This window comes from Kocuria nitroreducens, from assembly GCF_042879195.1.
GTDB classification, from domain to species: Bacteria; Actinomycetota; Actinomycetes; order Actinomycetales; family Micrococcaceae; genus Kocuria; species Kocuria nitroreducens.
In genome coordinates, this window is sequence record NZ_JBHZTC010000003.1 from 169864 (window position 1) to 226256 (window position 56393).

The 56393-nt window shown below is 71.8% G+C and carries 47 protein-coding genes; 21 read left to right on the forward strand and 26 right to left on the reverse strand.

Features of this window, described 5'->3' with window-relative positions; genetic code table 11:
- Window positions 1–95: 95 nt before the first annotated feature.
- Together ACFYE1_RS03015 and ACFYE1_RS03020 are read right to left on the reverse strand one after the other, a co-directional pair.
- Window positions 96–1478, reverse strand: a complete 1383-nt coding sequence (locus ACFYE1_RS03015) for an aspartate aminotransferase family protein (protein ID WP_387739799.1) — start codon at window positions 1476–1478, stop codon at window positions 96–98.
- A 10-nt stretch (window positions 1479–1488) separates the two neighbouring features.
- Window positions 1489–3006, reverse strand: coding sequence for a CoA-acylating methylmalonate-semialdehyde dehydrogenase (locus ACFYE1_RS03020; protein ID WP_387739801.1), 1518 nt, complete (start codon window positions 3004–3006; stop codon window positions 1489–1491).
- Window positions 3007–3142: 136 nt separating this feature from the next.
- Between ACFYE1_RS03020 and ACFYE1_RS03025 the strand changes: the two genes are divergently transcribed.
- From ACFYE1_RS03025 to ACFYE1_RS03040, 4 genes are all read left to right on the forward strand, one after another.
- Window positions 3143–4888 (forward strand): PucR family transcriptional regulator, encoded by a 1746-nt coding sequence (locus ACFYE1_RS03025; protein WP_387739803.1) that lies wholly within the window; start codon window positions 3143–3145, stop codon window positions 4886–4888.
- Between the two features lie 289 nt (window positions 4889–5177).
- On the forward strand, window positions 5178–5888 hold the full coding sequence (locus ACFYE1_RS03030; RefSeq protein WP_387739805.1) for an alpha/beta hydrolase: 711 nt from the start codon (window positions 5178–5180) through the stop codon (window positions 5886–5888).
- Window positions 5889–5951: 63 nt separating this feature from the next.
- Entirely contained in the window at window positions 5952–6614 is a 663-nt protein-coding gene (locus ACFYE1_RS03035; RefSeq protein ID WP_387739806.1) for a TetR/AcrR family transcriptional regulator, read from the forward strand.
- A 103-nt stretch (window positions 6615–6717) separates the two neighbouring features.
- Entirely contained in the window at window positions 6718–9276 is a 2559-nt protein-coding gene (locus ACFYE1_RS03040) for an MMPL family transporter (protein WP_387739808.1), read from the forward strand.
- 93 nt (window positions 9277–9369) lie between these two features.
- On the opposite strand, the gene ACFYE1_RS03045 is transcribed toward ACFYE1_RS03040, so the two are convergent.
- Entirely contained in the window at window positions 9370–11154 is a 1785-nt protein-coding gene (locus ACFYE1_RS03045; RefSeq protein ID WP_387739811.1) for an N-acetylglutaminylglutamine amidotransferase, read from the reverse strand.
- Window positions 11155–11287: 133 nt separating this feature from the next.
- On the opposite strand from ACFYE1_RS03045, the gene ACFYE1_RS03050 reads away from it, so the two are divergent.
- Window positions 11288–12739: an amidase gene (locus ACFYE1_RS03050; RefSeq protein WP_387739813.1), complete on the forward strand. Its 1452-nt coding sequence runs from the start codon at window positions 11288–11290 to the stop codon at window positions 12737–12739.
- A gap of 142 nt (window positions 12740–12881) precedes the next feature.
- On the opposite strand, the gene ACFYE1_RS03055 is transcribed toward ACFYE1_RS03050, so the two are convergent.
- A complete protein-coding gene (locus tag ACFYE1_RS03055) occupies window positions 12882–13514 on the reverse strand; it encodes a methylated-DNA--[protein]-cysteine S-methyltransferase (protein ID WP_387739815.1) in 633 nt (210 codons plus the stop codon).
- Window positions 13511–14083: an RNA polymerase sigma factor gene (locus tag ACFYE1_RS03060; protein ID WP_387739817.1), complete on the reverse strand. Its 573-nt coding sequence runs from the start codon at window positions 14081–14083 to the stop codon at window positions 13511–13513. Before ACFYE1_RS03060 ends, ACFYE1_RS03055 begins: the two co-directional genes overlap by 4 nt.
- A gap of 178 nt (window positions 14084–14261) precedes the next feature.
- Between ACFYE1_RS03060 and ACFYE1_RS03065 the strand changes: the two genes are divergently transcribed.
- The gene (locus tag ACFYE1_RS03065) at window positions 14262–14390 is read left to right on the forward strand and encodes a pentapeptide repeat-containing protein (protein WP_387739819.1); all 129 of its coding nucleotides are present in this window, start codon (window positions 14262–14264) and stop codon (window positions 14388–14390) included.
- Here ACFYE1_RS03065 and amaB read toward each other — a convergent pair.
- From amaB to ACFYE1_RS03100, 7 genes are all read right to left on the reverse strand, one after another.
- Window positions 14377–15903, reverse strand: coding sequence for an L-piperidine-6-carboxylate dehydrogenase (gene amaB / locus ACFYE1_RS03070; protein ID WP_387739821.1), 1527 nt, complete (start codon window positions 15901–15903; stop codon window positions 14377–14379). The genes ACFYE1_RS03065 and amaB overlap by 14 nt on opposite strands.
- An 86-nt stretch (window positions 15904–15989) precedes the next feature.
- Window positions 15990–17399, reverse strand: coding sequence for a 2-oxoadipate dioxygenase/decarboxylase (hglS, locus tag ACFYE1_RS03075; RefSeq protein WP_387739823.1), 1410 nt, complete (start codon window positions 17397–17399; stop codon window positions 15990–15992).
- A gap of 64 nt (window positions 17400–17463) precedes the next feature.
- Window positions 17464–18654 (reverse strand): NAD(P)/FAD-dependent oxidoreductase, encoded by a 1191-nt coding sequence (locus ACFYE1_RS03080; RefSeq protein WP_387739825.1) that lies wholly within the window; start codon window positions 18652–18654, stop codon window positions 17464–17466.
- Between the two features lie 177 nt (window positions 18655–18831).
- Entirely contained in the window at window positions 18832–19497 is a 666-nt protein-coding gene (locus ACFYE1_RS03085; RefSeq protein WP_387739827.1) for a GntR family transcriptional regulator, read from the reverse strand.
- A gap of 313 nt (window positions 19498–19810) precedes the next feature.
- Window positions 19811–21316, reverse strand: a complete 1506-nt coding sequence (locus ACFYE1_RS03090) for a tripartite tricarboxylate transporter permease (protein ID WP_387739830.1) — start codon at window positions 21314–21316, stop codon at window positions 19811–19813.
- Between the two features lies 1 nt (window position 21317).
- Window positions 21318–21893, reverse strand: a complete 576-nt coding sequence (locus ACFYE1_RS03095; protein WP_387739831.1) for a tripartite tricarboxylate transporter TctB family protein — start codon at window positions 21891–21893, stop codon at window positions 21318–21320.
- The gene (locus ACFYE1_RS03100) at window positions 21890–22912 is read right to left on the reverse strand and encodes a tripartite tricarboxylate transporter substrate binding protein (RefSeq protein ID WP_387739833.1); all 1023 of its coding nucleotides are present in this window, start codon (window positions 22910–22912) and stop codon (window positions 21890–21892) included. Before ACFYE1_RS03100 ends, ACFYE1_RS03095 begins: the two co-directional genes overlap by 4 nt.
- Window positions 22913–23177: 265 nt before the next feature.
- Between ACFYE1_RS03100 and ACFYE1_RS03105 the strand changes: the two genes are divergently transcribed.
- From ACFYE1_RS03105 to ACFYE1_RS03115, 3 genes are all read left to right on the forward strand, one after another.
- On the forward strand, window positions 23178–23537 hold the full coding sequence (locus ACFYE1_RS03105; RefSeq protein WP_387739835.1) for a universal stress protein: 360 nt from the start codon (window positions 23178–23180) through the stop codon (window positions 23535–23537).
- Between the two features lie 3 nt (window positions 23538–23540).
- Entirely contained in the window at window positions 23541–24806 is a 1266-nt protein-coding gene (locus ACFYE1_RS03110; RefSeq protein WP_387739837.1) for an MFS transporter, read from the forward strand.
- A gap of 153 nt (window positions 24807–24959) precedes the next feature.
- A complete protein-coding gene (locus tag ACFYE1_RS03115; protein WP_387739839.1) occupies window positions 24960–26204 on the forward strand; it encodes a heparan-alpha-glucosaminide N-acetyltransferase domain-containing protein in 1245 nt (414 codons plus the stop codon).
- 30 nt (window positions 26205–26234) lie between these two features.
- Here ACFYE1_RS03115 and ACFYE1_RS03120 read toward each other — a convergent pair whose 3' ends face one another.
- Both ACFYE1_RS03120 and ACFYE1_RS03125 read right to left on the reverse strand, forming a co-directional pair.
- Entirely contained in the window at window positions 26235–27476 is a 1242-nt protein-coding gene (locus ACFYE1_RS03120; protein ID WP_387739841.1) for a glycosyltransferase 87 family protein, read from the reverse strand.
- A 43-nt stretch (window positions 27477–27519) separates the two neighbouring features.
- Window positions 27520–28827, reverse strand: coding sequence for a glycosyltransferase 87 family protein (locus ACFYE1_RS03125; protein WP_387739843.1), 1308 nt, complete (start codon window positions 28825–28827; stop codon window positions 27520–27522).
- Between the two features lie 272 nt (window positions 28828–29099).
- On the opposite strand from ACFYE1_RS03125, the gene mptB reads away from it, so the two are divergent.
- Complete coding sequence (mptB, locus tag ACFYE1_RS03130; protein WP_387739846.1) at window positions 29100–30680, forward strand: polyprenol phosphomannose-dependent alpha 1,6 mannosyltransferase MptB; 1581 nt, start codon at window positions 29100–29102, stop codon at window positions 30678–30680.
- A gap of 47 nt (window positions 30681–30727) precedes the next feature.
- Here mptB and ACFYE1_RS03135 read toward each other — a convergent pair whose 3' ends face one another.
- Both ACFYE1_RS03135 and ACFYE1_RS03140 read right to left on the reverse strand, forming a co-directional pair.
- A complete protein-coding gene (locus tag ACFYE1_RS03135) occupies window positions 30728–32248 on the reverse strand; it encodes a sensor histidine kinase (protein ID WP_387739848.1) in 1521 nt (506 codons plus the stop codon).
- Window positions 32248–32997 carry a response regulator transcription factor gene (locus ACFYE1_RS03140; protein ID WP_387739850.1) on the reverse strand — a complete coding sequence of 250 codons (750 nt, stop codon included), beginning with the start codon at window positions 32995–32997 and terminating at the stop codon, window positions 32248–32250. The genes ACFYE1_RS03135 and ACFYE1_RS03140 overlap by 1 nt, the downstream gene beginning before the upstream one ends.
- A 230-nt stretch (window positions 32998–33227) precedes the next feature.
- Between ACFYE1_RS03140 and ACFYE1_RS03145 the strand changes: the two genes are divergently transcribed.
- On the forward strand, window positions 33228–33641 hold the full coding sequence (locus tag ACFYE1_RS03145) for a hypothetical protein (RefSeq protein ID WP_387739852.1): 414 nt from the start codon (window positions 33228–33230) through the stop codon (window positions 33639–33641).
- 167 nt (window positions 33642–33808) lie between these two features.
- A complete protein-coding gene (locus ACFYE1_RS03150; protein ID WP_387739854.1) occupies window positions 33809–35146 on the forward strand; it encodes a heparan-alpha-glucosaminide N-acetyltransferase domain-containing protein in 1338 nt (445 codons plus the stop codon).
- Here the strand turns inward: ACFYE1_RS03150 and ACFYE1_RS03155 are convergent.
- Window positions 35103–35525 carry a hypothetical protein gene (locus tag ACFYE1_RS03155; protein WP_387739857.1) on the reverse strand — a complete coding sequence of 141 codons (423 nt, stop codon included), beginning with the start codon at window positions 35523–35525 and terminating at the stop codon, window positions 35103–35105. The genes ACFYE1_RS03150 and ACFYE1_RS03155 overlap by 44 nt on opposite strands.
- Window positions 35526–35665: 140 nt before the next feature.
- Between ACFYE1_RS03155 and ACFYE1_RS03160 the strand changes: the two genes are divergently transcribed.
- Window positions 35666–36073 (forward strand): hypothetical protein, encoded by a 408-nt coding sequence (locus ACFYE1_RS03160; RefSeq protein ID WP_387739859.1) that lies wholly within the window; start codon window positions 35666–35668, stop codon window positions 36071–36073.
- 27 nt (window positions 36074–36100) lie between these two features.
- Here the strand turns inward: ACFYE1_RS03160 and ACFYE1_RS03165 are convergent, their stop codons facing one another.
- Both ACFYE1_RS03165 and ACFYE1_RS03170 read right to left on the reverse strand, forming a co-directional pair.
- Complete coding sequence (locus ACFYE1_RS03165; protein ID WP_387739861.1) at window positions 36101–38494, reverse strand: glycosyltransferase; 2394 nt, start codon at window positions 38492–38494, stop codon at window positions 36101–36103.
- Between the two features lie 199 nt (window positions 38495–38693).
- Window positions 38694–39911 carry an MFS transporter gene (locus ACFYE1_RS03170; RefSeq protein ID WP_387739863.1) on the reverse strand — a complete coding sequence of 406 codons (1218 nt, stop codon included), beginning with the start codon at window positions 39909–39911 and terminating at the stop codon, window positions 38694–38696.
- A 416-nt stretch (window positions 39912–40327) separates the two neighbouring features.
- On the opposite strand from ACFYE1_RS03170, the gene ACFYE1_RS03175 reads away from it, so the two are divergent.
- The gene (locus ACFYE1_RS03175) at window positions 40328–41212 is read left to right on the forward strand and encodes a hypothetical protein (RefSeq protein ID WP_387739867.1); all 885 of its coding nucleotides are present in this window, start codon (window positions 40328–40330) and stop codon (window positions 41210–41212) included.
- Between the two features lie 612 nt (window positions 41213–41824).
- Window positions 41825–42283, forward strand: coding sequence for a DoxX family protein (locus ACFYE1_RS03180; protein ID WP_387739868.1), 459 nt, complete (start codon window positions 41825–41827; stop codon window positions 42281–42283).
- Here ACFYE1_RS03180 and ACFYE1_RS03185 read toward each other — a convergent pair.
- The 3 genes from ACFYE1_RS03185 to ACFYE1_RS03195 all read right to left on the reverse strand — a co-directional run bounded on the left by ACFYE1_RS03185 (window position 42262) and on the right by ACFYE1_RS03195 (window position 44646).
- Entirely contained in the window at window positions 42262–42456 is a 195-nt protein-coding gene (locus ACFYE1_RS03185; protein WP_387739870.1) for a hypothetical protein, read from the reverse strand. The genes ACFYE1_RS03180 and ACFYE1_RS03185 overlap by 22 nt on opposite strands.
- Window positions 42457–42710: 254 nt before the next feature.
- The gene (locus ACFYE1_RS03190; RefSeq protein ID WP_387739872.1) at window positions 42711–43154 is read right to left on the reverse strand and encodes a universal stress protein; all 444 of its coding nucleotides are present in this window, start codon (window positions 43152–43154) and stop codon (window positions 42711–42713) included.
- Between the two features lie 34 nt (window positions 43155–43188).
- Window positions 43189–44646, reverse strand: coding sequence for an alanine/glycine:cation symporter family protein (locus tag ACFYE1_RS03195; protein ID WP_387739874.1), 1458 nt, complete (start codon window positions 44644–44646; stop codon window positions 43189–43191).
- Window positions 44647–45095: 449 nt separating this feature from the next.
- On the opposite strand from ACFYE1_RS03195, the gene ACFYE1_RS03200 reads away from it, so the two are divergent.
- The 4 genes from ACFYE1_RS03200 (at window position 45096) to ACFYE1_RS03215 (ending at window position 50174) form a co-directional block, all read left to right on the forward strand.
- On the forward strand, window positions 45096–45779 hold the full coding sequence (locus tag ACFYE1_RS03200) for a GntR family transcriptional regulator (protein ID WP_387739877.1): 684 nt from the start codon (window positions 45096–45098) through the stop codon (window positions 45777–45779).
- Window positions 45780–46184: 405 nt separating this feature from the next.
- Window positions 46185–47579 (forward strand): flavin monoamine oxidase family protein, encoded by a 1395-nt coding sequence (locus tag ACFYE1_RS03205; RefSeq protein ID WP_387739878.1) that lies wholly within the window; start codon window positions 46185–46187, stop codon window positions 47577–47579.
- Between the two features lie 90 nt (window positions 47580–47669).
- Window positions 47670–48569 (forward strand): 4-hydroxy-tetrahydrodipicolinate synthase, encoded by a 900-nt coding sequence (dapA, locus tag ACFYE1_RS03210; RefSeq protein ID WP_387739879.1) that lies wholly within the window; start codon window positions 47670–47672, stop codon window positions 48567–48569.
- 93 nt (window positions 48570–48662) lie between these two features.
- Window positions 48663–50174, forward strand: a complete 1512-nt coding sequence (locus tag ACFYE1_RS03215; RefSeq protein WP_387739880.1) for an aminobutyraldehyde dehydrogenase — start codon at window positions 48663–48665, stop codon at window positions 50172–50174.
- 103 nt (window positions 50175–50277) lie between these two features.
- Here ACFYE1_RS03215 and ACFYE1_RS03220 read toward each other — a convergent pair whose 3' ends face one another.
- Window positions 50278–50931, reverse strand: a complete 654-nt coding sequence (locus ACFYE1_RS03220) for a hypothetical protein (RefSeq protein WP_387739881.1) — start codon at window positions 50929–50931, stop codon at window positions 50278–50280.
- A gap of 148 nt (window positions 50932–51079) precedes the next feature.
- On the opposite strand from ACFYE1_RS03220, the gene ACFYE1_RS03225 reads away from it, so the two are divergent.
- Together ACFYE1_RS03225 and ACFYE1_RS03230 are read left to right on the forward strand one after the other, a co-directional pair.
- Window positions 51080–51631 (forward strand): MarR family winged helix-turn-helix transcriptional regulator, encoded by a 552-nt coding sequence (locus tag ACFYE1_RS03225; RefSeq protein WP_387739883.1) that lies wholly within the window; start codon window positions 51080–51082, stop codon window positions 51629–51631.
- A gap of 122 nt (window positions 51632–51753) precedes the next feature.
- Window positions 51754–51948, forward strand: a complete 195-nt coding sequence (locus ACFYE1_RS03230; RefSeq protein ID WP_387739885.1) for a CsbD family protein — start codon at window positions 51754–51756, stop codon at window positions 51946–51948.
- 236 nt (window positions 51949–52184) lie between these two features.
- Here the strand turns inward: ACFYE1_RS03230 and ACFYE1_RS03235 are convergent, their stop codons facing one another.
- The 3 genes from ACFYE1_RS03235 to ACFYE1_RS03245 form a co-directional block, all read right to left on the reverse strand.
- A complete protein-coding gene (locus ACFYE1_RS03235; RefSeq protein ID WP_387739886.1) occupies window positions 52185–53744 on the reverse strand; it encodes a CoA-acylating methylmalonate-semialdehyde dehydrogenase in 1560 nt (519 codons plus the stop codon).
- A gap of 28 nt (window positions 53745–53772) precedes the next feature.
- Window positions 53773–54693 carry a 3-hydroxyisobutyrate dehydrogenase gene (gene mmsB / locus ACFYE1_RS03240; RefSeq protein WP_387739888.1) on the reverse strand — a complete coding sequence of 307 codons (921 nt, stop codon included), beginning with the start codon at window positions 54691–54693 and terminating at the stop codon, window positions 53773–53775.
- A 157-nt stretch (window positions 54694–54850) separates the two neighbouring features.
- A complete protein-coding gene (locus ACFYE1_RS03245; protein WP_387739891.1) occupies window positions 54851–56248 on the reverse strand; it encodes an MFS transporter in 1398 nt (465 codons plus the stop codon).
- Window positions 56249–56393 lie beyond the last annotated feature (145 nt).

The window sequence follows — 56393 nt, forward strand, 5'->3', positions numbered from 1 at the left end:
CGTCCCGTCGGCTGCGGCTGCAGGAGCCGTTGGCCGACTCCTGCGCGTGCTCGCCGGGGGCACCGACCGATCGGGTCGGCGCCCCCGGTGAGGCCTCATGCCGCCCGGGCGTGCCGGTCGGCCACGTCCAGGGCGGCGTCCAGGATCTCCAGGCCGCGGCGGGCGTCGGCCTCGCTGATGTTCAGCGGGGGCACCACGTGGATGCGGTTGAAGTTGGCGAACGGCAGGAGCCCGGCGGCCTTCAGCGCGGCCATGAGCTCGTTCATCGCGGGCGAGGACCCGCCGTAGGGTGCCAGGGGCTCCTTGGTGCCACGGTCCTTGACGAGCTCGACGGCCCAGAAGCACCCGGTGCCCCGGACGTCACCCACCGAGGGGTGGCGCTCGGCGATCTCGCGCAGCCCGGGGCCGAAGACGTTCTCGCCCAACCGCGCGGCGTGCTCGACCATGCCTTCGTCGCGCATGGCGTTGATGGCCGCCACCGCGGCGGCGCACGCCAGCGGGTGGCCCGAGTAGGTCAGCCCGCCGGGGTAGGGGCGGTCCCGGAAGGTGCTGTGGATGGCCTCCGAGATCGCGACGCCCCCGAGCGGGACGTAGCCGGAGTTCACGCCCTTGGCGAAGGTGATCAGGTCCGGCTCCACGCCCCAGTGCTCGACGGCGAACCACTTCCCGGAGCGCCCGAAACCGGCCATGACCTCGTCGGCGATGTAGACGATGCCGTACTTGCGGGTCAGCTCCCGGACACCCTCCAGGTAGCCGGCCGGGGGCAGATAGATCCCGGCGGTGCCGGGGATCGACTCGAGGATCAGCGCGGCGATGTTCTGCGCGCCCTCGAGCACGATAATGTCCTCCAGGTGCCGCAGCGCCCGCTCGGTCTCCTCCGCCTCGGTGGTGGAGTCGAAGTAGGAGCGGTAGCGGTAGGCGGGCATGAAGTGCACCACGCCGGAGTCGGAGTAGTCGCTGGCGAACCGGCGGGGGTCCCCGGTGACGTTCACCGCCAGGTGCGTGCCGCCGTGGTAGCTGCGGTAGGCGGAGAGCACCTTGTGCCGGCCGGTGTGCAGACGGGCCATGCGGATGGCGTGCTCCACGGCGTCCGCGCCGCCGTTGGTGAAGAACACGTGGTTCAGGTCCCCGGGCGTCAGCTCGGCGATGAGCCGGACCGCCTCGGAGCGGGCCGCGTTCGCGTGGGGCGGGGCGATGGTGCACAGCGTCTGCGCCTGCTCGACGATGGCGGCGACCACCTTCGGGTGCTGGTGCCCGATGTTGGTGTTGACCAGCTGGGAAGAGAAGTCCAGCAGGCGGTTGCCCTCGCCGTCCCACACGTAGGAGCCCTCGGCCTTGAGCACCGTCATGGGGTCGAGAGAGCCCTGCGCGGACCAGGAGTGGAACACGTGGGCGCGGTCCAGCTCCCGGGCGCGGCGGCCGGCCTCGATGTCCTCGGCGGTGGGAGCCGCAGTGGTGGTGGTGGTCGTGGTGGTCACGGTGATCTCCTCAGGAGTGGGTCGGGAAGCCGAGGTTGAGACCGCCGTGGCTGGGGTCCAGCCAGCGGGTGGTCACCACCTTGCCGCGGGTGAAGAAGTGCACGCCCTCTGCGCCGTGGGCGTGCGTGTCGCCGAACAGCGAGTTCTTCCACCCGCCGAACGAGTAGTAGGCCATCGGGACGGGGATCGGCACGTTGATCCCGACCATGCCGACCTGGATCTCGTTCTCGAAGCGGCGGGCGGCGCCGCCGTCGTTGGTGAAGATCGCGGTGCCGTTGCCGTAGGGGTTGTCGTTGATCAGCGCCACGCCCTCGTCGTAACCGGAGACCCGCACCGCCGAGAGGACGGGACCGAAGATCTCGTCGGTGTAGATGGACATGTCCGCGGTGACGTGGTCGAACAGGGTGGGGTCGAGGAAGAAGCCCTCGCCCTCGGAGTCCGGGTCGACCTGGCGGCCGTCGAGCACCAGGGTGGCGCCCTCCCGCTCCCCGGCGTCGATGTAGCTCGCGACCTTGTCGCGGTGGGCGGCGGTGACCAGCGGTCCCATGTCGCAGCCTCGGGTGCCGTCTCCGATGCGCAGCGTGCGGGTGCGTTCGGCGATCTTCGCCACCAGCTCGTCGGCGACGGACTCCACGGCCACGATCGCCGAGATCGCCATGCAGCGCTCGCCGGCCGCTCCGTAGCCGGCGTTGACCGCCGCGTCGGCGGCGAGGTCGAGGTCGGCGTCCGGCAGCACCAGCATGTGGTTCTTGGCCCCGCCGAGGGCCTGGACCCGTTTGCCGTTGGCGGTGCCGCGCTCGTAGACGTACTGGGCGATCGGGGTGGAGCCCACGAAGGAGACGGAGGAGACGTCCGGGCTGTCCAGCAGCGCGTCCACGGCCTCCTTGTCGCCGTGCACGACGTTGAAGACGCCCTCCGGCAGGCCGGCTTCCTTCCACAGCTCGGCCATCCAGATCGCTGCGGTGGGATCCTTCTCGCTGGGCTTGAGTACCACGGTGTTGCCGGCGGCGACGGCGACCGGGAAGAACCACATCGGCACCATGGCGGGGAAGTTGAAGGGGGAGATGATGGCCGCGACGCCCAACGGCTGGCGGATCGAGTGGACGTCCACCCTGGTGGAGGCGTTCTCGGTGTAGCCGCCCTTCAGCAGCTGCGGGATGCCGCAGGCGAACTCGACCACGTCCTGGCCGCGGGACACCTCGCCGAGGGCGTCGTCCAGGACCTTGCCGTGCTCGGCGGTGATGATCTCCGCCAGCTCGCCCTTGCGGGCGTTGAGCAGCTCGCGGAAGGCGAAGATGATCTGGGTCCGGCGGGCGATGGAGGTGTCGCGCCATCCCGGGAACGCCGTGGCGGCCGCGGCGACGGCCTCGTCGACCGTGCCGGCGGAGGCCAGGGCCACGCGCGAGGTGACCCGTCCGGTGGCCGGGTTGGTGACGTCCGCGAAGCGGGATCCCGTGCCGGGGGAGCTGAGCTCACCGTTGATCCAGTGGGTGACGGTCCGGGTGGTGGTCTGCGTGGCGGTCTGCATGCGCTGCCCTCTCGTGCGGGGGACGGGGTGCGGGGAGCTCCCGCGGATCTGGTGTCGAGTCCATCCTGACGAGGTCGGACGCCGCCCTCCAGTGACATCGTGTATGGATGTGCGCCACGTTCGATACATTGTGTCAATGCAGAGCGGAGAGCCCGATCCTGCCGGGGGCGCTGCGGACGGCGACCGGGTGCCGCCGCCCGTGCCCCGGGTGCCGCCGGGCGCGCCGGAAGGCCTCGGGGCCGCAGTCACCGGTCCCGTCACCCTGCGGGCCGTGCTCGAGCAGCCGGAGATCCGCACGGGAGTGCCGGACGTGCTCTGCGGTGCCGAGGCGCTGGACACCCCGGTGCGGTGGGTGCACATCGCCGACACCGAGCACGTGGGCCCTCTGCTCGAGGGTGGTGAGCTCGTCCTGAGCACGGGCCAGTCCTTCCGCGGCTCGCCCGGGGCGACGAGGCGCTTCCTGGACGACCTGCAGAGCGCGGGAGCTGCGGGCGCCGTCGTCGAGCTCGTCGACGCCGACGGGCAGCCGGCGACAGCGGCGATCGAGGTCCTCCGCGCCGCCGCGCGGGGCCGCTCCCTGCCCGTGGTGCTGCTGACCCGGACCATCCGGTTCGTCCGGGTGACGCAGGTGGCGCACCGGATGGTGGTCGGCGAGCAGCTCGCCCGGGTGGAGCGGGCCCGGCGCGTCCACGAGGTCTTCACCCAGCTCAGTCTCGAGAGCGCCAGCGAGCAGCGGATCGTCGACCGCACGGCCGAGCTGCTCGCCGCTCCCGTGGTGCTGGAGGACGTCGCCCACCGGGTCCTGGCCTTCCAGGCCGCCCCTGTGGATCCCGCCGTCCTGCTGCTCGACTGGGTCGAGCGCGCGCGCCTGGTCGGCTACCGCGAGGAGACCGGGCGGCGGGCGGACGCGGAGGACTGGCTGCAGACCCCGGTGGGCGTCCGGGGCCGGCGGTGGGGCCGGCTGGTCGTGCCCACGGCGCTGCCCGACGACGCCGATGCCGCCCAGGTGCTGGAACGGGCCGGGCAGGCCCTGACCATCGCGCGCATGGCCGGCCGCGACGAGCGGGACCTGCTGCACCAGGCCCAGTCCGGCCTCCTGCACGAGCTGCGCCAGCCGCACACCCTGACCGAGCGGGAGGCGCGCACCCGCGCCGGGGCGCTGGGGATGGGACGGGCCGCCTTCTACCTTCCGGTGGTGGTGAGGCTGGACCGGCTTCCCGGGGAGGATCCCACCGGCCTGCAGCTGAGGGAGCGGGCGATGCTGGAGGCGCTCGCCGACGTCGTCCGCCGGGCCCGCCGGTCCATGCTGGCGGCGAGCATGCACTCCGGGTCGCTGGGCGTGCTGCTCGCCGTGCCGGCCCGGCGGCTCGAGGACCGGACCCTGGAGCGCATCTGCGACGAGCTGGCCGGGTCCGGGGAGCGGGGCACCAGGTGGTCCGTGGGTGTGGGCCGCAGCCGGGAGTCGCTGCTGGAGGCCGCCGCCGGGCTGGACGAGGCGGCGCAGGTCGCCGACATCGCCGGCAGCCCGGAGATCCGCCGCCGCCCCTACTACCGCTTCGCCGACGTCCGGCTTCGCGGCCTGCTCACCCTGCTGGGCACGGATCCCCGCGTCAAGGCATTCGCCGAGGCGGAGCTGGCACCGCTGCTCGAGGGCCAGGACGCCGCGGCCCTGGAGCTGCTGGAGCTCTACCTCCAGCACGGCGGCAACAAGTCCGCGCTGGCCCGCACGGGGTATCTGAGCCGCCCCGCCCTCTACGCGCGGCTGGCCAGGCTGCAGGACCTGCTGGGCGTGTCCCTGGACGACGCCGAGTCCCGCGCCGCCCTGCATGTCGCCCTGCTCTGGCACCGGCTGCGAGCAGTCGGCTCGGAACCCGCCTCCTGAGGCCGGCGGGGAGCCCGGTCCATGGTGGGGTCCCGGCCCCACCGGCACCGGGCTCCTGCGATCGATGCCGGGGGCCGGCCGGGCAGCCGGCACGGTCGGGCACGGCATGGTCCGGGCGGTTCCCGGGCGACGGTCCGGCCACGGGAACTCGTGCCCCACGGGATCTCGTGCCGACCGGGGTGTCAGGCGTAGCCTCGCCTGCATGACGACTCGGCGGGCGCTCCTCGCCGCGGCCGCTTCCCTGGGGCTGACGGCATCGGTCTCCGCCTGCACAGGAACGAGGACGCGGATGAGCCCGGACGGAGACAGCGCGAGGCAGGGCCGCGCCTCCCTGTCGGCTCGTCCGGATGCGGCCGATCCCACCGAGCCCGCCGGCCCGGGCGAGCACGAGCTCGGCGTGGCGGACGGGCGGAACGCGCTGCTCTACGTGCCCGCCGAGGCGGAGCGGCCCATGCCGCTCGTCGTGTCGCTGCACGGGGCCGGCGGCAGCGCGCGCGGCGGGCTGGACCTGCTTCGGCACGCGGCGGGCGAGCACCGGTTCGCCGTTCTCGCCCCCGCCTCCCGCGGCTCGACGTGGGACGCGGTCGGCGGTGACTACGGGCCCGACGTCGCCGTGCTCGACCGTTCCCTGCGGCGGACGTTCGAGCTCGTGCGGATCGATCCCGAGCGGATCTCCGTCGCAGGGTTCTCCGACGGGGCCTCGTACGCCCTCGGTCTGGGGCTCGCCAACGGCGACCTGTTCGGCGGCATCGCGGCGTTCTCCCCGGGTTACGTCCCGTCCGCCGACCGGGTGGGAGAACCGCGGGTCTTCGTCTCCCACGGGGTCGCGGACGAGGTGCTCCCGATCGGCCGGACCAGCAGGCGGATCGTGCCCGCCCTGGAACGTGACGGCTACGACGTCACGTTCGTCGAGTTCGACGGCGGCCACGCCGTGCCGCCGGACATGGTGGAGCAGGCGGCCGGCGCGCTGGGGTGGGCCGGCGCTCCGGGGGCGCCGTGACGTGACCGACTGCACGCCGTGCAACTTTGCACTCAGTGCACTATTGCACCTATGGTCACGAGTGTGACGAATCTGCCCGCCGAGCCGGCTCAGGACCGCCCTCCGGAAGACCGCCGGGAGGCGGTGAAGTACCACAACCGCCGCGCCATCATCGACGCCGCCGCGGCCCTGGCCGCGGAGCGGGGACTGGGCCGCTTCACGGTCAACGACCTCGCCGAGCGGGCCGGGGTCTCCCGGCGCACGATCTTCAACCACTTCGCCTCCGCGGACGACGCCGTCTACGCACGCTTCAGCGAGCTGCTCGGAGTGTTCGTCGACAACTTCGCGCGCGTCGTGGAGGCCACCCCGCCGCCCGCGGACCCGAGCCCCGGTGCTGTCCTCGAGCAGCTGGCCGACGTCATCGAGCGCACCGAGCTCGTTCCTGCCATGTGCCACATCGCCCATCTCATGGGCGCGAGCGCGGACAGCCCCATCACCGCGATGTGGGCGCATGAGGTGTTCCAGACCCTCACCGCCCGGTTGGCTTCCGAGATCACCGACCGGGTCCCCGACGCCCCCTCCTTCACCGTGGACCTGCTCGCGAGCCTGCTGCTCCACGCCCTGGCCGTGACCTTCGAGCGGTGGGTCGAGGAGACCGGAGCGGTGGACACCCCGGACAGCCGCACGACCTGGCACCGGCTGCTGCGCACCGCCGTGGACCGCCTGCGCCACGGCTTCGCGGACTGACCCGCCCGCACGCCCGGCGCGCCCGGCACGACATTCCCGGCACGACACTGCTCACCCGACGTTTCCGACACGACGTTCCTGACACGACCGACAGAGAAGAGACATGGCACATCTGCTGTACCGACTCGGGCGCTTCGCCGCCCGCCGCGCCTGGGCCGTGGTCGCGGCCTGGGCGGTGGTCCTGCTCCTCGCCGGCGGCGCCTTCGCCACCTTCGGCGGACAGCTGACGAACGCGATCACCGTTCCCGGCACCGAGACACAGCGGCTGGCCGACCGCCTGCAGACCGAGCTGCCCGACGCCGGCCACGGCACCGGCCGGATCGTGTTCCGGACCCAGGACGGCGGCCCGTTCGCCGCCGGCCAGCGCGAGCAGATCGGCGACGCGCTCGCCGCGGCGGAGGAGTCCCCGGGAGTCGACGGCGTCCTGGACCCGTTCGCCGCCCAGGACGAGCGCGAGGCGCAGGAGCGGCAGCTCGCGGACGGGCGCGAGGAGGCGGCCGACGGCCGCGCGCAGCTCGACGCCGCCGAGGACACGCTCGACGAGAACCAGGAGAGGCTCGACGCCGCGCGGGAGCGGGCCGAGCGGATCGACGCCCCCGACCAGGTCCTGGACGAGCTCGACGACCGCCAGGAGACCCTCGAGGACGGCCGCGCGGAGCTCGAGCGCAACCGGGAGCAGCTCGCGGACGGGCTGCCCCAGCTCGACCGCGGCGAGCGGATGATGGCCCTCGCCGAGGAGACCCGCACGGTCTCCGAGGACGGGAGCACCGCGATGGCCGTGGTGACCTTCGCCGCCGAGCAGCAGGCGGTCACCGCCGAGGAGAAGGAGTCCCTCCAGGCCGCCGTGGACGGCGCGGAGATCGAGGGCGTGCAGGTCGAGTACTCCCTGGAGATCGCCCAGGACATCTCCCAGATCGTCGGCCCCGCCGAGGTCATCGGCGTGGTCATCGCCGGGATCGTGCTGCTCGTCATGCTCGGCACCCTCGTGGCCGCCGGCCTGCCCCTCCTGATGGCGCTCACCGGCGTGTCCGTCGGTGCCCTGGGCGTGCTGTCCTTTTCTGGGGTCCTGGACATGATGTCGGTGACCCCGATGCTGGGCGTCATGCTCGGACTGGCCGTGGGCATCGACTACTCGCTGTTCATCCTCAACCGGCACCGCCAGCAGCTGCTGGCCGGCACGGAGCTGCACGAGTCCATCGGGCTGGCCACCGGGACCGCCGGCAACGCGGTGGTGTTCGCCGGGCTGACCGTCATCATCGCCCTGGCCGCGCTCAACGTCACCGGCATCCCGTTCCTGGGGGTCATGGGCACCGCGGCGGCGGTCTGCGTGGCCGTGGCCGTGCTCATCGCCGTGACCCTCACCCCGGCGCTGCTGTCCCTGGTGGGCGGGCGGCTGCTGTCCGCCCGCGCCCGGGCCCGCGCGGCCCGCCGGCCCGCCCACCTCGGGGAGCCCCGCCCCGGCGTGGCCACCCGCCACCCGGTGCTGACCCTCGTGGCCGGCGTGCTCGCGCTCGTCGTCGTCGCACTCCCGGCGGCCTCGATGCGCCTGGGCCTGCCGGACGCCTCCTCCGAGCCCGAGGACTCCACCCAGTACCGCACCTACCAGGTCCTCGACGAGAAGTTCGGCGCCGGCGCCAACGGCCCGCTGCTCGTGGTCGCCGACCTGCCGGAGGGCACGGACGAGTCCGGCGCCGCCGATCTGCAGCTCACCGTGGGCGAGGAGCTCATGGCGGACGACGACGTCGTCTCCGTGGTCCCGGCCGGGCTCTCGGAGGACCACCGGACCGCCGCGTTCCAGGTCGCTCCCGTGGACGGCCCCGCCGCCGAGTCCACCGAGGAGCTCGTCAACGACCTGCGGGCTCTGTCCCCCGCCCTGGAGGACGAGCACGGTGTGCGCATCGGCGTCACCGGCCAGACCGGCGGCAACATCGACGTCTCCCAGCTCCTGGCCGACGCGCTGCCGCTGTACCTCACCGTGGTGATCGGGCTGTCCCTGGCACTGCTGGTGCTCGTCTTCCGCTCGATCCTCGTGCCGGTCGTCGCGACCGCCGGGTTCATGCTCTCCCTCTTCGCCGCGTTCGGCGCCGTGGTGGCGATCTACCAGTGGGGCTGGCTGGGCGGCCTCCTCGGCGTGCACGCGCCCGGCCCGGTGCTCAGCTTCCTGCCCACCATCCTCGTGGGCGTGCTGTTCGGCCTGGCCATGGACTACCAGCTGTTCCTGGTCTCCGGGATGCGCGAGGCGTTCGTGCACGGCCGCTCGGCGCGGGCCGCCGTGCAGGAGGGGCTACAGGCCGGCCGGGCCGTGGTCACCGCCGCGGCGATCATCATGATCTCCGTCTTCGCCGGCTTCATGTTCTCCCACATGGCGATGATCCGGCCCCTGGGCTTCGGCCTCGCCTTCGGCGTGCTCGTCGACGCCTTCGTGGTGCGCATGATGCTGATCCCCGCGGTCATGCACCTGCTCGGGGACAAGGCCTGGTGGCTGCCCCGCCGGCTCGACCGGATCCTGCCCGACGTGGACGTCGAGGGCGACTCGCTGCGCCGCGACCGCACGCCCCTTCCGGAGGACCCGGCCCACGCCGCCGGGCCGAGCGGCTGGGGCGACGGGGCGCCGGGCCCGGACGCCGAGCGCGAGCTGGTCGGCGCCGGCCGGCGCGACTGACGCGTCGCCGGGACGCCCCGGTGACAGCGGCGCGCCCCTCCACCTGCAGCGGGTGGAGGGGCGCGCCGTCGTCGTGGGCCCGGTGTCGTGCTGTCAGGCGATGCCGTTCTCCTGCAACCACATCTCCAGCAGGCCCAGCTGCCACAGCACGTTGGAGCGCAGCGGTGTGTGGTGCTGGTTCGGGTCGGCCAGCAGGGTCTCCACGACCTCCGAGTTGTAGAGCCCGCGCCGCACCGCCGACGGGTCGGTCAGGGCGGCCTCGACCCGGTCCAGGGTCCCGCCTTCGAGCGTGCGGATCGCCGGGACGGGGAAGTAGCCCTTCTTCCGGTCTATCACCTCGTCCGGGACGACCCCGCGCGCCGCGCGCTTGAGCACGCCCTTGCCGCCGTCGGCGAGCTTGAGCTCCGGGGGGACGCGCCCGGCGAACTCGACGAGCTCGTGGTCGAGGAAGGGCACCCGCGCCTCGAGGCCCCAGGACATGGTCATGTTGTCGACGCGCTTCACGGGGTCGTCCACGAGCATCACCGTGGAGTCGGTGCGCAGGGCTGCGTCCACGGCGGTCTCCGCGCCGGGGCGGCCGAAGTGGCGCTCGATGAACGCGGTCGGCGCGTCGTGGGTGGCCATCCACTCGGGGGAGAGGACCTTGGCGAGCCGGGACCACGGCCGGTCGAAGAACGACTCCGAGTAGGTCTTCCGGGCGTCGTCGCGCGCGACGTCGGCCAGCGGCGGGTACCAGTGGTAGCCGCCGAGCACCTCGTCGGCGCCCTGCCCGGACTGCACCACCTTGACGTGCTTCGAGACCTCCTCGCTGAGCAGGTAGAAGGCCACGCAGTCGTGGCTGATCATGGGCTCGCTCATCGCGGCGACGGTCCGGTCGATCGCCGGGACCAGGCGGGCGTCGTCGATCGCGATCTGGTGGTGGTCGGTGCCGAAGCGGCGGGCCACGAGGGACGAGAACTCGAACTCGTCCCCGGACTCCTCGCCCCGGGACTCGAAGCCGATGCTGAACGTCTGCAGGTCCTCCTGCCCGCTCTCCGCGAGCAGGGCGACGACGAGGCTCGAGTCGATGCCGCCGGACAGCAGCACGCCCACGGGGACGTCCGCCACCATGCGCCGCTTCACCGCGGTGCGCAGCTTCTCGACCAGCCCGTCCTGCCAGTCCTGCCCGGACCAGCCCGAGCGGTCCTCGTCGCGGGTGAACTGGGGGTTCCAGTACTCGTGGTCCGAGGCCGAGCCGTCGGGCTCGACCGTGCGCACGGTCGCCGGCGGCAGCTTCCGCACGCCCTTGAGGACCGTGCGCGGGGCCGGGACCACCGAGTGGAAGGTGAGGTAGTAGGACAGGGCGGTGCGGTCGATCGAGGTGTCGACGTCCCCGGCCGCCAGCAGCGCCTGCACCGTGGACGCGAACCGCAGCCGCGTCCCCGTGTGGTCGACGTAGAGCGGCTTGATGCCCAGCCGGTCGCGGGCCAGGACCGTGCGCCCGCTCGTGTGCTCGGTGACCGCGAAGGCGAACATGCCGTGGAAGTGGTCGACGCACTCCCGGCCCCAGCGGTGGTAGGCCTTCAGGGCGACCTCGGTGTCCGAGGTGGAGAAGAACTCGTAGCCCATCCCGCGCAGCTCCTCGCGCAGCTGCCGGTAGTTGTAGATCATCCCGTTGAACACGATCGACAGGCCCAGCCGGGAGTCGACCATCGGCTGCCCGCCCGAGGGGCTGAGGTCGACGATCTTCAGCCGGCAGTGGCCCATGGCCACCGGTCCCTGGGCCCAGGCGCCCGATCCGTCCGGGCCGCGGCCGGACTGGGCGCACGTCATGCGGTGGATCGTGCCCGGGTCCGCGGCGGCGCCGTCGAACCGGACCTCACCGGCGAGACCGCACATCAGCGCTCACCCCGCTCCGGTGCCGGGACGGGATCGGGAAAGATGGTCCGTGGAGGGAGAGCATCCTCCAATGTTACGGGGGCCTCCCGCCGGTTGCCCGGTGGGAGGCCTGGAGGAACCGTACGGTGCCTGTATGACCACGGACCCCACCGACCTCTGTCTGCTCTCCGCCCGGGACCTCGCCGCGGCCGTCCGGGCGCGCACGGTCTGCGCGCGGGAGGTGCTCGACGCCCACTTCGCGCGGATCGACGCCGTGAACCCCGCCGTGAACGCCGTGGTCACGCAGGTCCGCGAGCAGGCGTACGAGGCCGCCGCCCGAGCCGACGAGCTCACCGCCGTCACGCCCGCCGACGAGCTGCCGCCCCTGCACGGGGTGCCCATGACGCACAAGGACACCCACGCCACCGCCGGCATCCGCACCACCTCCGGCTCCCCGGTGTTCGCGGAGCACGTCCCGGAGCACGACGACCTGATCGTCGCGCGGTTCGCAGCAGCCGGTGTGATCAGCACTGGGAAGAACAACGTGCCCGAGTTCGCCGCGGGCTCCCACAGCTTCAACGAGCTCTTCGGCACCACGAACAACCCCTGGGCGCTCGACCGCAGCGCGGGCGGGTCCAGCGGCGGGGCGGCCGCGGCGATCGCGTCCAGGATGCAGCCCCTGGGCGACGGCTCCGACATGGGCGGGTCCCTGCGCAACCCGGCCGCGTTCTGCAACATCGCCGGTTTCCGGCCCTCCGCCGGGGTGGTGCCCTCCGCGCCGACCGGGCACGCCTGGGCGTGGCTGGGCCGCGCCGGTCCGCTCGCCCGCAGCGTGGACGACCTCGTCCTGGCCATGTCCGTGCTGGCCGGCCCCGATCCGCGGATCCCCCTGGACTGCCCCGCGCCGCGGACGGGCTTCCGGGCGCTGGCGGCGGAGGACCCGCCCGATCCTGGGGCCCACCCCCTCGCCGGCGTCCGGATCGGGCTGAGCACGGATTTCGGCCTCGGCGTCCCCGTGGAGCCGGAGGTCGTCGAGGCGCTGGTCGCCCAGGCGCGGGTGTTCGAGGAGCTCGGTGCCGTGGTCGAGGAGGCCGTCCCGGACCTGCGCGACGCCGACGAGGTGTTCGACGTGACACGGGCCTTCGACATGGCCGTCAACCTGCGCACGGTGGTCGCGGAGCACCGCGAGCTCGTGAAGCCGGAGGTCGTGTGGAACGTCGAGAAGGGGATGGCGCTGACCGCCGAGCAGCTCATGGACGCCGCTCTGGCGCGCACGCGCCTGCACGAGGCGGTGCGCGCGTTCTTCGACCGGTGGGACGTGCTGCTGACGCCCACCTCCCAGGTGCTGCCGTTCCCGTCGGAGGAGCGCTGGCCCCGCGCGGTCGCCGGTATGCCGATGCAGACATATGTCGAGTGGATGCGCTCGGCGAGCCTGATCTCGGCCACCGGGTGTCCGGCCGTGTCGGTGCCGGGCGGCTTCAGCCCCGGCGGTCTGCCGGTCGGGCTGCAGCTCGTCGCCGCGCACGGGCGCGACGTCGACCTGCTGCGGACTGCGCGCGCCTACGACCACGCCACCCGGCACGCGGACGTCGCGCCGCGCCTCTGAGCTCCGGGCCGCTGATTCGCCCAACCCCGAGCGCGTCTCCGGGGCTGCGCACGTCGGGGAAGCGCGTCTCCGGGGCCGCGCACGCCGGGGCCGGGCACTCGGGGCCGCGCCTCCTGGGTCGCGGGGCACGGGCCGGGCGCCCTCAGGCCGCGGCCTCGAGCTCCAGCAGCGCCGTCTTGGCCTCGAGGCCGCCGATGTATCCGCCCAGGCCGCCGTCGCCGCGCAGCACGCGGTGGCACGGAACGACCACCGGCAGCGGGTTCGTGGCGCAGGCCGTGCCCACCGCCCGCACGGCCTGTGGGCGCCCGACCGAGCGGGCCACCGCGCCGTAGCTCTGCGTGCGGCCGTAGCCGATCTCGGGCAGGTGCTCCTGGACCAGGCGCCGGAACCCGTGCGAGAGCGATCGGTCCAGGGGAAGGTCGAAGCGGGTGCGGGTCCCGGCGAAGTACTCCTCGAGCTGCCGCACGGCCGGTGCCAGGCGGGCCGGGGCGCGCAGCACCCGCGGGCTGATCCGGCGTGCCAGGTCCTGCAGGACGGCCTCGTGGTCCTCCCTGGCGTAGGCCACCCGCACCAGGCCCTCCTCCGTGGCGGCGAGCAGCAGCAATCCCACCGGGGTGGCGACGGTCGTGTACGCGACGTCGAGCAGTCCGGTCCCGGCGGCACCGTCCTCCAGGCGCCGGTGCAGGCCGCGCAGCACGGTCCCCGCCGGCACGGGGTCGGCTCGGAGGTCGCTCAGGGGTGATGTCAGGGATGAGCTGAGGGATGTCGGCGTCATCGGTCCTCTCCTGTCCGGTCGGGCGCAGCACGGGTCTCCGTGTGGGTCGCAGGGTGGGTCTTCGTGCGGTACTGCGTGCGGTTCTGCGTGTGGGTGTCGGCGAGGGCCCTGCGGAGGGAGGCCACGCCGTCGGCGGCGGCCCGGCGGGCGGCCTCCGGGGTGCCGCCCAGCAGCTGGGCGATCTGCCGGTAGGGCAGTCCGCCCAGGTAGCGGTAGGCCACGGCGTGGCGCTGCTTGGGCGGCAGGGCGGCCACGGCGGCCCACAGCGGGGAGTCGTGCTCGCCCGGGGCGTCCCGGTGCGCCGGTGGCTCCGGGAGCGAGGCCACGGGCACCGCCGCCCGGGACCGGGCCCGCACGACGTCGACGGCCTTGCGGTGGGCGATCGTCACCAGCCACGCCTGCACGTTCGCCGTGACCGGGAGGTCCGGATACGCCCGCAGGGCGGCCAGGAACGTCTCCGACCACGCGTCCTCGGCGTCGGCGTGGGTGCTCAGCACGGCCCGGCAGACCCGCCACACGACGGGGCCGTGCCGGGTCACCACGGTCTCGAAAGGCTGTTTCGTCTCCATCACCCCGTAGACGGCTGCGCCTGCGGAAACGTGAGGTCGCGACGCAGGGCGCCCTCCCATCCTCGCGGACCCGGTCCGGCCACGCGCGGTGCGCCGAGGGGTCCCGGCGCACCGGTGGTCCCTGCGCCACCACGGGTGCCGGTGAGCTCAGTGCACCAGGGCCTTCCCGCGCAGCCGCATGGTCCTGCGCACCCGGCCGGCCGGTGCAGACCTGCCGGGTGCAGACCTGCCGGGTGCAGACCTGCCGGGTGCAGACCTGCCGGGTGCAGACCTGCCGGGTGCGGGCGGTCGGGTCAGAGGAACGTGACGCCCTGGGCGAGCGGCAGCTCACCGGAGTAGTTGACGGTGTTGGTGGCCTGGCGCATGTAGGCCTTCCACGAGTCGGAGCCGGACTCCCGGCCGCCGCCGGTCTCCTTCTCGCCGCCGAACGCCCCGCCGATCTCCGCGCCGGAGGTCCCGATGTTGACGTTGGCGATGCCGCAGTCGGAGCCGGCCGAGGAGAGGAACCGCTCGGCCTCGAGCTGGTCGTCGGTGAAGATGGCGGAGGACAGCCCCTGCGGCACGCCGTTCTGCAGCTCGATCGCCTCAGCGAGCTCCGAGTAGGTGAGCACGTAGAGGATCGGGGCGAAGGTCTCCTCCTGCACCACCGCCGTCTGCGCGGGCATCCGCACCAGGGCCGGCCGGACGTAGAAGGCCTCTGGGCGCTCCTCGGCCAGCACCCGCTCGCCGCCGGTCAGGACGGTGCCGCCCTGCGCCTCGGCCGAACCGAGGGCCTGCTGCATGGCCTCGTAGCTGCTCTCGTCGATGAGCGGTCCGACCAGGTTCGTGGCCTCCCGGGGGTCCCCGATGCTGAGGGTGCCGTAGGCCTGGATCAGCTTCTCGGTGAGGGCGTCCACGACGGACTCGTGCACGATCAGGCGCCGCAGGGTGGTGCAGCGCTGACCCGCCGTGCCCACGGCGGAGAACACGACGCCTCGCAGGGCGAGGTCGAGGTCGGCGCTGGGCGCGACGATCGCGGCGTTGTTGCCGCCGAGCTCGAGCAGGCAGCGGCCGAAGCGGGCGGCCACGCGCGGGGCCACCTCGCGGCCCATCCGCACCGACCCGGTGGCCGAGACCAGCGCCACCCGGGGGTCGTCCACGAGGCTCTGTCCGCCCTCGCGGCCGGCGAGCACCAGCTCGTGGATCCCGGCCGGGGCATCGCAGTCCTCGACGGCACGGCGCAGCAGCGCGTCGGTGCCGAGGGCGCAGAGGACAGCCGTCTCGGAGGGCTTCCACACGACGGTGTCCCCGCACACCAGGGCGAGGGCCGTGTTCCAGGAGTGGACGGCCACCGGGAAGTTGAAGGCAGAGATGACGCCCACGACGCCCAGCGGGTGCCAGGTCTCCATGAGCCGGTGCCCGGGGCGCTCGGAGGGCATGGTCCTCCCGTAGAGCATGCGGGACTGGCCGACGGCGAAGTCGCAGATGTCGATCATCTCCTGGACCTCGCCCAGGGCCTCGGAGGTGATCTTGCCGGCCTCGGCCTGCACGAGCACGGCGAGGTCCCCCTTGTGCTCGGTGAGCAGCTCGCCCCACCGCTTGACCACGTTGCCGCGCACCGGGGCCGGGACGTCGCGCCAGGCGGGGAACGCCTCGGCGGCGCGGCCGACGGCTGCGGTGACGTCCTCCTCGGAGGCCGGCGGCAGGGTGACCAGCACCTCACCGGTGAGGGGGCTGCGGGCCTCGAGACCCCCGGTGAGCCCGTCGACGTCGACCCCGCAGGCGCGGAGGGCGCGGTGGACGTCGGCGGCGAGGGCGGTGTTCTGCAGGGTCTGGGACATTGCTGCTTCTCCTGGTGGTGTGGTGCTGTCCGGTGGTGTCGGGCGGTGCGGTCGGTGGTGAGGCGGTCCGAGGCAGGGGGTGGGGCTCAGGCGGCGACGACGGCGCCGAGCCGCTCGCGCAGCCGGGCCAGTGACGCGTCCTGCTGGCGCTGGTACAGCTCGTGGGGGTCGGTCACCGTGCGGCCCACGACCTGGGACATCACGGTGATGTCGTAGTCGGTGCCGAGCTGGGCGTCGTCGCGCGAGCCCTCGTCGGTGAGGTTGGACTGGAAGATCCCGGCCGCGGAGCGGGGGAGGAAGTCCTCGTAGACGATGGGCTGCGGGACCACCACGCCCGAGCGGATCAGCGACCCGAGCTCGAGGTCCGCGCCGGCAAGAGGCGCCTCCCGGCGGCCGAGGGCGTGCTCGTCGAGGGAGTAGGTGAAGTAGGCCAGGCCCCGCAGGGCCAGCTCCTCCTCGGTGCGGGGGAGGTGCTCCTCCCAGACGGTGCGGGCCACGTCGACGCGGACCCCGTTGCCCTGCCCCTCGGCCAGCCTCCGGTCGGTCTCGGCGACCATCCGGTCGTAGAGGTCACGTCCTGCGCGGGTGAGGGCGATGCCGCGCTGCTCCACCTCGCCGAAGCGCACCCGGAGCGCGCCGGAGCCCACAGTGCCGTCCTCGAAGCGGAACACCCGGTCCTCGGCGAGCGCGCGGAACGAGGTCTGCCGCAGGAGCACGTCCGGGCCGTCCCACCGCGGAGGCCCCTGGATCTCGTCGATCATGGTGATCCCCCGCGCCTCCATGCGGGCGTAGAGGTCGTCGATGTCGAGCACGCGCGGGGTGAGGTGGTTGATGTGGGTCGTGCTGACCCCGCCGATGTCGGAGGCCACCGCGGAGACGGCCTCGAGCTCCCGGTACCAGGCGTGGTCCACCGGCTCGTCGGAGAGCTCGAAGCAGCGGGTGGCCAGCCGGAGCAGCCGCTCGGCGTCGTCGGTGTCCAGGCCGCCGTCGGCGGCCGACCGGTCCGCCAGCTCCAGCAGCTCCCCGGGGAACAGGGTGCGGCGGTCGATGAACTCCCGCAGCCGCTGCTGCAGGTCCTGGTCGAAGAACCGGGGGTCGTCGGCCGCGAGCATCGAGGTGAAGACCCGGAAGGGGTTGCGGGCCAGCTCCTCCGGGTCGACGGGGCGGAAGGCGGTGGAGACCACCGGCACGGAGGACGCGGAGGCGTCGCGCAGGTCGTAGAAGCCCACCGGGTGCATCCCGAAGGCGGCGAAGACCCGCGCCACCTGGGCCATCTCCCGCGGCGAGCCGACGCGGATCGCGCCGTGGCGCTCCGCGGTCACCCGGCCGATGCTGCCCAGGCGCTCGGCGTCGGCGCCGTGGCGGGCCATGAAGTCCTCGTTCACGGCGGTGGAGACGTCGACCAGGGTGTTGTAGGCCGGCACCTCCTCGCCGTACATGCGGGACAGCCGGCGGGCGAACTGGGCCCTCAGCTGCCAGAGCGGCTGGAACGTCATGACGGGTCGTCCTCTCGGTGTGCGGGAAACGGTGCGGGAAGCGGCGTGGGACCGGATCGGGTGCTCAGATGATGTTCACCTCGTGCAGGACCGAGGCGGTCCTGCAGAAGCGGTCGGCGGAGAAGCGGCCGGCGTCCAGGAAGGAGGGCCGGCCCAGGTAGAGGTCGGCGACCAGCTCGCCCACGGCCGGGCCCTGGAGGAAGCCGTGCCCGGAGAACCCGGTGGCGTAGAAGAAGCCGGGCAGCTCGCCGGCCTCGCCGATGAGCGCGTTGCGGTCGGGGGTGTTCTCGTAGAGGCCGGCCCAGCCGCCCTCCAGGTCGGGGTGCTCCAGCTGCGGGGTGCAGACGGCGGCCGCGGCGTTGAGCTCGGGCAGCCAGTCGTGGTCGAACTCGCGGCAGAACCCGGGCTCCTGCTGGTGGGAGATGCCCAGCAGCAGGCCGTTGCGGTAGTTGTGGTGGTAGAAGGTGGTCGAGAGGTCCAGGGTGAACGGCACCCGGGGATAGGGCAGGGAGCGCTGCCGGGTGAGGCCGATGAGCCGCCGGACGGGAGTCACCGGCAGGTCCACGCCGACCATCGCCCCGATCCGGGCGCTCCAGGCCCCGGCGCAGCACACGACCGCGTTCGTCCGGATCGTGCCGCGCTGGGTGGTCACCGACTCGATCGCGCCGGTGCCGCGCTGGACGTCCAGGACCTCGGTGCGGTCGAGGATCGTCACGCCGAGCTCGACGGCCGCGGCGGCGTAGCCGGCGATCACCGCGGAGGGGGCCGCGAACCCGTCGCCGGGGGAGAACGAGGCGCCGGTCAGGGCCGCCGGGTCGAGCAGCGGATTGATCTCGGCGGCCTCCTGCGGGGACACCATGCGGCTGTCGATCCCCAGGCCGTTCTGGATCCCGGTGGCCCGTTCCAGGTCCGCCACCTCGGCGTCCGAGCGGCACAGGAAGAGATAGCCCACCTGCTGGAACCCGATGTCCACCCCGAACTGGCGGGGGAACCGCCGGAAGGCCTCCAGGGAGCGCCGGCCGAGCTCGATGTTGCCGGGGTCGGAGAAGTTCGCCCGCACGCCGCCGAGGGGCTTGGCGGAGGACCCGCTGCCGAGGTCGGCGCGCTCCAGCACCACGATGTTGCGCACCCCCTGCGCGGCGAGGTGCCAGGCCGTGCTGAGGCCCATGATGCCGCCGCCGATGACGACCACGTCGGCGGCCGGGGGCTGCGCGGTGGCGTAGGTCGGGTCGAGCCTGACGATCTGGTCCGGCACGGGAACCCCCTTCTGTCCGCCAGCTCGGAACGGTGTCCGCCGACAACCCGCAGCAAGTTATGAGTTATCGATAACTCATGGTGAGCTGACAGCTCGGTCCACGTCAAGGGCAGCGGGCCGCTTTCCGGGCGAGAGGAGGGAAAGGCGGCGGATCGCACCCCGCTCCTGCTCCCCGGCTCAGGGGCGGGCGTAGTCCAGGTGGCGGATCATCCGCTGCGCCGCGAGTTCCGGGTCGCCGGCGACGACGGCCTCGGTGATGCCCCTGTGCTCCGCAGCGCTGCTCCGGACCAGCCCCCGCTCCTGCAGGTGGTAGGAGCCGCTGATGCGGGACTGGTCCCGCAGGTTCTCCACGATCGCCGTCCACCGGCCGTTGCGGAGCAGGTCCACGAGCGCGACGTGGAAGTGCTGGTCGGCCTCGAGATACTCCAGCATGCCCTCCGCACCGGCGGCCTCCACGGTCCGCTCGGTCAGCGTCCGCAGCAGTGCGGCCTGCTCGGCGGTGACGCCGGCGGCGGCCACGCGGCGCACCGCCTCCACCTCGATGAGGCGGCGGAGGTCGTAGACCTCCTGCTTGTCGGGGTCCGTGAGCTCCACCACCCGGAAGCCGCGGTTGCGCACGAGCTCGAGCAGCCCCTTGTTGGCCAGTGACATCATGGCCTCCCGGGCGGGGCTGTTGGACACTCCGAGACGGGCGGCGAGGGCGTTGGCGGAGTAGATCTCGCCGGGCCTCATGGCCCCGCTGAGCAGTGCGCGGCGGATCAGGGCCTCGGTCGAGTCCTTGAGGGTGGAGCGGGAGAGCTCCGCGAGCTCGAGGTCATCGCCCCATGCGTGGCTTCGCCCCATCTGCCCTCCATGTTCGCCCTGGGTCCGGCCCGGGCCGGTGCACGCCGTGCGGACGTGTGCCGACGTGCTGAAAACATAGCAGTCGGGCTCCGCGGCGCGGTCGGCCGCCCGGCGAGAAGGGGGTGCCCTGGGTTGTCGACCCGCGGCAGGAAGGCCACGGGATCCGGCTTCGGTGGCAGCGGGCCGGTGGAGCGCATCGACCACACCGTGGGGTCGATCGCGATCGCAGCACCGCGGGGACCGGTTCGACATGCAGCGCCCCGCCCCGGGGTTTCCCGGAGCGGGGCGCTGCAGCACGCGGTGAGTGCGGGGACTACACGTCCCGGCGGGCGCGGTTGACGATCTTGGACCGGACCGTCAGCGCCAGCACGATGAAGAGCAGGCCGTAGAGCACCAGCGGGATGGGCCCGGCGACGAAGATCGAGTAGTCGCCGTTGGAGGACAGCAGGGCGTCGCGCATGCTGGTCTCGGCCAGCGGGCCCAGGACCATGCCGATCATCAGCGGGGCCAGGGGCACGCCGTGGCGGCGCATCGTGAAACCGACCAGCGCGATGCCCAGCAGCAGCAGCAGGTCGAACACCGCCCCGGAGGTCGCGTAGACGCCCAGCCCGCAGAAGACCGTGATCCCGGCGTAGAGGTAGGGCTTGGGGATCAGCAGCAGCTTCGCCCAGTACTGGGCGAAGGGCAGGTTGATGATCAGCAGCACGATCATCGCGAGGAAGAAGCTGGCGAGCAGGGCCCACACGAGCTCCGGGGCGCGGTCGAAGAGCAGCGGACCGGGCTGGAGGCCGTACTGCTGGAACGCGGCGAGCATGATCGCCGCGGTGGCCGAGACCGGCAGGCCCAGGGCCAGCAGCGCGCCCATCGCCGTGCCCGTGGTCGCGTTGCCGGCCGCTTCGGGGGCGGCCAGGCCGCGGATCGCGCCCTTGCCGAAGGTGGGGTTCGTCCGGCGGCGGTCGATGCGCCGCTCGACGTCGTAGGAGATGAAGGTGGGGATCTCCGCGCCGCCGGCGGGGATGACGCCGAAGGGCAGGCCGATCGCGGTGCCGCGGGCCCAGGCCGGGGCGGCCTCCTTGAGCTCGGCGCGGGACAGGAACGGGCGTCCCGCGGCGGAGATCTGCATGGCGGCGGGGTCGCGGCGGATGCGGGAGGCCACGAAGAACACCTCGCCCAGGGCCAGGATGGCCACGGTGACGGTCACCAGGGAGATGCCGTCGAACATCTGCGGGAGCCCGAAGCTGAAGCGCTCGGTGCCGGAGATCGAGTCGATGCCCACGGTGGCGAAGCCCAGGCCCAGGACCAGGGCGGCCAGGCCCTTGACGGCCGAGTCGGAGACCACGGAGGAGGTGGCGATGAAGGCGAAGATCGCCAGGGCGAAGAACTCGGCCGGGCCGAAGTTCGCGGAGAAGTCCGCCAGCGCCGGGGCGAGGAAGACGACGACGCAGGCCGCGATCATGCCGCCGATGAAGGCGCCGATCGCCGCGGTGGCCAGAGCCTGCGGGGCCCGGCCGTCCTTGGCCATCTTGTGGCCCTCGAAGGTGGAGGCGATCGCGGAGGCCTGCCCCGGGGTGTTCATCAGGATGGCCATGGTCGAGTCGCCGAACATGCCGCCGAAGTACACGCCGGCGAACATGATGAAGGCGGCGGTGGGGTCCAGGGCGAAGGTCATGGGCAGCAGCAGGGCCACGGCCATGGAGGAGCCCAGGCCCGGGAGCACGCCCACGGCGGTGCCCAGGAGGCAGCCGATGAGGACCCACAGCAGGTTCATGGGCGTCAGTGCGCCGGCGAAGCCGCCGGCGAGCAGTTCGAGTGTTTCCATGTCAGAATCCGCCTCCCAGGATGCCGGACGGGAGGTTCAGGCCCAGGCCGGCGGAGAATGCCAGGTAGATCGCACTGGACAGGACCAGGGCGAGCGAGATGTCGAACAGGGCCCGGCGGCTGCCGAAGCCCCGGGCCACGGCCCAGAAGAGCAGGGCGGCGGCCAGGATCCAGCCGAGGAACTCGATGCTCAGGGCGAAGACCAGGAACCCGGCCACGGACCAGATCACCGCGGACCAGTCCGAGTGCGTCCGGTACGTGCTCTCCGAGAGCTCCTCCGGGTGCTCGGGGGAGCGCAGGTAGTGCAGCACCAGCAGGGCGGCCAGGGCGTAGCCGGCGACCATGAGGATGCCGGGGAAGAACTTGGGGCCCGGGAAGTCGGTGCCCTCGGGCACCTCCATGGTGAGGATGCCGATCAGCAGGTAGGTGCTGAAGGCCGCCAGCAGCAGCGGCACGACCAGCCCGCTGCGCCCGCGCATCCGTCCTCCGCGGGGCTGCACGTCACGGTTGCCGGAGGCGCCGCCGTGGCCGTCGTGCGCGACCTGGTCGGACGGGGTCGTGGGAAACGATGTGCTCACAGGTCCAACTCCTCGATGAGGGCTTCGATCTCGGCCCGGTCCTCTGCGATGAACTGCTCGAACTCGGGTCCGGTCAGGTAGACGTCCGTCCACTGGTTGCGCTCGAGGGCTTCGCGCCACTCCGGGGTCTCCACGGTCTCCGCGATGATGGCCTGCAGCTCGGCGAACTCCTCGTCGGTGATGCCGGGGGGCGCCACCATGCCGCGCCAGTTCGTGAGCTCGACGTCGTAGCCCTGCTCCTTGAAGGTCGGGGCGTCGACGCCCTCGAGCCGCTCGGGGGCCGCGATCCCCAGGATCTTCAGGCGTCCTGCCTCGACCTGGTCGGCGAACTCGCCGAAGCCCGAGGTTGCCGCCTGGGCGGTGCCGGAGGAGATCGTCTGGATCGCCTCGCCGCCGGAGGTCTTCGGGATGTAGGTGATGTCCGCGGGGTCGATCCCGGCCTTCAGGGCCAGGTCCGCGATGATGAGGTGGTCGATCGATCCGGCCGAGCCGCCGGTGAACGGGAAGCCCTTCGGGTCCTCCCTCCAGGCCTCGACCAGGTCGTCGAGCGAGTTGTACGGGGAGTCGGCGGGCACGACGAGCGCGTCGTACTCCTCCGCCATGCGGGCGATCGGCCGCACGTCGTCGAGGCCCACGGGGGAGTCGTTGAGCGCGACGCCGCCCAGCATGACCGTTCCGGTGGACATGATGGTGCTCGCCTGCCCGTCCATGGTGGTGAGCTGGCCCAGGCCGATGGTCCCGCCGGCGCCCGGGATGTTGACCACCTGGGCGTTGTTGACGATGTTGTTGGTGCGCATCGCCTGCTGCTGCTCGCGCACGAACGTGTCCCAGCCGCCGCCGGCGCCGGCCGGGGCGATAAGTGTCATGTTGGCGCGCAGGTCCTCTCCGCTGCTCGCCGACTGGATCGACATGAACGAGGCCAGCCCGATCACTGCGGCGGCGGCGACGCCGTAGACCGTCATGGCGACGGGGTGCCGCCGCCGCGTGCCCGTCTCGGGCTGATCTGGTGGTGAACTCACGGGGATCCACTTTCCTGGGACGTAGGTTGCGGGTGCATGGCTCTGTCCGAGCCGTTCCCCCGACCATAAGTGACCCGGGTCACGCTGTGGTCATTGTGCGCGCTTTCGCGCGTAGTGATCGTTGTGCTGGTTCTGCGCATTCTGCTCACGCCCGGAGAGACGTTCCTCACACATTCGGCCGTAGGGTGGACCTCGTTTTGTCCGTCGTTTTCCCACGCATCGTTTTCCCACCACCCGATGTCCCCACCCCACCGCGGAGGCTCCCATGACCGTCGTCGTTGCCCGAACCAGCACCCCCGAGGGCGAGGCCGCGCTCGCGGCCGCGGTCGAGGAGGCCGGACGTCGCCAGGAGGACCTGCTGGTCTTCAACCTCGGGGGCGCCCAGCTCGATCCGGAGGGGAGCGAGCTGAACGGCGTGCCCGTCACGTTCCGCACCCCCGACACCCGCAACCGGGACGCCGTCGGCGAACTCCTCGACGCCGCGGAGGAGGTGAACGCCTCGGCCGTGGTGATCGGCGTGAAGCACCGCAGCCCCGTGGGCAAGCTGCTGCTCGGCAGCGCCGCCCAGCAGATCCTCCTCGAGGCCAACGCCCCGGTGATCGCGGTCAAGCCCCAGCGCTCCTGAGGCATGGCCCGGGGAGTCCGTGCTGCCCGGCCCGGGGCGTGGCTCTGGTTCCTGGTGGTCAGCGCCGCCCTGACGCAGACCGCCCTCAACCTGGTGCGGCCCGTCACCACCTACAAGCTGCTGTCCCTGGACGCAGACTCCGTGACGGTCGGCCTGGTCACGGCCGCCTATGCCGTGATCCCGCTGGTCACGGCCATGTGGCTGGGCCGGGTGACCGACCGGGTCCGGGAGCTCAGGACCATGGTGCTCCTGGGCGCCCTGGTCCTCGCGCTCGGCTCGGTGGCGCTGAGCATCGCGCCGAACGTGGCGCTGGTCGCCGTGGCGAGCGCCCTGCTGGGCATGGGGCACCTGGTGTTCACGATCGCCGGGCAGTCGGCCATCGCCCGCCACGCCCCGGACGACCAGCTCGACCAGGGCTTCGGCTGGTTCACCGCCGCCTTCTCGGTGGGACAGCTCGCCGGGCCGCTGCTCGCCGGCGCGCTGCTGGGTTCCGGCCGCTCGGTCGACTCCCCCGAGCGGCTGGCAGACATCGACCTGGCGTTCTGGATCGGCGCCGGCCTGTCCTTCCTGGCGGTGCCCGTGCTCCTCGTGCGCGCCCGCACGGCACGGTCCGGCCGTGCGGACCCCCGGGGCGACGCCGCCTCCGCCGCGGAGCAGGCCGCTCCCGCCACCGGTGAGCTCGAGGTGGTTCAGGGAGCGGCGCCGCGCGCGTCGATGCTGCGGATCCTCAAGGTCCCCGGCGTCCCGTCCCACATGCTGGCGTCCCTGGCCCTGCTGGCGATGCTCGACATCCTCACCGCGTTCCTGCCGCTGGTGGGGGAGCGGGCAGGGGTCTCCCCGGCGTGGATCGGCGTCCTGCTGGCCGTGCGCGGCGGCGCCTCGATCGTCTCGCGCGTCCTGCTGCCGTGGCTCGCACGCCGGATGTCCCGGCGGACCCTGCTGCTGATCAGCCTCTACGGCGCCGGGTGCACCCTGGCCGTCCCGCCGGCCGTCATCACCGTGCCGTGGCTGGCCGCGGTGCTGCTCTTCGTGGGCGGCTTCTGCCTGGGCCTGGGCCAGCCGATCACCATGACGCTGGTGTCCACCTCCGTGCCGTCCTCGTGGCGGGGCTCGGCGCTCGCCGTGCGGCTCGTCGGCAACCGGGTGGGCCAGGTCGCCATGCCCCTGCTGGCCGGCCTGGTGGCGGCACCGCTCGGCCCGGCCGGGGCCATCTGGTTCACGTGCACGGTGCTGCTGGTCAGCGGGTTGGAGAAGACCCTGCGGCGGTAGCCGGGCCCGCGGGACCACGTCGACAGGCCCGGCACAGGAACGCCACAAGGGCGGCACAATCCGGCCTGGTCAGCTGGAGGACGAGAAGGACCGAAGGGTCCGGGCCGGCGGGTGGGAGCCCGTCGGCACGTCCGACAGAAGGAACCCGCCGCCATGGTCAACGTCCACCACCCTGCACCCGGTGCACGGTCCGCAGAAGAGGGTCCGGCCCTGCCGCTGGTCCGGAGGCGACGGCTCGTGGGGGTCGACGCCGCCCGGGGCCTTGCCCTGGTCGGGATGATGTCGATCCACATCCTCCCCGCCTGGAACCCGGAGACCTACGGGGCCACGCTCCAGTGGGAGCTGTTCGCGGGCCGCGCCGCGGCCCTGTTCGCGCTGCTGGCCGGGGTGGGCCTGGCCTTCTCCTCCGGCGGGCGCACCCCGCACCGGGGCCGGACGATGACCGCGGACCGGGTGGGACTGCTCGTCCGGGCCGTGCTGATCACCGTGGTGGGGCTGCTGGTCAACCAGGTCATGCCGTGGGACCCGCCCGCGTACGACATCCTCGTCTACTACGGCATGTTCTTCCTGCTGGCGATCCCCTTCCTGCACCTGCCGGTGCGGGTGCTGTTCGGCCTCGCCGCCGCGGCCGCCGTCGCGGGACCCGTGCTGATGCAGGCGCTCCGCGGAGTGCTGCCCGCGTTCGAGGTGTACAACCCGACCTTCGCCGACGTGCTCGCCGAGCCCGGGACCGTCCTGGCCCAGGTCCTGTTCACCGGCACCTATCCGGCGGTCCCGTACCTGGCCTATCTGCTCGCCGGGATGGCCATCGGCCGGCTGAACCTGCGGGCCGTGCGGGTCCAGAGCCGGCTGCTGTGGGCGGGGCTCGCGCTGGCCGCGGGCGCGTGGCTGGTGTACTGGGTGCTGGTCCTCCAGGCCGGGGGCTACGACCAGCTCATGAGCTCCACCCCGTGGCTGAGCGAGGACCAGATCGACGAGATCATCGTCTGGGGACCGGACCCGGTGCTGCCCGACACCTCCTGGTGGTGGCTGCTGGTCCCCGGCCCGCACACCAACACCCCGGTGGCGATCCTGCACGACCTCGGCTCCGGCGCCGCCGCCCTGGGCCTCTTCCTCCTCGTGGCGCGCCGGGCCGGTGCCTGGCTGCTGCCGCTGAGCGCGATGGGGTCGATGACCCTGACGCTCTACTCGGCGCACCTGCTGGCCCTGGCCGCCATGCTCCACTACGAGGTGCCGCTCCTGTGGCTCTTCATCCACGTGGCGGTCGCGGCGCTGTTCGCGGTCGCCTGGCACCGCTCCTTCGGGCGAGGCCCGTTGGAACGGGTCATGGCCCGGGCCGCCGGCGCCGGGCGCGGTCTGGTCCTGGGCGCCGGTCCGCACGCCGCGGCGGACCGATGACGTCGTCCCGCTCGGGGACGTGCGGAGGGCTCAGATGGTGGCCAGCTGCGTCGGACGGGCAGCACCGTGGTGCAGCCGGGCGACGCGCTGCACGGACCAGCACAGCAGAACGACGAGCAGCACGTTGCGCGTGGTCAGAACGGCCGCCATCACCGGGTGGGCGTGGATGAGCGGGGTGTAGAAAAGCGGATAGATCACGAACGTGGTGACCGCGATGCCCATCAGCAGCGCCGCCGGCGTCCGCCACCGCTGCCAGTCGTGCACCAGGCCGGCCACGACGACCGGGGCGAGCCAGATCATGAACTGCGGGGATCCCACCTTGTTGAACACGATGAAGATCGTGGTCATCATCAGCGCCCCCTCGAAGAAGAGCTCCTCCCGCTCGGCCCCGCGCCGGAGCGCACGGACCAGCAGGACCGCCCCCGCGAGAACGGCGAGCACGAGCAGCGGCTGCATCAGGAGCGCGACGACCTCGGTGCCGGGGCCGTAGACCTCCGTGGAGTTGATGGCCACGTTGTCGGCCATCCTCGCCCCGGCCACGTCGAAGACGCTCAACCACACCCACGGGGTGGAGAACGTGGCCTCGAGCTGCATGCCGCGCTCTCCCTGGTTGACCAGGAAGTCCGCGATGTGCCGGAGGCCGCCCGAGAGGTACGTGCCCAGCACCACGGCGGCGGTGACACCCACCCCGGCGGCCACCACCTGGGCGCGCTGCCGGCAGGCGATGAACAGGGCGAACAGGACGGCCGCCGGCCACACCTTGATCCACGTGGCGATGCTCAGCAGCACGGAGCCGAGCACGGGCCGCTCGGCCGCCCAGAGCAGGCCGACGAGCACGATCGGGGCGGCGATGCCCTCCACCCGGGCGAAGCCGAGGTAGCCGAGGAAGACGGTGAAGAAGAGCCACCACCACGCCGGGGCGATGCTCCGCCGGCGCCACGGGCCGCGGGTGAGGCAGACCAGTCCGACCGCGTTGAGCACGGTGATGATCAGCGTCCACACCAGGAGGTACGGTCCGTGGCCGGCGATTCCCGCCAGGAGGATCGGGATCTGCGCCAGCACCGGGTACACCCACGGGCTGATCCCGCTCTCACGATCAGCCGGGTCGTACCCGGCCATGGCCCACTCACGGTACTGCTCGGTGTCGCTGAAGGCGTCGCCGTGAATGACGAAGGACATCATCCACCCCAGGAAGTAGAGGTGGACGACGGCGAAACCCCACCACACGCTGGACGGACGGGAGAACCACGACACGACGCGGGCGGGCAGCACGGCGTCGCGGACGCCGGTCAGCCGGTCGAAGAAGGCGGCGATCTCAGGCCTCCTTCACGGCGAGCGCGGTGGCGGGGCGCCGGGTGCCCAGCTGGTACAGGCGGCGCCCCGACCACCACAGGAGCACCACCAGCAGCGCGTTGCGCAGGGTCAGCACCAGGGCCATCCTCGGGTCGTTGTGGCTCAGCTCCCAGTAGAACAGCGGGTAGACGAAGAACGTGGCCGTGGCGATGGCGATCAGCATGGCCGCCGGCACCCGCCAGGCCTTCCAGTGGTGGGTCAGTCCCACGGCCACGGCCGGAGCCAGCCACACCATGAACTGCGGGGAGCCGACCTTGTTGAACACGATGAAGGCGGTGACCATGGTCAGGGATCCGGCCAGCAGCAGCTCGGTGCGGTCGGTGTCGCCGGACCGCTCGCCGTTGCGGAGGGCCCGGGCGATCAGGACGGTCACCACGGCGGCGGCCAGCAGCAGCAGGGGCTGCATCAGCACGGCCATCGTCGCCGTGCCGGGGCCGTCGACCTGCATGGAGTTGATCTCCGTGTTCATGTACATGCGGGACCCGCCCACTCCCAGCACGGACAGCCACAGCCACGGGGTGGTGAACGTGGCCTCCAGCTGCATGCCCCGGTCCCCCTGCTGGGTGAGGAAGTCGAAGAGCCTCGGCAGCGCTCCCATGGCGGCGGCGACCCCGGCCGCGGCCACGCTGACCAGCAGTCCCGCGACGACGACCGCCACCCGCCGGCGCGTCACGGTGACGAGGGCGAGCACGACGGCCGCCGGCCAGACCTTCATCCAGGTGGCGACACTGAGCAGGACGGAGGCGGCGACCGGGTGCGCCGCGCCGTAGACCAGGGCGATGAGCACCAGGGGCGCCGTGAGCCCGTCGACGCGGGCGAAGCCCAGCCACCCCATCAGGAAGACGAAGCCCAGCCACCACCACGCGGCCGGGAACGCGTGCCGGTCCCGGCCCCAGTTCGTCAGCTTTCCCACGGCCCAGCCGTTGAGCACGGTGATCATCAGGACCCACAGGAAGAAGAACGGTCCGGGACCGGCTGCCCCGGCCATCGCGATGGGCACCAGCGCCAGCACCGGATAGACCCACGGGCTGGGTTCCGGGCCCAGGTTCTGCTCGTCGAAACCGGCCCGGGCCCACTCGCGGTAGATGTAGGTGTCGCTGAAGGCGGCGCCGGACAGGGACAGGTCCAAGGCGAATCCCAGGAACACCAGGTGCATCCCGATGAAGCCGATGAGCAGTCCCCCCGGAGATCTCGACCAGCCCTGCCACCGCGGGGTCGCGAGGCGGTTCCGGAACCGGGTGAGCATGCTGAAGGTCGTGTCCGTGGACATGGGGCAATCCTTGTCAGGGGGCGGAGTCGCAGGACCGCAGGTCCACTGCACCCCCATGCTACGTGCCCGGAACGGTCCGCGCGGATCCGTGCGTCATCTTCGGCCCGCGCATCCGTCCCGGACTCGGCTCCGGGCCGAGGACCTCGACGACACCCCACGACGCCGAGGCGCCGAGACGCCGAGGTGGCATCATGGCTGGAAACAGGCTCCTGGAGAGCGTTCTGCACCACTGTCCGCCCAGCAGTGACTCACGTAGGGGATCAGCGCACGTCATGACGGCAGGGGGTTCGCATCTGGAGGCGCCGCAGGGCCGCGGGGACCGGGCCGGCACCACCGTTCCGTGCCGCCAGGACACGTCCGGCCCCCCTGCGCGTCCTCGTGCGCACATCGCAGTCCTGCAGGGGTTCATCGGCTCCCTGATGATGCTCATCGGATCAGTCGGCACCGGGTGGATCGCCAACGGCTCACCCATGGTCCGCCATCCCCTGGTCATCGCGCTGCGGGTCGAGGGGTGGGGCGTGTACACCTGCACCGTGCTGCTGACCGTCGGCGCCATGCTGCTGGTGCGCTCCTGGCTCCGGCTCGGGCAGAGGCTCCAGGGCTGGCCGGCGGGCGCCCAGCGCTCCGTGGTGCTGGCCGTGGGCGCGTGGTCGCTGCCCCTGCTGTTCGCCGTGCCCATCTTCTCCCGGGACGTGTACGCCTACATCGGCCAGGGCCGGCTCATGCTGGCCGACCAGAACCCGTACACGACCGGCATCTCCGTCCTGGAGAACTGGTTCATGCTGGGGGCGGATCCTGCCTGGGCCGAGGCCCGGACACCGTACGGGCCGTACTTCCTGTGGCTGGCGCGGGCGGTCGTGGGACTCACGGGCGCGCAACCGGATCTCTCCGTCCTGCTCTTCCGCATCCTGGCCTGCGCCGGTGTCCTCCTGTGCGTCGTGTACGTGCCCAAGCTCGCGCAGCTGCACGGGATCGACCCGGCCCGTGCGTTGTGGATCGCGGTGGCCAATCCGCTGTTCCTCATCAGCTTCGTCGCCAGCGCGCACAACGACGCCCTGATGCTCGGGCTGGCCGTGGCGGGAACGTACTTCGCGGCCACGGGCCGCCCGGTCACCGGTGTCCTGCTGGTGACCGCGTCCATCGGCATCAAGCCGATCACCATCCTCCTGCTGCCGTTCATCGGGCTCCTGTGGGCGGGTCCCAGCGCGTCCTGGAAACGGAAGTTCGCCCTCTGGGCGGCCACGGCGGCGGTGAGCTTCGGAGTGCTGGTGCTCAGCGGCCTGCCCTATCAGCTGGGCCTCGGGTGGGTGTGGGCGATTGTGGACCCCACCCCGGGATTCACCGGGTACTCGCCCTCCGGGTTCCTGGGCCAGCAGGTCCAGCACCTCGCGGACGCGGTCCGCCTGCCCGGCGAGTCGATGGCGTCAGTGCTGCGTGACGTCCTGCAGTACGCCGCCATCGGCCTGGTCCTGCTCCTGATGTTCCGCGGCGACGACCATCAGGTGGTCCGCAGACTCGGCCTGGCCTTCGCCGCCGTGGTGCTGCTCTCCCCGATCATCCAGCCCTGGTACATCCTCTGGTTCCTCCCCTTCCTCGCCGCGACCGGGATCAGGGACAACTGGCAGATCCGCTCCCTGTACATCGTGATCACCTTCTTCGTGATCTTCGGCGCCCAGGACCAGCTGTCCGTGTGGCCCTTCATCGAGCTGGCGGTCGACGCCTCGACGATCGCGTTCGTGACCGCCCTGCTGTTCACCGCCTACCTGATGCTCCTGGATCCCCACACCCGCCACCTGCTCGTCCACGGCGGCCCGACGGGCTGGCTCGGCCGCCGGCGTCGCCGGGCTCGCTGAGCGGCTCGCCCTCCGCCACGACGCCGGGAGCCTCGCTGGAGGCCGGATCAGGCAGACCGCAGCGGGAGCCGGACGGTGAACTGCGTGCGGCCCGGACGGGACTCCACGTCCACCGTGCCGCCGTGCGCCTGCACCACCGAGCGGACGATCGACAGGCCCAGTCCGGTGCTGCCCTCCCGGCTCTGCCGGGAGGTGTCCAGACGGCTGAAGCGCTCGAAGAGCCTGCTCTGGAACTCGCGCGGGATGCCCGGGCCTGCGTCGAGCACGGAGGCCTCTGCCCAGCCGTCCGGGGTGGCCCGTACGGCGGCGGTGACCGCGGTGCCGGACGGGGTGTGCTTGCGGGCGTTGGAGAGCAGGTTGGCCAGCACCTGGTGGAGCTGGGCGACGTCCGCGCGCACGGGGACCGGTTCCTCCGGCACGTCCAGGGACCAGTCGTGGTCGGGGCCCGCGGCCGAGGCGTCGGTGAGGGCCTCGAGCACGAGCTCGCCGAGGTCCGCGTCCCGCAGCTCCGGGGGCCGGCCCTCGTCCAGGCGGGCCAGCAGCAGCAGGTCCTCGACCAGGGTGGTCATCCGCAGCGTCTGCTGCTCGACCCGGGCCAGCGAGGCGCGGCCGGTGTCGGTCAGGGGCTCGGTGAGCTGCAGCATGTCCGTGTAGCCGCGCACGGCCGCCAGGGGAGTGCGCAGCTCGTGGGAGGCATCGGCCACGAACTCGCGCAGCCGGGTCTCGGAGTGCTGGCGCGCGGCCAGGGCCGAGTCGACGTTGTCGAGCAGGGAGTTCAGGGCGTGGCCGACCTCCCCGACCTCGGTGCCGGGCCGGGCGAGCTCGGCGGGCACGTGCTGGTCGGCCAGGGAGACCTCCCCGGAGGCCAGCGGCAGACGGGCGACGTCGGACGCCGCGGCCGAGACCTGTTCCAGCGGCCGCAGGGCACGGCGCACGACGACGGTCCCGGCCACCGCCGTGGTCACCAGCGCGAGCAGACTGCCCACGGTCATGGTGGTCACGAGCTCCGCCACGGTGTCGTCGACCGACGTCGTGGGCAGCCCGGTCACCAGCACCCGGCCGCCGTTGCGGGCGACCGACTCGACCCGGTACTCGCCCACGGACAGGGCCACATCGGAGAGCCGTCCCTGCTCCGTGCCCGTGGAGCGGCGGCGGTCCCCGAAGCCCCGCTCGTCCGGGCTCTCGGCCGCGAAGGCGCCCGCGTCCCGCAGGGCGGCGACGTCCTCCTCGGGAAGCGGCGCCGGCTCCCCGGACTCGGTGCGGTAGGACGCGGTGACCACCTCGTCCTCCTGCAGCACGGCCACCAGGATGCCCACCGGCTGGCCGGGGGCGTCGAGAGGGTCCCGCTCCAGGGTCGGGTCCCCCCGGGTGAAGGTCAGCGCCCGCCCGGTGGCCTGGCGCAGGGAGCCGTCGAGCCGCTCGACGAGGTCCTGGCGGGTGAGCTCCACGATCGTGGCGCCCAGCACGAGGAGGACCACCGCCAGGAGGACGAGCACTCCGGCGATGAGCCGGGTGGCCAGGCGCAGGCGTCGCCGGGACGGGGGTGGGGGCAGGGGGCCGTGCGGCATCAGGACGCGGGTTTGATGACGTACCCGGCCCCGCGCACGGTGTGGATCATGGGGGTGCGGCCGGCGTCGATCCGCTTGCGCAGGTAGGAGATGTAGAGCTCCACGATGTTGGCCTGGCCCGAGAAGTCGTAGTGCCACACGTTGTCCAGGATCTGGGCCTTGGACAGGACCCGGCGCGGGTTCTCCATGAGGTAGCGCAGCAGCTCAAACTGGGTGGCGGTCAGCTCGACCGGCGCACCGGCCCGCGTGACCTCGCGGCTGTCGATGTTCAGCACCAGGTCCCCGACCACCAGGGTGGCGCTGTCCTGGGCGGCGGCCCCGGAGCGCTGGACCAGGCGGTGCAGCCGGATGAGCACCTCCTCGATGGAGAAGGGCTTGGTCACGTAGTCGTCCCCGCCCGAGGCCAGGCCCTCGATCCGGTCGGCCACGGTGTCCATGGCCGTGAGGAACAGCACCGGCACCTCCGGGTAGGACTGGCGGATCCGGGACAGGACCTCCAGACCGTCCAGCCCCGGGAGCATCCGGTCCAGGACCAGCACGTCGGGGGCGAAGTCGCGCGCCTGGGCGACGGCGTCGAAGCCCTCGTGGGAGATCCGGGCGTCCCACCCGCACATGCCCACGCCCATGGCCACGAGGTCGGCGAGGGCCGGCTCGTCGTCCACGACCAGCACCCGGATCGGCGAGCCGTCCGGGTGGGTCAGGCGAGGCAGCACCTCGGTGAGGACGGAGAAGCTGGAGGAGTAGGACATGGGAGCTCCCGGTGCCGGGCGGATGTGACACTGCCACTGTTGCCCACCAGATTAGGCGCACGTCCTGTGGAAGCTGTGCGCAGCCTGTGTCGTGGTGCCGGAAGTCTAAGGCGGTCCGCGCCGCCGGCACAGCTGTGGCACAGACTCCGGAAGGACAGTGGAACCACTCGGACCACTCGGACCACTCGGACCGATCGAGCCACTCATCCACCGGACACCCAGGAGCGGACATGCGCACCATCACCATCACCGACGCCGTCGAGGCGGCCGCCCGCGCCCAGTACGAGCGGGCCGCCCACCCCGGGGCGCCCCGGTGGGAGGACTGCGCCGAGTCCGACCGCGCCGTCTACCGCACCGCGGTGCGCCCGCACATCGAGGCCGCCGCCCCGTTCATCGCCGCGCGGTCCCTGCAGGACGCCGCCACCGCCTTCGCCACCACCCGCCCCAGTGAGGCTGCCCGGCGCAGCCTCGAGTACCCGGTGGTGGAGCTGCAGGCCATGGCCTACCGGCACACGGCGGCCCAGCGCCCCGTCGCGGTCCCGTCGTCGTCCACGGTCACTGTTCCCGCCGCCGCGGCGGCGCCGCGCCCGCTGCGCGCCGTTCTCGGCGCCCTCCGCCTCTCAAGGCGCCCCGGGGTCGTGTAGCCGGCCGGACGTCCGGCCGGGACGCGGATCCTGCATCACAGCGGAAGCACAGCATTCCGAAAAGCTCACCACATGCGCAAGAGCAAAGGTGGAGTGCACACCGGTCTCCCGGACCGGTCCGGCGGGCAGGGGGCCCGCCGTCGCGTCGCACCGAGGGGGCCGCTGTCATGACCGAATCCTGGGGCCACCCGCCGAGGTCCGTGCCGTGGGCGCAGACCACCGCGCGGCGGTCGGGCACTCCTCTCGCGGACGACACCACGGCAGACGTCCCGACCACCGGTTCGACGGCCCACACGGCTGCGAGCTCGACCACCGGGTCGGCCGCCCCGGGCAAGCGCCGCCTCGTCGGGGTGGACGCCGCCCGCGGCCTCGCCCTGATCGGCATGATCGCGATCCACATCCTGCCCTCGTGGGACCCGGAGACCTTCGAGCCCACGGTGCAGTGGACCGTCTTCGCCGGCCGCTCCGCGGCGCTGTTCGCCCTTCTGGCCGGCGTGGGCCTGGCCTTCAGCACCGGTGGCCGGACACCGCGCACCGGCCGGGCGATGGCCGCCGACCGGGTGGGCGTGGCCGTCCGCGCGCTGCTGATCGCGGGCTTGGGGCTGGCGATCAACCACGTGCTGCCCGGCGACACGATCGACGAGGTCCCGGCCGTCAACATCCTCGTCTACTACGGGGCCTTCTTCCTCCTGGCGATCCCGTTCCTGCGCCTGTCCGCGCGCGCCCTGTTCGTCTGGGCGGGGTGCTTCGCCCTGGCCGGCCCCGTGCTCGTGCACGTGCTGCGGGACGTGCTGCCGGCCGTTGAGCACTACAACCCCGACTACCTCGACCTCTTCGGGGACCCCGGCGCCAACGCGGCGCGGCTGCTGCTGACCGGGACCTTCCCCGCACTGCCGTACCTGGCCTACCTGCTGACCGGCCTGGCCCTCGGCCGGCTCGACCTCGCCGAGGTCCGCGTCCAGACGGGACTGGTGCTGGGCGGGGCGCTGCTGGCCGCCGGGGCCTCGTTGGCCTCCTGGGTGCTCGTCGTCCAGGCCGGCGGCTTCGACCGGCTCGTGGCCCGCACGCCCGGCCTGAACGAGGAGCTCGTCACCGACATCATCGTGTGGGGTCCCGAGCCGACGCTGCCGACGACCACGTGGTGGTGGCTGGCGGTCGGCGGACCGTACACCAACACCCCGCCGGCCCTGCTGCTGGGCCTGGGCTCGGCGGTGGCCGCGCTGGGGGTGTTCCTCCTGCTGGCCCGCCGCTTCGGTACCTGGCTGCTGCCGTTGAGCGCGATAGGCGCCATGACCCTCACCGTGTACTCCGCGCACCTGCTGGCCCTGGCCGCCGAGGTGCACTACGACCAGCCGCTGTGGTTCGTGATCCACGTGGCCGTGGCCATGGCGTTCGCCCTGCTCTGGCGCCAGGCCATGGGGCAGGGCCCCCTCGAGCGCCTGGTGGCCGCCCTGGTGCGGGTCACCCGCCGGAGCGTGCTGTCCCGGGAGCGCCGCCCGGGCTGAGGACGGCCTGCTGGGGCATGAACAGCAGGACGGCGAAGATGGCCGGCCACAGGAGGAACAGACCCAGCACCGGTTCCACGAGCTGCGGCAGGCGCCCGCCCAGGACCGTCAGCCCGATCAGCCCGGGCGGCACGAGGAACAGCTCGAACACCACGCGGTCACCGGTGGGCCGCAGCCGCCGGCGGACGCTGCCCGCCAGCAGGAGCAGTCCGAGGGCCGTGATGAGCGCCCCCGAGGCGGCGTTGGTCCAGGCCAGCTGCCCGTACGCCGCGAGGTCCCGGGGCGTCGGCCAGCCGAGGGCGGTCGTGAGGACGCCCGCGGCCGCGACCGTCGCGCAGAGCGCGAGGCCCCGCCGACGTGCTCGCTCGGAAGCCTCCATGTCCGTCCGCCTCCACGGGTCCGACTGCAGATGTCGGTCCAGTATGGGACACCGCGCCGGCCGGCCCCGGACGATGCGGTCCTTGCCGGATTCGTGGCGCACCGAGGGCCCCGCGGAGCACGCGGGTAGGCTCTCGCTCCATGAGTTCCCGCGCGGCCGGACGGCGGTTCCCGTCCGGCGCCTCCCTCTATCCGCTGGCCGCGGTGGCCATGCTCGGGGCGCTGCTCGCCGTCCTGCTCGACCTCGTCTACGTGGCGTTCCGCAGCCGCGGTGACCCCGACGCGGCGTGCGCCGCCTCCGTGCCGCGAGGAGCGGAGGTCCTTCCCGGGGAGCAGGCCGTCGGCCACCGCTCGTGGTGGCCGCCCTCGGTGGCCTGCGAGCACCCCTCCCTCGATCCCACCGCCGCCGTGGTCCACTCGCTCACGCCGGGGTCCCAGCTCGTCTTCTGGGCCGCGGTCGTTGTCTTCGCCGCGGGTCTTCTGATCGTCGGCGCCGTCTGTCTCGGCCCCGCCCACGGCCCGCGGCGCCCCGTGGACCCGGCGGGCTGACCGGCGGACCCCGTGGCCCGGCCGGCGTCAGCGGGAGCGCGGGTGCTCGCGATCCTGCTCGAGGGCCGAGAGGTCGAGCACGCTGTTGGTGCGCTCGGGCTTGTACCAGCCGATCATCTGGCCTTTGAGGGCTTGGAGGAGGGAGGCGTAGAGCAGCCAGGCGCGCAGGGGTTCGTAGATGATCCGGTAGAGGGGCACGATCAGCAGGTGGGTCCAGGACTCCTTGACCATGCGGATGGCGATGATGCAGATGATCGCGTGGATGGCCAGGACGAAGCCGGCGAAGGCGGCGATGGGCTGCCAGTTGCCGGCGGCGAGGTTGATCCCGGCCATGAGCACGGTCAGCGGCAGGAACACCAGCGGCACCACGGTGGCGAGCAGGGTGTAGGGCAGGGCGATGAGCCCGAGGAAGCCGTAGCGGGGGCGGAAGAGCATCCCGGCGTGCTTCCACAGGGCCTGGAGGTTGCCGTAGGTCCAGCGCAGGCGCTGCTTGGCCAGGCCCTGGATGGTCATCGGGGCTTCGGTCCAGGCGACGGCCTGGTTCTCCTGCACCACCGCGTACCCGAGTCTCTGCAGGGTCATGGTGAGGTCGGCGTCCTCGGCGAGGGTGTCGTGGGAGTAGCCGCCGGCGGCCTGGAGGGCGTCCTTGCGCCAGGCCGCGCAGGCCCCGGGGACGATGGAGATCGCCCCGGCCACCCCCTCGCCCATGCGGGTCACGCAGATCCCGGAGATGTACTCCAGGGACTGCCACATGGTGAGGATCCCGCGGCGGTTGCCGACCTTCACGTGTCCGGCCACGGCCCCGACCGGGCGCGTGGTGTTCTGGGCGGTGAAGTGGCGGGCGAACATCCGGATCGTCTGGGGTTCGAAGAGGGTGTCGCCGTCGAGGGTCACCACGATCTGCCCGCGGGCGGCCATGATGCCGTGGTTGGAGGCGATGGACTTCCCGCCGTTGGGCTGGGTGAGCACCCGCAGCGCCGGCCACTGCTGGGCGAAACGGCGCAGGATGGCCAGGGTGTCGTCGGTGGAGCCGTCGTCGACGGCGATGACCTCGAGGTGGGGGTAGTCGCTGGCGGCCAGGGCGGTGAGGGTGCGCTCCACCACGGGTTCTTCGTTGAACACCGGCAGGATGACCGAGACCAGGGGCAGGTCCTCCTGGGGGATCTCGGGCCAGACCCGCCGCTGCTGGCGGCGGTGGCCGATCAGGGCCAGCACCACGTAGAGGGCCGACATCAGGGTCAGGGATCCGATGCCGAACCAGAACAACCAGGTCATCACCACGTCCGGTGCCACGGTCAGCCCGGCCACGGCCAGCGCGGTGGCGTCGTCGGCCAGGTCGGCCTCCACCTCCGCATCGGGGAGGTGGTCCTGCGGCACGATCGATCCCACGGTGGCGAAGGTGTAGCCCTGGGACTCGGCCTGGGTGATCAGGTCCTTGAGCGCGGCCACCGTGGCGGTGCGGTCCCCGCCGCCGTCGTGCATCAGCACGATGTGCCCGTCTCCGTCCAGGGCGGGGAGCTGCACGGCCGTGTCGGCATCGGCCTGCCAGTCCTCGGTGTCGAGATCGAAGTCCACGTGCAGGTAGCCGAGCTGCTGGGCCTGGAGCAGGGGCAGGGCCTTGTTGTCCGGGTCGCCCGTGGGCAGGCGGAACAGCCGGGTCGCGTAACCGGCCACGGAGCGCATCTCCCGGTCCGTGCTGATCAGCTCCTGGCGGCTGAGAAGGTCCTCGGTCCAGGAGCTGGTGTGGGTCATGGTGTGGTTGCCCACCATGTGCCCCTCCCGGATCACGCGCCGGAACAGCTCCTGGTTCTCCGCGACGTTCGTGCCGATCCCGAAGAACGTGGCCGGCACGCCCTCGGCGGCGAGGACGTCGAGGATCTCAGCGGTGAACTCGGCGTCAGGGCCGTCGTCGAAGGTCAGCATGAGCGTCTTGTCCGGGACCTCCCCGAAGCGCTCCATCGCATAGGGACTCCCGCCCACGGTGGCGACCTCGTCCTCGGTGAGCACCCGGAAGACCTCGTCGCTGAACGGGTCCGCCAGCACGGTCTCGCCGTCGAGCTGCTCGACCAGGCCGATCCGCGAGAAGGGATTCGACTGGTCGCCCAGCAGCGGGATGTCCTCGGTGTCCCCGGTGGCGAGCAGCTCGCGCGGATAGCCGGGGTCCAGGTGCTCCTGCGCCTGCTCCTGGGCCCAGGTCGGCTCCAGCGCCTGTGGCAGCACCCACGCCACCGAGCCGACGAGGAGCAGGAACGCCGTCGCGAGGCAGGCGAGCAACCGGTGCCAGCGCGTGCCGCTCGGGTCGAAGAACACCGGAGGGGACTCCGCTCCCTCCGGCCGGTCCCGGCGCCGCCCTCTCCTGCCGCTCCGCCGGTCCGGACGCCGCGAGGACAGACCGTCCCCCTCACCGAGTTCGTCGGCCACAGTGCACTTCTTCCGCTCGAGCCGGGCGCGTCCCCCCGACGCACCCGTCGGCCCTTCCCCCCGGACGGACCGACACCTCGAACTGTGCCATTGCAACATAAGCGCCGGCTGAGCCGGTCGTAGCCTTGAGCTGTCGTTTGCTGTGCGCTGGGCAGGAGCGGAGCGCACAGGTTTCGTGCGGCCCGGTTCCGCGGCGGGTCTACTCGGTCTCGACCGCGGCGTGGCGGCGCTGCTGCGCCGCGTAGCCCAGGATGAGGAGGCCGGCCACAGCCAGGCCCACCCCCACCCAGGCGGGGGAGCGGTAGCCCCAGCCGGCGGAGATGACGATCCCGCCGAGGAAGGCGCCCATGGCGTTGGCCAGGTTGAACGCCGCGTGGTTCATGGCGGCGGTCAGGGACGGCGCGTCCTTGGCCTCGCGCAGCAGCCGCACCTGGAGCGAGGTCGTGAAGATCGAGCCCATGATGCCGATCCACAGCACGCCCAGGACGGCCGCGACGGGCACGTGGACGAACAGCGCGAAGAAGGCCAGGGCCACCCCGGAGACGGCACCGGCGCCGAGGGCGGTGCCCTCGATCGAGCGGTCGATGAGCGGACCGGCCAGCAGCGAGCCCAGGGTCATGCCCACGCCGAACACGGCCAGCACCCACGGCACGGTGCCGATGTCGAGCCCGGTGAGCTCGGTCAGGGTCGGGGAGATGTAGGTGTAGACCGCGAACATGCCGCCGAAGCCGACGGATCCGGCCAGCAGCGTCAGGGCCACCTGGGGGCGGCCCAGGGCGCGGACCTCCTGGGCCGCCGAGGCCATGCCCTCGTTGCGGGTGCGCGGCACCCACAGGGCCAGGGCCCCGATGGTCAGAGCGCCCAGGAGCACCACCAGGAGGTAGGCGGAGCGCCAGCCGAGGGCACCGCCCAGGGCCGCGGCGAACGGCACGCCCACGATGTTGGCGATGGTGAGGCCCAGCATCACCCGGGCCACCGCGGTGCCGCGCCGCTCGCGGGCCACCAGGGAGGAGGCCACCACCGCGGCGACCCCGAAGTAGGCGCCGTGGGGCAGACCGGACAGGAACCGCGCCACGTAGAGCCACTCGAGGGAGGGTGCGGCGGCCGACAGCCCGTTGCCCACCACGAACGTGAGCATCAGCGCCAGCAGCAGCGTCTTGCGCTCCATCCGGGCGGCGAGGGACGTGATGAGCGGTGCGCCGACCACCACGCCCAGGGCGTAGAGCGAGATGGACTGGCCGACGGCGGGGATCGAGGCGTCAAAGTCCTCGGCGATGAACGGCAGCAGGCCCATCGAGGCGAACTCGGTGGTGCCCACTCCGAAGCCGCCCATCGCCAGGGCGAAGAGGGCGAGGCGGGTGCCGGCGGGGCCGGGGGCATTGACCACCTGGAGCAGGGCGGTGCGGGGTGCAGACACGGCGGGTCCTTCCGTGGAGGGCGCAGGGACGGTGAACGAGCACGTCGTCGAGCCCGAGCGAAAGAAAAGGGAAGACCTTCGATGCTACGCGGATCCGCCCCGGTCTCCCATGCCTCGCGGTGTGATCTTCGTCAGCTCGGCCGGCGCCGGAAGGGGCCCGGTGGGCCGCCCCGGTGGAGCTCGCCGCCGCTCCGGTCCCACGGAGCGCCGGCAGCCCGGACGAGGGCGTGCGCGAGGAGCAGCGCGGGAGCCGTTTCGTCGCAATTGTCATTTGTGTGGCTTGCCCGCCCGTCCGTGGCATGCTTCGTCTCGTTATGAGGATCGTCATGCTCCGGAAACACGACGTGCCCGATGCAGTAACACGCACTTCCTACAGTCGGAGCAGTACCGCTCGCCCCGCCCCCAAGGAGCAGCCCATGACCGAGCACGCCGGACCAGGATCCGCGCCCGGGGTGCCGCACGCCCGGCGGCCGGTCCTCCGGGTGGTGGGCGGCACCGCCGTCGAGCCCGCGCGCACCGAGCCCGTTCCCCCCGAGCCCGACCCGGCCGACGACGCGCGGGCCCGTGCCGCGGCCGCGCGGGCCGCCCATCCTTCGTCCGGCCTGGGCGTGCCGGGTTTCCAGCGCCCGCAGCCCGACGCAGACTCCGGCCAGGCGGAGCGTCCGGCGCCCCGCACCGAGGCCCATGCGGCACGCACGGAAGAGCAGCGGGCAGGGCAGCAGCCCGGCGCACCCGCTGTCGACATCCCCGCCCTCGACGGGCTCGGCCCGCACGTGGTCACCGGCCCGGTGCTCCTGCCGGCCGCCCGGTCCGGCGACGCGCTCAAGGTCGAGGTGCTCCACGTCGTGGGCCCCGATGCGTCCGACGGGCCCCTCGAGACCGGGTGCACCGCCTACTTGCCGGTCCGTGCGGACGGGGCCGTCTTCTGCCCCCGGGAGCTCCACAAGGCTCTGGGGGCAGCCGGACAGCCCCTGCGCGGCACCTTCCGGGTGACCGTGTGCCGGACCGGTGCCCAGGACGTGCCCGCCGTGGCGCACCGGCAGCCGTTCGCCGAGACCGACGAGCACTGGATCGTCGTCGGGCGCTCGGAGACGGAGGACGCCGACGAGCGGACGTTCTGCCTGACCGCGGCCATGCAGCGGGCCGTGCGGGCCGGGGTGGACTTCCTGGCGCGGGACCGCGGCATGGACCGGCCCATCGCCCACGCCTATCTCTCGAGCGCCGCGGAGTTCGCCGTCACCCGGATGGAGGACAGCTCCGCGGGTGCCCACGGCCGGATCCGCAAGTCCGACTTCCGCTGAGCGACCTCCTCGGATCGGGCCCCCACCCTGTGCGATCGATGTGCTTTCGTAACCGTCATATTTCGCATGAGAGACGCAGGACCCACCGGTAACCCCCTACTGTGGGTGACGCAGGTCACGCGGGCGTCCGTGCGCGGTCCCGACAACGAGGTCGGGCTGTCGCCGCCGGTAGCACCACGGCCGGGGCGCCCGGTGACCTGTCCAATCCCCCGCTCCTGCCGTCGGCGCACGCCGTCACGGCACGGGAACACGGGAATCCCGAACCCGAAACACCGTCTTCCTGGGGTCGGAGGCCTCCGCGAAAACTGCCCCTGACCTCGGGGGACACCCATGAGTGAGCACTTCGCCCGCCGCGCCGTCGACGACCTCCAGCGGGGTCTGGGGCGGCGCACCTTCTTCCGCGCGGCCGCCGTCGTGGCCGCCGTCGGCACGGTCGCCGGCACGGGCCCGGGGGCGGCGTCAGCGGCCGTGCCGACGGCGGCCCAGCACTCGGGAGGCGGCCGCCGCGGACTTCGCCATCTCCCAGGCGGTGGACCGCACCGTGGGGGTGCACGGGCTGATCCGCAAGGCCGACTTCGACCGCCCCTGACCCCGGACTGTTAACCTGCGGGCATGACATCGTCCGCCCGGGCGGAGGCCACCGCCACCTCCCTGCCGCGCACGCTCGCCCGGGTGCTCCTCGGGCTCTCCCTGCTCGGCGCCGGGATCAGCCACCTCACGGTGGCGCGTCAGGAGTTCACGGCCCAGGTGCCCGAGTGGCTGCCCGTGCCCGACGACGCCGTGGTGCTCGGGTCCGGGGTGGTCGAGATCGTCCTCGGCGCCGCGCTGGTGGTCCTGCCCCGGCGGCGGGTGCTGCTCGGGTGGCTCGCCACGGCGTTCTTCGTGGCCGTGTTCCCGGGCAACGTCTCGCAGTACCTCACGCGCACCGACGCCTTCGGCCTGGACACCGACCGTGCCCGGGCCGTGCGGCTGCTGTTCCAGCCGCTGCTCGTGCTGTGGGCGCTGTGGTCCACGGGGGCGTGGCGGGCGTGGCGCCGCCCCTGCCGGGGTCAGTCCCGGCGGTCGGCGTAGCGCTCGGCGTAGCGGTCCCGGACCCGCCGGTACAGGGTGAACGTGCCGAGATAGGCGAGGGCCGCGAGCACCACGACGGGCAACCACTCCTGGGCGTTCACGGAGGTCAGCAGCACCCCCGCGGAGGTCAGCACCAGGGCCAGGACGAGCAGGCTCGCGACGATCGACTTCACGGGCGTCCTTACGGTCGGGTGCCTCCATGGTATTCGCCGGCCGACCGGCGAGTCGGCCGGGAGGGTGAGGAGCACGGGCTGCAGCCCGGCCATGGGCGCCTGCCGACGGCTGGCCGGACCCCACGACGTCGTCTGCGACTCCACCACTGCCGAGTCGGCTGTGCCGCGAGATCAGAGACTTCGCATCGCTGACCTCGCGGCACAGGCGGAACGGGCATCGGCTGCCCGGTGCCGCTCGGCGCCTCGGCCGCCGGTCAGGTGGTGCGGACGATGAACACCGAGCACGGAGCGTGATGAGCAACCCTGCTCGGCACGGAGCCGAGCAGGAATCGTTTGATCCCCGTCATGCCCTTGTTGCCGACCACGACGATGTCGGCGTTGCGCTTCTCGGCGACCCTGATGATGGCTTCTGCCGCGTCACCTTCCTGAGCCACGGTCTCCACGGAGAGGTCGGTCCGACCGAGCGAGTCCACGGCCTCGGCGAGAACCTCTTCGGCCTCGGTCCGGCGGGCGGAGCGCCAGGACTTCGGCGCGGGCACGTTGTGCGCTTGTTCCCCCAGCTTCGTGTCGGCGCCGTTGGCGAACGCCGTGAGGATCAGCAGTTTGGCGCCCAGGTTCGCGGCCAGGTCGGCCGCTTCGGCCACGGCAAGGGTTGCGGTCTCGGACCCATCCGTGCCGACGAGGATCAGCTCAGTCATGGAGAGCCTTTCGTTGGTTGTAGGAGCGGTGACGTCAGTTGTGGGCTCGCCCGGCCCTGGCCTCGGCGTTCAGGTCCTCCCAGAAGTTGGCATGCTTGATGCCCAGTTTGGTCGGGTCGAACACAGGGTCGAGACCGGCGTTGCGCTGCTGGTCGTAGTCCTTGAGCGTCTTGATGGCGATCCCGGACACGAAGATCAGCGCGGTGAAGTTGAGCAGTCCCAGCGCACCGTAGCCGATGTCGGCGGTCGCCCACACCAGGCCTGCGTCCGAGATCGTGCTGTAGAAGGTCACGGCGAGGATGGCGACTTCGAGGATCCGCACGAGGACGGGATTCCGGTGCCCGACGAGGTAGGCCAGGTTGGCCTCGGCGATGAAGTAGAAGGCGACGATGGTGGTGAGCGCGAACAGTGCGATCGCGATGGCGATGAACGGACCACCGGCAGGCTCCCACACCGTCTCGATGGCTGCCTGGGTGAAGTTGGGGCCGGCGGCGACGCCCGGCAGGTTGGTCGAGATCTCGGTGCCGTCCGTGGTGACCACGTTGTACCTGCCTGTCACCACGAGCATCAGGCCGGTCGCCATGCAGATCGTCAGGGTGTCGATGTAGATGGAGAACGCCTGCACCAGCCCCTGCTTGGCCGGGTGGGACACATCGGCGGCGCCCGCGGCGTACGTGCCCTCACCCACGCCCGCGACGTTGGAGAACAGGGCCCGGCGCACGCCCCAGGCGATCGCCGCTCCGATGATTCCACCGTAGACGGAGTCGGCGCCGAAGGCGCTGCTGAAGATCAGGACGATGGCTGCCGGCACCTGGGTGATGTTGATGATCAGCACGAGCAGGGTCATGAGCAGGTAGCCCAGGGCCATGATCGGGACGGCGACATTGACGAACTTGAGGATGCGTCGGCGCCCACCCCAGATGATGAGGCCGAGGGTGGCGGTGATGACGAGCCCCGTCACCCAGGTCGGCACACCCAGCCCGAACTCCGCGGCGACACCGATGTTGGTGGCTTGGACGCCCGGGGCCAGCAGGGTGTAGAGGATGAGTGCGATCACGGCGGCGACCATGCCGAGCCAGCGCTTCTGGGTGATTTTCGCGAGGTAGTAGGGGACACCGCCCTGCAGCTCACCGTCGATCCGCTCCTTGTAGATCTGCGCGAGGGTCGACTCGACGAACGCCGTCGCACCGCCGAAGAAGGCCATCACTCCCATCCAGAAGAGCGCACCGGGCCCGCCGAAGCCGATGGCGGTCGCGACGCCGGCAATGTTGCCGACACCGACGCGGTTGCCGATCGTCAGGGACAGCGCCTGGAACGGCGTCAGGCCCCCCTCGTGGTCTTTGCCGTCTCCTTTGAGCTGCGTGATCATGTCCTTGAACAGCCGGATCTGGAGGAAACGGGTGCGCACCGTCAGGTACACCCCGATCGGCATGGCCATGAAGAGCATGATCAGCCACAACCTGTCGCCGATCGCGTAAATTTGATCAACCATGGCTGACTCCTCGGAGAGTGTGTGAGCGGGAATCCGATGGGTGGACGATGGCCCGCGGCACGAGCCGTGGGCCGGTGGAGCCATCCTGACCTCCGGGGAGGTCCGGGTCCAATGAAAAACCGGCAAGACGTCCTGGCCACCGGCTGCTGGCGGATGGCCGGCCAATCCACCAGAAAAGGCGACGAGGGTGGGTTGTCGTCCGGCAGTCGGCCGAGGCGGCCTCGAGGACGGATGTCAGATGGTCGGTGGGTGCACCACGACGGATGAGCCTGTGAGTGTGGCCTTCGTCACCACAGCTGACTGTAATTTGTGATCACAGATCAGACAAGAGGTGGATGTGAACTGGTCGTGACGGTTCTCCTCGCGGGGAGGGAAGGAGCTGAGCGCCTCGACCCACCGACCCCGGCCTCCGGGAACGTGGCCGTGGGGCGCGTCCTAGAATGAGGTCCATGTCGTTGCACAAGCTCGAGCCCAGCATCCTGGTGGCGGATCAGGTGTTCGAGGCGATCCATGACGGGATCATGAACGGGGACCTGCCCGCCGGTCACCGGTTGCTGATCCGCGATCTCGCCGCCGATCTGGGCACCAGCGTCATGCCCGTGCGCGAGGCCATCAGGCGGCTCGAAGAGGCTGGCCTGGCCGAGAAGGTGCCCTACAAGGGGGCCGTGGTCAAAGGCCTGACCCGGGACGAGCTGCTGCACGTCTACGACGTGCGCCGGCTGCTCGAGGTGCAGGCGGCGCTGCTGGGAGCGGCCTGCGTGTCCCGGCGCGAGGTGGACCAGATGCGTCAGCAGTACGGGGCCATGCTCCGGGCACTCGAGGAGCACCGCGTGGCCGACCTCCTGGACCATGACGAGCAGCTGCTCAGCATCCTGTACGCAGCCTCCGGCAATCCCGTCCTGCTGGAGATGGTCCGCACGCTGTGGCGCCGCTGCCGGCCGTACAAGATCGTCGGCGCGCGCAACACCTTGGACTCCGGTGATCCTGCCGTTCTCTCGATGTTCCAGGAGCGCCTGATCGAGGCTGTGGCGAGCCACGATGCCGCGGCGGCCGCACGGATCAGCGACGAGTCCGTGCTCAGCGCGACCGAGCGCATCCGCCGAGCTCTTCCCGACCAGGTGTCCGTGCTCTGAGTGCGACATGAGGGCGGAGGACCCGCACCGAGGGAGCGCTTCCCGGTGCGGGTCCTCATCATCGACGCCGCGGGCATCAGCTGCAGGGCTCCGCAGGTGGGCCTCCACGCCCGCACTGACGTGCGGGGCGGTGCATCTCCGTTTTCCTCTTGTGTGATGTGTGATCACATTCTATGGTTTGAGGAGATCGGCACCACATCCCAGGGGCCCCGTCTCGCACAGCGCAGCCGAGGGGCGAACTGCCGCTCCGACCCCCGCCCCGCGCTTCCCGTGCCGGCGGAGGCCGAACGGCGGGGACGAGCCCGCCCCCCGCTGTTTCCCCCGCCACCGCCCACCACATCCCAGGTCCTCGCGACCGCACAGGTCACGGTCTCCGTCCCGACGGACCCATCGAAAGGGAGAACCATGAAAGACGCAGTCATCGTAGGCGCCGGCCTGGCCGGTCTCTCCGCCGCCTGGCGCCTGCGGCACTGGGACACCGTGGTGCTGGAGTCCGAGGACCGCGTCGGGGGGCGGATCCGCTCGGAACGCCGGGGTGCCTACTGGTTGAACTGGGGCGGACACGTCTTCGCCGGCCCCGGGTCGTCCACCGATGCCCTGCTCGGTGAAGTGGGCGTGACGGCCGTCGAGATCCCCGGTTCGCTCAAGGCCCTGTCCATGAACGGGACGTTCCTCCGCAAGGGGCACATCGCCACCTACCCGTTGCGCATCCCGATGTCCCTGTCGTCCCGCGTCGACACGGTGCGGGCCGGGATGAAGGTCGTCAGCGGTGTCGCCAAGTACACGGGCGTCGTGCGCAAGCGCGCGGGGGAGTCCGGTGCCATGCGGCAGCAGCGCATCTACGACTTCGAGAACGACAGATCCTTCCTCGACTACATGGGGAACCTGACGGAGGACGCGGCCGCACTGTTCCAGACCACGGTCACCCGCTCCGCGGGTGACATGGACGAGATCTCCGCCGGCGCCGGCATCGGGTACTTCAGCCTGGTCTTGGGCATCGGCCAGGGGCTCAACCGCGGGATCGTCGGCGGCCCGTCCACGCTGACCGGATCGATCGCGGCCTCGCAGGGCGACCGGATCCAGCTCGGAGCCTCGGTCCAGGAGGTGGTGCACCGGAAGGACTCCGTCGTCGTCCGCTACCGCCAGGACGGTGTGGACCGCGAGGTCGAGGCCCGCACCGTGGTGCTGGCGACCACCGCCGATGTGTCCCACCGGATCGGCGTGGACCTGCCGGAGGACCTGCGTGGTGCGCTCCACCAGATCAAGTACGGCCCGCACGTCAGCACGGCCTTCCTGACCGACGAGACCTCGGCACGGCCGTGGGACGACATCTACGCCATTGCGGCACCGAAGCACTCGTTCGCGATCGCCCTGAACCAGGCGAGCATCGTCCGCGGTGCCGAGTCCGTGCGGAAGCCCGGCGGCAGCTTCATGACGTTCTCGCCGGCCGGCCTGGGACGCGCGCTGCTGGACAAGAGCGACGAGGAGGTCGTCCGGACCCACCTCGCCGATCTGGACCAGGTACTGGGTCACGGGTTCGCCGGCAGCGTCGTCGAAGCCGAGACGGATCGTTGGACGAAGGCTTCGCCCTACAGCTTCCCCGGCCGGGCCAAGCTGCAGGCCACGCTCATGCGAGGGACGGACCGCGTGTTCCTGGCGGGCGACTACCTCGGAACTCTCTACACCGAGAGCGCGATCACCACCGGGTTCTCGGCGGCGCAGGAGGCCATGAGCCTGCTGGCGACCGAGCAGCAGACCCGCCGCAGCCACCGCGTGCCGAGCCTCCCCACCCTCGTGTGACGGATCCTCCCCGTCGCCCCGCACCCCGTCCTTCCGTCCAGTCCGATCCCCTCGACACACGTCTCCCATCAGCAACAGACAGGAAAACTCATGTCCGCACAGCTCAGCGGTGTGCTCACCGCCCTCGCCACCCCCTTCACCGCCGACGGCCGGATCGACGAGGCGCAGCTGCGCTTCCTCGTGGACCGTTCCATCGACGGTGGTGTGGACGGGGTCGTGGCCTGCGGCTCCACCGGGGAGTTCGCCGCCCTCAGCACCGACGAGCGACGTCTGGTGGTGGAGACGGTCGTGGAGCACACCGCCGGCCGGGTGCCGGTCGTGGCCCAGACCGGGGCGACCAGCACGGCCGAAGCCATCCGCACCTCCCGCCACGCCCAGGAGTGCGGGGCCGACGTGCTCATGCTGGTCACCCCGTACTACGAGCCGCTCTCGCTGGCCGAGACCACCGACTACATCCGCACCGTGGCCGAGGCCGTGGAGGTGCCGGTGATGCTCTACAACATCCCCGCCGCCACCGGGGTCAACCTCGACCACGAGACCGTGGGAGTGCTGGCCCGCGAGGTGGAGAACATCCGCTACATCAAGGACTCCAGCGGCAACATGGAGCAGGCCAACCAGCTGATCCACCACCACGCCGAGCACATCTCCACCATCATCGGATGGGACGCGCTGATTCTGGCCGCCCTGACCGAGGGCGCGGCCGGGGTGATGGCCGGGGCGGCCAACGTCGCCCCGCGGGAGATCGTCGCCGTCCACCAGGCCGTCGCCGCCGGGGACTTCGCCAAGGCGCGGGCCGAGTGGGACCGCATCTACCCGCTGATCGACCTGCTGCTCTCCACGGCCTTCGTGCCGGCGATCAAGGCCGCCCTGGGCCTGCTCGGCCACCCCATCGGCACCCCGCGCCGGCCCACCGCGGACCTGGATCCTGCGTCCCTGGCCCGGCTCGAGAAGCTCGTCGCCGAGCTGCAGCTGGAGTCCGCCTCCGTCTGAGCGGCTCCGGGGACCGGCGGGCACGCGACGTCGGTCCCCGCATCCGGCCGCGACCATCCACGTTTCACCACCAACCATCAGGAGTGACCGATCATGACCTCACCGGCAACGACCACCTCGGGCACCGTCCGACGGGCCTCCGACTCCTCGCCTCTCGTCGCACCGGAGGAGCTGCCGCCCCGTGAGCACTTCATCGCCGGGCAGTTCCGGGCAGGGACCGACAACGACTCGATGACGGTCGTGGATCCCTGCACCGAGAACGCCATCTGCGAGGTCCCCCAGGGCACCGTGGCCGACACCGACGCCGCGGTGCGCGCCGCGGTGGAGGCCCGCCAGACGTGGGGACGCACCACTCCGAAGCACCGGGCGGAGGTCCTGCTGGCCATCGCCGACCGGCTGGCCGAGAACGCGGACCTGCTGGCCCGGCTCGAGGCGCTGAACACCGGCAAGCCCATGATGGTGGCCGAGGACGACGTCGCCATGTCCATCGACTCGTTCCGGTTCATGGCCGGGGCGGTGCGGGCGACGACCTCCCTGGCCGCCGGGGAGTACGCCGAGGACCACCTGTCGGTCATCCTGCGCGAGCCCCTCGGCGTCGTGGGCGTCGTGACACCCTGGAACTACCCCCTGCTGATGGTCGTGTGGAAGATCGCCCCCATCCTGGCCGCGGGCAACACGGTGGTGCTCAAGCCGTCCGAGCAGACCCCGCTGACCACCTTGAAGTTCGCGGAACTGGTCGCGGACCTGCTGCCGGCCGGGGTGTTCAACGTCGTGACCGGCCCCGGGTCGGTGATCGGGGCGCGCCTGTCGGAGCACCCCGAGGTGGACATGATCGCCTTGACCGGATCGGTCGGCAGCGGGCGCTCGGTGGCCCGGGCCGCGGCGGAGTCGCTCAAGCGCGTCCACCTGGAGCTCGGCGGCAAGGCCCCGGTGGTGATCTTCGAGGACGCGGACCTGGAGGCGGCCGCGGAGTCCCTGCGCACAGCCGGGTACTGGAACTCCGGGCAGGAGTGCGGCGCGGGCTGCCGGGTGATCATCCACGAGTCCGTCGCCGAGCGGTTCGCCCAACTGCTGGTGGAGCAGGTGAGCACCCTGGTGGTCGGCGAGCCCGCCGCCGGCACCGACGTCGAGATCGGCCCGATGATCTCGAAGGGCCACTTCGACCGGGTCCTGGGCCACCTCGAACGCGCCCAGGAGGCCGGGGCGAAGGCTGCGGTCGGCGGCGGTGCCCTGGACGGCCCGGGCTATTTCGTGGCTCCGACGGTGCTGGTGGACGTTCCGGAAGGTGCGGCCTGCACCCTGGAGGAGATCTTCGGGCCCGTGGTCACCGTGGAGACGTTCTCCACCGAGGACGACGCGATCCGCCGGGCCAACGAGGTGCCGTTCGGCCTGTCCGCCTCGGTGTGGACGCTCAACGCCCAGCGCAGTCACGCCATCGCCTCGCGCCTGGACGCGGGGACCGTCTGGGTCAACTCGCACCTGGTGCTGGCCACCGAGATGCCCTGGGGCGGTTTCAAGGGCTCCGGTTACGGTCGCGACCTGTCCGCCTACGCCCTGGACGACTACTCGCGGACGAAGCACGTCATGCACCACACGGGGCGCTAGACCGCACCCACCGGCTGCAGCTCGATCAGGAGCCCGCCCGTCGTCGACGACGGGCGGGCTCCTGATCGACCTGCGGCACGTGCCGACAGGGCCGTGCGCCGCCTCAGCAGGCCGCGGCGAGCGCGGGGCCTGTCTCGTTCCCGCGGAGTCCCGCGGGAACGTCGGCCGGGCGCAGCAGCTCCTGCACGTCCGCCTCGTCGAGCGCGGTCTCGCGGGCCAGGAGACTGATCGGCACGCCGTGGCGCACGGCCAGGCGAAGCTCGTCGCGCAGGGCCTCGACGGCCTGGTCCAGCCGCCAGCGCTCGGCCTCGAGATCGGCGTCGAGGGCGCAGAGGCGCTGGGCCTGCTCCTGGGCGTTCCAGGAGACGAGGGGGCCGGCGTCCGCAAGGGCCTGGTCGAAGGACCACTCCGCGGTCTCGACCCGTCCGGCCGCGGCCAGGATCCGCCGGGTGAAGAACGGGCGGAACAGCATCGACTCGCCGTCGGGGACGATCGCCGGCACCGCGCCCTCGGGCAGCGGCGTCTCCTGCAGGAAACCGCACTCGCACGCGTGCACCCGCCGGCCTTCGACCGCAGCCTGGGCCACGGCATGGTTGACGCGGTCCTGCACCTCCGAGAAGTCGAGGGTGCGCACCGGTATGATCCGCCCGCAGTGCACGGGGGCGGCCGCGACAGCCCCGGGATCGTTCCGGTCGGTCCGGGAGAGTGAGGGACCGGGCTCCTGGCCGGTGGCCGTGGGGTTCTGCTGCTGGTTCATGCCTCAACCTCTTCTACGCGTACCCTGCTGCGTTCCGCTGCGACTGCCTGCGGCCCCGAGGAAACCGCACGGTTCCCATCGAACAGCAGTATTCCTAGGTTGTCTAGTTACTAGGCCATCTTGTTTATAGATCGCTTACACTGTGGGCATGAACGCGCACCCCGAGACCTCCTCCGGCTACTGGTACGCCACCGAGGGCAAGCGCCCGCCGGCGCTGCAGGTCCTGGAGGCCATGCGGGCGTACCGCGCGGCCGAGACGGCCATGCGCCTCCGGGCCCGCGAGTCCATGGGCATGGGAGAGCGGGACGTGCTGGCCCTGCGCTACCTGCTGGAGGCAGACCGCGCCGGGAGCCCCCTGAGCCCGCGGGACCTGGCGAGCAAGCTGGGCATCTCCTCGGCCTCGACCACCACGCTGCTGGACCGGCTGTCCCGCAGCGGTCACGTGGCGCGCCGACCCCACCCCACGGACCGGCGGGCGCTGGTGATCGTGGCCACCGACGAGGCCGACTGCGAGGTCCGCTCCACCCTCGGTGCCGTGCACGAGCGCATGATGCGAGCAGCCCGCTCGCTGACCGCGGAGGAGGCCGCCACTGTGACCGCCTTCCTGCGCGCGATGGCGGAAGCTGTCGGGGTCCCCGACGACACCGAGCCCCAGGAGCGGGTCGAGGACTGCCGGCATCCGGGCCACGGGGCCGCCTGAGCCGGGCACCCACCCCGCCGGTCGCCGCACCGACAGGTCGCCGCTCGCGCGGGACCACTCGGCACGAGGTCCCCGGCGCCAGACCCCCGGCACCGGACGCCGGGGCACGAAAGGAGATCCCCATGGGACTCGACGACAAGATCCGCAACGCGACCGACAAGGCGGTCGGCTCGGCCAAGGAGGCGGTCGGTGGCGCCACCGACAACCGCGACCTGCAGGCCGAGGGCAAGGCGCAGAAGACGGCCGGGACCACGAAGCAGGCCGGCGAGCACCTGAAGGACGCCGCCCGGAACGTCGGCGACGGCCTGCGGAGCTGAGGTGACGAGTGCGCCCCCGGCCCGGGAGAGGGTGGGGGCGCACCGTTGCGCCGCGGCGCACTGTGCAGTCGGCGGCCTGCAGGGGAACGGTCCGCCGTTCTGCGGCACCGGTGTGTGCGCCGGCGCCGCCAGATAACCTACCAGTCGGTAAACGTGCCTGGGAACGACGCCGGTCCCTGCGTCCCGTGCGGGCGGCGGGGACCGGCGTCGTCGTGCCGGGGACTCCGGCGGACCCGTCAGTGGGTCGGGAAGCCCAGGTTGATCTGGGACTCCGAGGGCTCGGGCCAGCGCGTGGTGACGAGCTTGCGGCGGGTGTAGAAGTTGAAGGACTCCGGGCCGTACATGTGGGTGTCGCCGAACAGGGAGTTCTTCCAGCCGCCGAAGGAGAACGCACCGATCGGCACCGGGATCGGGACGTTGACCCCGACCATGCCGACCTCGATCTCGAACTCGAACTGCCGGGCGGTCTTGCCGTCGCGGGTGAACACCGCCACCCCGTTGGCGAACTGGTTGGTGTTGATCAGCCGCACGGCCTCCTCGTAGGTGTCCACCCGCACCACGGACAGGACCGGGCCGAAGATCTCCTCGTCGTAGGCCTTCATGCCGGGCTTGACGTGGTCCAGCAAGGAGACGCCGGTGAAGAACCCTTCGCCGTCGAACTCCTGGGCGGTGCCGTCGACGACGACGGTCGCCCCCTCCGCGGACGCTCCCGTCACGTATCCGTTGACCCGGTCCAGAGCCGCCTTCGTGATGAGCGGGCCCATCTGAGAGGCCGGGTCGGCGCCGTCGCCGATGGTCAGGTCCGCGATCCTTTCCTGGAGCCGCTCGATCAGCGGGTCGGCCACGTCCCCGACCGTGACGAGCACCGAGACCGCCATGCAGCGCTCCCCGGCGGAGCCGTAGGCGGCCGAGATCGCGGCGTCGGCGGCCCCGTCCAGGTCGGCGTCAGGCATGACCACCATGTGGTTCTTCGCCCCGCCGAGTGCCTGGACGCGCTTGCCGTACTGCGCGGAGGTCTCGTAGATGTACTTGGCGATCGGGGTGGAGCCCACGAAGGACACGGCCTTGACCAGCGGGTTGGTCAGCAGCTCGTCCACGGCCACCTTGTCCCCGTGCACCACGTTGAGCACCCCCGGGGGCAGACCGGCCTCGGCGAAGGCCTCGGCAATCCACACCGCCGCCGAGGGGTCCCGCTCCGAAGGCTTGAGGATCACGGTGTTGCCGGCGGCGATCGCCGTGGTGATCATCCACAGCGGGACCATGGCGGGAAAGTTGAACGGGGTGATGCACGCGACCACCCCGACCGGCTGACGGGTCTGGTGCACGTCGACCCCAGTGGCGGCCTGCTCGAGGAACTCGCCCTTCATGTGGTGCATCAGCCCCGCGCAGAACTGCACGTTCTCCAGCCCGCGGGCCACCTCACCGGCCGCGTCCGAGAGGACCTTGCCGTGCTCGGCGGTGATGATCGCGGCGAGCTCCGGGGTGCGCTCCCGGATGATGTTCTCGACCTTGAACATGATCGCCGAGCGCTTCGACATCCCGGTGGCCCGCCAGGCGGGCAGGGCCAGCTCGGCGGCCTCCACGGCGGTGGCGACCTCCTCCGCGGAGGCCAGCAGCACCTGCTTGGCCACCTGCCCGGTGGCGGGGTTGTAGACGTCCGCGGTGCGTCCGGACCCGCCGTGGCGCTTCCCGTCGATGAAGTGCTCGATGACCGCGCCGGTGGTCCGGGGGTCCTGGCCGCCCTGCTGGGCGTGCTGCTGTCCGGAGCGCTCAGCGCTCTGCTTGGTGTCCTGCATGGTGTCCTCCTGTGTGGTCCGTCGCCGCTCAGGCCCGGTCCGGGTCCCAGCCCGGGATCTTCTCGTCCGGAGCTGCGTACTTGGCGATGAGGGAGCAGTCCTTGTCCCCGAGTCCCTCGTCGACGAGCTGCTGGAGCTTCTCGGCCACGAGCTTCGCGGCGGGCAGGTGCACGCCGGTCTGGTCGCCCGCCATGAGCGCCAGGCCGGCGTCCTTGGCGGCGAGGGCGGCGCTGAAGGTGGCCTCGAAGTTGTTGTTGGCGGCGGCGGAGTCCACGATCCCGGGCACGGGGTACCAGGTCTGCAGCGCCCAGGAGTTGCCGGAGGACACCGAGGCGATGTCCCAGAACACCTGGGGGTCCAGGCCCAGCCGGTCGGCGAGCACGGATCCCTCGGCGCAGGCCTCGAGGCAGATGAACAGCATCATGTTGTTGACGATCTTGGCGGCCTGGCCCGTGCCGGCCTCGCCCGTGGCCACGATCTTGCGGGCCATCGGCTCGATGAAGGTTCTCGCGGTCTCCACGACGTCGGGCTTCCCGCCGACCATGAAGGTCAGGGTGGCTGCCGCCGCGCCGCTGATCCCGCCGGAGACCGGCGCGTCCACGAAGCGGAAGCCAGCGTCCGCCGCGGCCCTGTGCAGGTCCATGGCGGTCTCCACGTCGATCGTGGAGCTGTCGATGAGCAGCGCGTCCCGGGGGGCGAGCGCGATGACGCCGCTGTCCCCGAGGTAGACGGCCCGGGCGTGCTCGCCCTTGGGGAGCATCGTGAACACGACCTCCGCGCCCTGCAGGGCCTCCTCCATCGTGTCGAAGGTCTGCACCCCCTTGTCGCGGGCGGCCGCCATGGCGTCGGCGCTGACGTCGTGGCCGCGGACGTCGTGGCCCGCTTTCGCGAGGTTGGTGGACATCGGGTTGCCCATGTGGCCGAGGCCGATCCAGGTGATGGTGGTCATCGGGGAGTCCCTTCTGCAAGGTCGTGAACTGTGAGGTCGTGGACTGCGAGGTGTCGAACGGCGAGGTGCCGAGAGGCGGGGGTCATGCACAGCGCGCCCAGCGGCGGACCGGGGAACCGGTCCGCCGCTGGGCGCGGGTGGGTGCTGAGGTCGGGAATCAGGAGGTCCGGTCCCGGGCGGCCTTCTCCTCCGAGAGCCGGCGCCGGTCCTCGGCGTCGACATCCTGGAGGGAGATGCCCTTGGTCTCGCGCAGCGTCGCCACCGCGAAGAGGGTGATGAGGCAGGCGATGCTGATGTAGATCGCGATCGGCACCCAGGAGTTGAACTCGCGCAGCAGGGCGGTCGCGATGATCGGGGCCAGCGAGCCGGCCACGATCGAGGTCACCTGGTAGCCCAGGGAGACGCCCGAGTAGCGCATCCGGGTGGGGAACATCTCGGCCATGATCGCCGGCTGCCCGGCGTACATGAGCGCGTGGATCATCAGGCCCAGGGTCACCGCCGCGAGGATGATGAAGCTGTTGTCGGTGTCGAACATCGGGAAGGCGATGAACGCCCAGCCGATGCCCAGGACCGCGCCCGCGGCGTACATCGGGCGGCGGCCCACCTTGTCGGTGAAGCGGCCGACGATCGGCACGGTGATCGCGTGGATCACGTGGGCGATCAGGAGCAGGAGCAGGATCCGGCTGGTGTCCACGTCCCGCTGGGTGGACAGGTAGGTGATCGAGAACGTCACCACCACGTAGTAGAGGATGTTCTCCGCGAACCGCAGGCCCATGGCGCCGAAGACGCCGCGGGGGTAGCGGCGGAAGACCTCGCCCACGCCGTACGCGGCGCTCTTCTGCTCCACGACCTCCTTCTGGGCCTCCTTGAAGATGGCGGCGTCCGTCACGTGGGTGCGGATGTAGTAGCCGATGGCCACGATGACGATCGACAGCCAGAAGCCCACGCGCCAGCCCCAGGCGAGGAAGGCCTCCTCGGAGAGGGTGAAGGACAGGGTCAGCAGCACGATGGTGGCCAGCAGATTGCCCAGCGGCACGGCGGCCTGTGGCCAGCTGGACCAGAAGCCGCGCTCCTTGTTGGGGGAGTGCTCGGCCACGAGGAGAACCGCGCCGCCCCACTCGCCGCCCACGGCGAAGCCCTGCACGAAGCGCAGGACCACGAGCATCGCCGCGGCCCAGTAGCCGATCTGGTCGTAGCCGGGCAGGCAGCCCATCAGGAAGGTGGCGGCGCCGACCATGACGATCGAGATCTGCAGCAGGTGCTTGCGCCCGTACTTGTCGCCGAAGTGGCCGAAGACGATGCCGCCCAGCGGGCGGGCGATGAAGCCGACGGCGTAGATCAGGAACGCCTTGAGGATGCCGTCCAGCGGGTTGCCGGTGTCCACGAAGAACAGCTGGCCGAAGACCAGGGTGGACGCGGTGGCGAAGAGGAAGAACTCGTACCACTCCACGACCGTGCCGGCCATCGAGGCCGCCACGACCTTCTTCAGCCCGCCCCGGTTCTCGGGGGAGTCGTTCGGGTCCGCCGAGGCGGCGACCCTGTCCTCAGTGCTCATGTGGGTTCTCCTGTTGCTGGGTGAACGGTGACTGTAGTCACATGGTTTGCCACCAGTGTGCGGATATGTGGTGCCCTTCACAATGACCATGCGCTCGCGGCGCCTGTGCAAAAATGCACATACCGCCCGGTCGTGTGTGCTTCCT

Bases quoted from the DNA above. Each gene is read 5' to 3' on its own strand.
- amaB (WP_387739821.1), bottom strand. From the start codon at position 15,903: ATGTCCCAGACCCTGCAGAACACCGCCCTCGCCGCCGACGTCCACCGC.
- ACFYE1_RS03190 (WP_387739872.1), bottom strand. From the start codon at position 43,154: ATGACTGAGCTGATCCTCGTCGGCACGGATGGGTCCGAGACCGCAACC.
- mmsB (WP_387739888.1), bottom strand. From the start codon at position 54,693: ATGACCACCATCACCTGGATCGGCCTCGGCCACATGGGCAACCCGATG.
- ACFYE1_RS03055 (WP_387739815.1), bottom strand. From the start codon at position 13,514: ATGACGCCGACATCCCTCAGCTCATCCCTGACATCACCCCTGAGCGAC.
- ACFYE1_RS03065 (WP_387739819.1), top strand. From the start codon at position 14,262: ATGGTCCTGCGCACCCGGCCGGCCGGTGCAGACCTGCCGGGTGCAGAC.
- hglS (WP_387739823.1), bottom strand. From the start codon at position 17,399: ATGACGTTCCAGCCGCTCTGGCAGCTGAGGGCCCAGTTCGCCCGCCGG.
- ACFYE1_RS03245 (WP_387739891.1), bottom strand. From the start codon at position 56,248: ATGAGCACTGAGGACAGGGTCGCCGCCTCGGCGGACCCGAACGACTCC.
- ACFYE1_RS03110 (WP_387739837.1), top strand. From the start codon at position 23,541: ATGGCCCGGGGAGTCCGTGCTGCCCGGCCCGGGGCGTGGCTCTGGTTC.
- ACFYE1_RS03200 (WP_387739877.1), top strand. From the start codon at position 45,096: ATGTCGTTGCACAAGCTCGAGCCCAGCATCCTGGTGGCGGATCAGGTG.
- ACFYE1_RS03235 (WP_387739886.1), bottom strand. From the start codon at position 53,744: ATGCAGGACACCAAGCAGAGCGCTGAGCGCTCCGGACAGCAGCACGCC.
- ACFYE1_RS03020 (WP_387739801.1), bottom strand. From the start codon at position 3,006: ATGCAGACCGCCACGCAGACCACCACCCGGACCGTCACCCACTGGATC.
- ACFYE1_RS03135 (WP_387739848.1), bottom strand. From the start codon at position 32,248: ATGCCGCACGGCCCCCTGCCCCCACCCCCGTCCCGGCGACGCCTGCGC.
- ACFYE1_RS03155 (WP_387739857.1), bottom strand. From the start codon at position 35,525: ATGGAGGCTTCCGAGCGAGCACGTCGGCGGGGCCTCGCGCTCTGCGCG.
- ACFYE1_RS03175 (WP_387739867.1), top strand. From the start codon at position 40,328: ATGACCGAGCACGCCGGACCAGGATCCGCGCCCGGGGTGCCGCACGCC.
- ACFYE1_RS03215 (WP_387739880.1), top strand. From the start codon at position 48,663: ATGACCTCACCGGCAACGACCACCTCGGGCACCGTCCGACGGGCCTCC.
- ACFYE1_RS03160 (WP_387739859.1), top strand. From the start codon at position 35,666: ATGAGTTCCCGCGCGGCCGGACGGCGGTTCCCGTCCGGCGCCTCCCTC.
- ACFYE1_RS03030 (WP_387739805.1), top strand. From the start codon at position 5,178: ATGAGCCCGGACGGAGACAGCGCGAGGCAGGGCCGCGCCTCCCTGTCG.
- mptB (WP_387739846.1), top strand. From the start codon at position 29,100: ATGACGGCAGGGGGTTCGCATCTGGAGGCGCCGCAGGGCCGCGGGGAC.
- ACFYE1_RS03115 (WP_387739839.1), top strand. From the start codon at position 24,960: ATGGTCAACGTCCACCACCCTGCACCCGGTGCACGGTCCGCAGAAGAG.
- ACFYE1_RS03140 (WP_387739850.1), bottom strand. From the start codon at position 32,997: ATGTCCTACTCCTCCAGCTTCTCCGTCCTCACCGAGGTGCTGCCTCGC.
- ACFYE1_RS03105 (WP_387739835.1), top strand. From the start codon at position 23,178: ATGACCGTCGTCGTTGCCCGAACCAGCACCCCCGAGGGCGAGGCCGCG.
- ACFYE1_RS03085 (WP_387739827.1), bottom strand. From the start codon at position 19,497: ATGGGGCGAAGCCACGCATGGGGCGATGACCTCGAGCTCGCGGAGCTC.
- ACFYE1_RS03220 (WP_387739881.1), bottom strand. From the start codon at position 50,931: ATGAACCAGCAGCAGAACCCCACGGCCACCGGCCAGGAGCCCGGTCCC.
- ACFYE1_RS03025 (WP_387739803.1), top strand. From the start codon at position 3,143: ATGCAGAGCGGAGAGCCCGATCCTGCCGGGGGCGCTGCGGACGGCGAC.
- ACFYE1_RS03125 (WP_387739843.1), bottom strand. From the start codon at position 28,827: ATGTCCACGGACACGACCTTCAGCATGCTCACCCGGTTCCGGAACCGC.
- ACFYE1_RS03230 (WP_387739885.1), top strand. From the start codon at position 51,754: ATGGGACTCGACGACAAGATCCGCAACGCGACCGACAAGGCGGTCGGC.
- ACFYE1_RS03180 (WP_387739868.1), top strand. From the start codon at position 41,825: ATGACATCGTCCGCCCGGGCGGAGGCCACCGCCACCTCCCTGCCGCGC.
- ACFYE1_RS03045 (WP_387739811.1), bottom strand. From the start codon at position 11,154: ATGTGCGGTCTCGCCGGTGAGGTCCGGTTCGACGGCGCCGCCGCGGAC.
- dapA (WP_387739879.1), top strand. From the start codon at position 47,670: ATGTCCGCACAGCTCAGCGGTGTGCTCACCGCCCTCGCCACCCCCTTC.
- ACFYE1_RS03225 (WP_387739883.1), top strand. From the start codon at position 51,080: ATGAACGCGCACCCCGAGACCTCCTCCGGCTACTGGTACGCCACCGAG.
- ACFYE1_RS03050 (WP_387739813.1), top strand. From the start codon at position 11,288: ATGACCACGGACCCCACCGACCTCTGTCTGCTCTCCGCCCGGGACCTC.
- ACFYE1_RS03205 (WP_387739878.1), top strand. From the start codon at position 46,185: ATGAAAGACGCAGTCATCGTAGGCGCCGGCCTGGCCGGTCTCTCCGCC.
- ACFYE1_RS03195 (WP_387739874.1), bottom strand. From the start codon at position 44,646: ATGGTTGATCAAATTTACGCGATCGGCGACAGGTTGTGGCTGATCATG.
- ACFYE1_RS03145 (WP_387739852.1), top strand. From the start codon at position 33,228: ATGCGCACCATCACCATCACCGACGCCGTCGAGGCGGCCGCCCGCGCC.
- ACFYE1_RS03040 (WP_387739808.1), top strand. From the start codon at position 6,718: ATGGCACATCTGCTGTACCGACTCGGGCGCTTCGCCGCCCGCCGCGCC.
- ACFYE1_RS03090 (WP_387739830.1), bottom strand. From the start codon at position 21,316: ATGGAAACACTCGAACTGCTCGCCGGCGGCTTCGCCGGCGCACTGACG.
- ACFYE1_RS03060 (WP_387739817.1), bottom strand. From the start codon at position 14,083: ATGGAGACGAAACAGCCTTTCGAGACCGTGGTGACCCGGCACGGCCCC.
- ACFYE1_RS03150 (WP_387739854.1), top strand. From the start codon at position 33,809: ATGACCGAATCCTGGGGCCACCCGCCGAGGTCCGTGCCGTGGGCGCAG.